Source organism: Streptomyces sp. MA5143a (genome assembly GCF_900290235.1).
Lineage (GTDB): Bacteria > Actinomycetota > Actinomycetes > Streptomycetales > Streptomycetaceae > Streptomyces.
In genome coordinates this window covers 1-57,671 of the sequence record NZ_OLMK01000042.1, presented here as the reverse complement: position 1 = coordinate 57,671, position 57,671 = coordinate 1, and the positions used below count along the sequence as shown (strand labels likewise).

40 protein-coding genes and 1 other RNA gene (1 of these 41 running past the window's edge) are annotated in these 57,671 nt (G+C 71.9%); 25 read left to right on the top strand and 16 right to left on the bottom strand.

The window, feature by feature from the left end:
• Positions 1-547, bottom strand: the 5' portion of a protein-coding gene (locus tag SMA5143A_RS19650; RefSeq protein ID WP_107464208.1) for a LysR family transcriptional regulator. The gene continues 428 nt to the left of window position 1, outside the view; only the first 547 of its 975 coding nucleotides appear in the window; it begins with the start codon at positions 545-547; its stop codon lies beyond the left edge, outside the window.
• An 84-nt stretch (positions 548-631) separates the two neighbouring features.
• Between SMA5143A_RS19650 and SMA5143A_RS19645 the strand changes: the two genes are divergently transcribed.
• The 3 genes from SMA5143A_RS19645 (at position 632) to SMA5143A_RS19635 (ending at position 4,071) form a co-directional block, all read left to right on the top strand.
• Positions 632-2,107: an MFS transporter gene (locus SMA5143A_RS19645; RefSeq protein WP_258193619.1), complete on the top strand. Its 1,476-nt coding sequence runs from the start codon at positions 632-634 to the stop codon at positions 2,105-2,107.
• 261 nt (positions 2,108-2,368) lie between these two features.
• Positions 2,369-3,382, top strand: a complete 1,014-nt coding sequence (locus tag SMA5143A_RS19640; RefSeq protein WP_107464207.1) for a LacI family DNA-binding transcriptional regulator — start codon at positions 2,369-2,371, stop codon at positions 3,380-3,382.
• Between the two features lie 368 nt (positions 3,383-3,750).
• Positions 3,751-4,071 carry a hypothetical protein gene (locus tag SMA5143A_RS19635; protein ID WP_146193916.1) on the top strand — a complete coding sequence of 107 codons (321 nt, stop codon included), beginning with the start codon at positions 3,751-3,753 and terminating at the stop codon, positions 4,069-4,071.
• A gap of 266 nt (positions 4,072-4,337) precedes the next feature.
• Here SMA5143A_RS19635 and ssrA read toward each other — a convergent pair.
• From ssrA to ftsE, 6 genes are all read right to left on the bottom strand, one after another.
• Positions 4,338-4,740, bottom strand: a transfer-messenger RNA (tmRNA) gene (gene ssrA / locus SMA5143A_RS19630).
• Positions 4,741-4,859: 119 nt separating this feature from the next.
• Positions 4,860-5,399, bottom strand: coding sequence for an SsrA-binding protein SmpB (gene smpB / locus SMA5143A_RS19625; RefSeq protein WP_099964860.1), 540 nt, complete (start codon positions 5,397-5,399; stop codon positions 4,860-4,862).
• 58 nt (positions 5,400-5,457) lie between these two features.
• Positions 5,458-6,651 carry a S41 family peptidase gene (locus tag SMA5143A_RS19620; protein WP_107464205.1) on the bottom strand — a complete coding sequence of 398 codons (1,194 nt, stop codon included), beginning with the start codon at positions 6,649-6,651 and terminating at the stop codon, positions 5,458-5,460.
• Positions 6,652-6,767: 116 nt separating this feature from the next.
• Positions 6,768-7,352, bottom strand: a complete 585-nt coding sequence (locus SMA5143A_RS19615) for a hypothetical protein (protein ID WP_107464204.1) — start codon at positions 7,350-7,352, stop codon at positions 6,768-6,770.
• A 147-nt stretch (positions 7,353-7,499) separates the two neighbouring features.
• Positions 7,500-8,411, bottom strand: coding sequence for a permease-like cell division protein FtsX (gene ftsX / locus SMA5143A_RS19610; RefSeq protein ID WP_107464203.1), 912 nt, complete (start codon positions 8,409-8,411; stop codon positions 7,500-7,502).
• Between the two features lie 43 nt (positions 8,412-8,454).
• Positions 8,455-9,144 (bottom strand): cell division ATP-binding protein FtsE, encoded by a 690-nt coding sequence (gene ftsE / locus SMA5143A_RS19605; RefSeq protein WP_009320785.1) that lies wholly within the window; start codon positions 9,142-9,144, stop codon positions 8,455-8,457.
• Between the two features lie 263 nt (positions 9,145-9,407).
• On the opposite strand from ftsE, the gene SMA5143A_RS19600 reads away from it, so the two are divergent.
• Positions 9,408-9,602 carry a hypothetical protein gene (locus SMA5143A_RS19600; RefSeq protein WP_055518486.1) on the top strand — a complete coding sequence of 65 codons (195 nt, stop codon included), beginning with the start codon at positions 9,408-9,410 and terminating at the stop codon, positions 9,600-9,602.
• Positions 9,603-9,731: 129 nt separating this feature from the next.
• Here SMA5143A_RS19600 and SMA5143A_RS19595 read toward each other — a convergent pair whose 3' ends face one another.
• The 4 genes from SMA5143A_RS19595 to SMA5143A_RS19580 all read right to left on the bottom strand — a co-directional run bounded on the left by SMA5143A_RS19595 (position 9,732) and on the right by SMA5143A_RS19580 (position 15,475).
• Positions 9,732-10,589: a hypothetical protein gene (locus tag SMA5143A_RS19595; RefSeq protein ID WP_107464202.1), complete on the bottom strand. Its 858-nt coding sequence runs from the start codon at positions 10,587-10,589 to the stop codon at positions 9,732-9,734.
• Positions 10,590-10,920: 331 nt separating this feature from the next.
• Positions 10,921-12,027: a peptide chain release factor 2 gene (prfB, locus tag SMA5143A_RS19590; RefSeq protein WP_107464201.1), complete on the bottom strand. Its 1,107-nt coding sequence runs from the start codon at positions 12,025-12,027 to the stop codon at positions 10,921-10,923.
• 290 nt (positions 12,028-12,317) lie between these two features.
• Positions 12,318-13,553: a serine/threonine-protein kinase gene (locus SMA5143A_RS19585; protein ID WP_107464200.1), complete on the bottom strand. Its 1,236-nt coding sequence runs from the start codon at positions 13,551-13,553 to the stop codon at positions 12,318-12,320.
• A gap of 167 nt (positions 13,554-13,720) precedes the next feature.
• A complete protein-coding gene (locus tag SMA5143A_RS19580) occupies positions 13,721-15,475 on the bottom strand; it encodes a serine/threonine-protein kinase (RefSeq protein ID WP_107464199.1) in 1,755 nt (584 codons plus the stop codon).
• Positions 15,476-15,948: 473 nt separating this feature from the next.
• Between SMA5143A_RS19580 and SMA5143A_RS19575 the strand changes: the two genes are divergently transcribed.
• The 7 genes from SMA5143A_RS19575 to SMA5143A_RS19545 all read left to right on the top strand — a co-directional run bounded on the left by SMA5143A_RS19575 (position 15,949) and on the right by SMA5143A_RS19545 (position 30,436).
• Positions 15,949-20,025 carry an FHA domain-containing protein gene (locus SMA5143A_RS19575; protein WP_107464198.1) on the top strand — a complete coding sequence of 1,359 codons (4,077 nt, stop codon included), beginning with the start codon at positions 15,949-15,951 and terminating at the stop codon, positions 20,023-20,025.
• A gap of 172 nt (positions 20,026-20,197) precedes the next feature.
• Positions 20,198-21,631, top strand: a complete 1,434-nt coding sequence (locus tag SMA5143A_RS19570; RefSeq protein WP_107464253.1) for an ABC transporter substrate-binding protein — start codon at positions 20,198-20,200, stop codon at positions 21,629-21,631.
• 8 nt (positions 21,632-21,639) lie between these two features.
• The gene (locus tag SMA5143A_RS19565; RefSeq protein WP_258193618.1) at positions 21,640-22,995 is read left to right on the top strand and encodes a carbohydrate ABC transporter permease; all 1,356 of its coding nucleotides are present in this window, start codon (positions 21,640-21,642) and stop codon (positions 22,993-22,995) included.
• On the top strand, positions 22,992-23,915 hold the full coding sequence (locus SMA5143A_RS19560) for a carbohydrate ABC transporter permease (protein ID WP_107464197.1): 924 nt from the start codon (positions 22,992-22,994) through the stop codon (positions 23,913-23,915). Before SMA5143A_RS19565 ends, SMA5143A_RS19560 begins: the two co-directional genes overlap by 4 nt.
• A gap of 219 nt (positions 23,916-24,134) precedes the next feature.
• Positions 24,135-26,399: a bifunctional glycosyltransferase/CDP-glycerol:glycerophosphate glycerophosphotransferase gene (locus SMA5143A_RS19555; RefSeq protein WP_107464196.1), complete on the top strand. Its 2,265-nt coding sequence runs from the start codon at positions 24,135-24,137 to the stop codon at positions 26,397-26,399.
• Positions 26,400-26,574: 175 nt separating this feature from the next.
• Complete coding sequence (locus SMA5143A_RS19550; protein ID WP_107464195.1) at positions 26,575-28,788, top strand: bifunctional glycosyltransferase/CDP-glycerol:glycerophosphate glycerophosphotransferase; 2,214 nt, start codon at positions 26,575-26,577, stop codon at positions 28,786-28,788.
• A 31-nt stretch (positions 28,789-28,819) separates the two neighbouring features.
• Positions 28,820-30,436, top strand: a complete 1,617-nt coding sequence (locus SMA5143A_RS19545) for a hypothetical protein (RefSeq protein ID WP_258193617.1) — start codon at positions 28,820-28,822, stop codon at positions 30,434-30,436.
• A gap of 46 nt (positions 30,437-30,482) precedes the next feature.
• Here the strand turns inward: SMA5143A_RS19545 and SMA5143A_RS19540 are convergent, their stop codons facing one another.
• On the bottom strand, positions 30,483-30,896 hold the full coding sequence (locus SMA5143A_RS19540; RefSeq protein ID WP_055516810.1) for an organic hydroperoxide resistance protein: 414 nt from the start codon (positions 30,894-30,896) through the stop codon (positions 30,483-30,485).
• 129 nt (positions 30,897-31,025) lie between these two features.
• Here SMA5143A_RS19540 and SMA5143A_RS19535 point away from each other — a divergent pair, with 129 nt between their 5' ends.
• The 10 genes from SMA5143A_RS19535 (at position 31,026) to SMA5143A_RS19490 (ending at position 41,772) form a co-directional block, all read left to right on the top strand.
• On the top strand, positions 31,026-31,517 hold the full coding sequence (locus tag SMA5143A_RS19535) for a MarR family winged helix-turn-helix transcriptional regulator (protein WP_107464194.1): 492 nt from the start codon (positions 31,026-31,028) through the stop codon (positions 31,515-31,517).
• A 142-nt stretch (positions 31,518-31,659) separates the two neighbouring features.
• Entirely contained in the window at positions 31,660-32,937 is a 1,278-nt protein-coding gene (locus SMA5143A_RS19530; RefSeq protein WP_107464193.1) for a glycosyltransferase family 87 protein, read from the top strand.
• 42 nt (positions 32,938-32,979) lie between these two features.
• Entirely contained in the window at positions 32,980-34,572 is a 1,593-nt protein-coding gene (locus SMA5143A_RS19525; protein WP_107464192.1) for a glycosyltransferase family 2 protein, read from the top strand.
• Between the two features lie 94 nt (positions 34,573-34,666).
• On the top strand, positions 34,667-35,638 hold the full coding sequence (galE, locus tag SMA5143A_RS19520; RefSeq protein ID WP_107464191.1) for a UDP-glucose 4-epimerase GalE: 972 nt from the start codon (positions 34,667-34,669) through the stop codon (positions 35,636-35,638).
• A gap of 185 nt (positions 35,639-35,823) precedes the next feature.
• Positions 35,824-36,258: a DUF6507 family protein gene (locus SMA5143A_RS19515; RefSeq protein WP_107464190.1), complete on the top strand. Its 435-nt coding sequence runs from the start codon at positions 35,824-35,826 to the stop codon at positions 36,256-36,258.
• A complete protein-coding gene (locus tag SMA5143A_RS19510; RefSeq protein ID WP_107464189.1) occupies positions 36,255-38,819 on the top strand; it encodes a hypothetical protein in 2,565 nt (854 codons plus the stop codon). The genes SMA5143A_RS19515 and SMA5143A_RS19510 overlap by 4 nt, the downstream gene beginning before the upstream one ends.
• The gene (locus tag SMA5143A_RS19505) at positions 38,816-39,832 is read left to right on the top strand and encodes a hypothetical protein (protein ID WP_107464188.1); all 1,017 of its coding nucleotides are present in this window, start codon (positions 38,816-38,818) and stop codon (positions 39,830-39,832) included. The genes SMA5143A_RS19510 and SMA5143A_RS19505 overlap by 4 nt, the downstream gene beginning before the upstream one ends.
• Before the next feature lie 15 nt (positions 39,833-39,847).
• On the top strand, positions 39,848-40,477 hold the full coding sequence (locus SMA5143A_RS19500; protein ID WP_107464250.1) for a hypothetical protein: 630 nt from the start codon (positions 39,848-39,850) through the stop codon (positions 40,475-40,477).
• Between the two features lie 6 nt (positions 40,478-40,483).
• A complete protein-coding gene (locus SMA5143A_RS19495) occupies positions 40,484-41,395 on the top strand; it encodes a pentapeptide repeat-containing protein (protein WP_107464187.1) in 912 nt (303 codons plus the stop codon).
• On the top strand, positions 41,365-41,772 hold the full coding sequence (locus tag SMA5143A_RS19490; protein ID WP_107464186.1) for a cytidine deaminase: 408 nt from the start codon (positions 41,365-41,367) through the stop codon (positions 41,770-41,772). Before SMA5143A_RS19495 ends, SMA5143A_RS19490 begins: the two co-directional genes overlap by 31 nt.
• A 200-nt stretch (positions 41,773-41,972) precedes the next feature.
• Here SMA5143A_RS19490 and SMA5143A_RS19485 read toward each other — a convergent pair whose 3' ends face one another.
• Complete coding sequence (locus SMA5143A_RS19485; protein ID WP_181361933.1) at positions 41,973-42,611, bottom strand: TetR/AcrR family transcriptional regulator; 639 nt, start codon at positions 42,609-42,611, stop codon at positions 41,973-41,975.
• 195 nt (positions 42,612-42,806) lie between these two features.
• On the opposite strand from SMA5143A_RS19485, the gene SMA5143A_RS19480 reads away from it, so the two are divergent.
• A complete protein-coding gene (locus tag SMA5143A_RS19480) occupies positions 42,807-43,757 on the top strand; it encodes an ABC transporter permease (protein WP_107464184.1) in 951 nt (316 codons plus the stop codon).
• Entirely contained in the window at positions 43,750-44,604 is an 855-nt protein-coding gene (locus tag SMA5143A_RS19475; protein WP_375136518.1) for an ABC transporter ATP-binding protein, read from the top strand. The genes SMA5143A_RS19480 and SMA5143A_RS19475 overlap by 8 nt, the downstream gene beginning before the upstream one ends.
• 49 nt (positions 44,605-44,653) lie before the next feature.
• Here the strand turns inward: SMA5143A_RS19475 and SMA5143A_RS19470 are convergent, their stop codons facing one another.
• Together SMA5143A_RS19470 and SMA5143A_RS19465 are read right to left on the bottom strand one after the other, a co-directional pair.
• A complete protein-coding gene (locus SMA5143A_RS19470) occupies positions 44,654-45,760 on the bottom strand; it encodes a glycosyltransferase (protein WP_107464183.1) in 1,107 nt (368 codons plus the stop codon).
• Positions 45,757-48,660 (bottom strand): bifunctional glycosyltransferase/CDP-glycerol:glycerophosphate glycerophosphotransferase, encoded by a 2,904-nt coding sequence (locus SMA5143A_RS19465; RefSeq protein WP_258193616.1) that lies wholly within the window; start codon positions 48,658-48,660, stop codon positions 45,757-45,759. The genes SMA5143A_RS19470 and SMA5143A_RS19465 overlap by 4 nt, the downstream gene beginning before the upstream one ends.
• A gap of 152 nt (positions 48,661-48,812) precedes the next feature.
• Between SMA5143A_RS19465 and SMA5143A_RS19460 the strand changes: the two genes are divergently transcribed.
• Both SMA5143A_RS19460 and SMA5143A_RS19455 read left to right on the top strand, forming a co-directional pair.
• A complete protein-coding gene (locus SMA5143A_RS19460) occupies positions 48,813-49,859 on the top strand; it encodes a serine/threonine-protein kinase (RefSeq protein WP_181361932.1) in 1,047 nt (348 codons plus the stop codon).
• 65 nt (positions 49,860-49,924) lie between these two features.
• Positions 49,925-51,898: a serine/threonine-protein kinase gene (locus SMA5143A_RS19455; protein WP_308812040.1), complete on the top strand. Its 1,974-nt coding sequence runs from the start codon at positions 49,925-49,927 to the stop codon at positions 51,896-51,898.
• Positions 51,899-51,964: 66 nt separating this feature from the next.
• Here SMA5143A_RS19455 and SMA5143A_RS19450 read toward each other — a convergent pair whose 3' ends face one another.
• Positions 51,965-56,941 carry an NAD-glutamate dehydrogenase gene (locus tag SMA5143A_RS19450; protein WP_107464182.1) on the bottom strand — a complete coding sequence of 1,659 codons (4,977 nt, stop codon included), beginning with the start codon at positions 56,939-56,941 and terminating at the stop codon, positions 51,965-51,967.
• Positions 56,942-57,671: the final 730 nt, after the last annotated feature.

The following is a 57,671-nucleotide window of genomic DNA, read 5'->3' as shown; positions in this document are numbered from 1 at the left end:
CGGCCAGGCGGTGGTCCTCGGGCAGGATCACCGCCATCGGCTCGTACCGTACGGGCTGTTGTGCCAGCCGGGCCCGCACCGCCGGGTCCAGCCCCGCGAACCTGCCGAACGACACGTCGAGGCGCCCGGCGAGGATCTCGGCGGCGGCGTACGTGAGCCCGCTCTCGTACCGGGCCAGCAACTCCACGTCGGGCACCAGCTCCCGGGCCCGCCGCAGCACCCGTACGCCGGTGGCGAGCCCCGGCGAGTTCAGGTCCACGAGCAACGGCCGGGCCTGCCGGAACGCCCCCACGAGCGCGTCCTGCGCCTCCAGCACACGCCGTGCGTACGGCACCAGCCGCTCCCCGTCCGGTGTCAGCGCCACCTGCCGGGTCGTCCGCACGAACAACTCCACGCCCAGCTCCCGCTCCAGCCGCCGCACATCCCGGCTGAGCGCCTGCTGGGCGATGTAGAGCCGGGCGGCGGCCCGGGTGAAGTGCAGTTCGTCGACGACGGCGAGAAAGGCACGCAGCAGCCGCGGCGCGACGGCATCGGGAGCGAGGGACATCCGCCGAACTTACAACCAGAGTGCGTGAATCACCATGGAGTAGGTGTTGGACGGTGGATCAAGAACCGGGCGACGGTGGACCCCATGCCGCAACGCCCGACTCCCCTCCTGACCGTCACCGCCGACCAACTGGTGGCAGTGGACTTCGCCCCCCGCCGCCCTCAGGGACCCGAAGCAGCCGACCCCAACGCCGACCGACCTCAGGGGCACCGGGAAGCCGACCCGAACCCCAGCCGACCCAAGGGGCGCGGGGAACGGCGCGACCATCCACAACGCACCCGCACCCGCCGACGCACCCGCACCCCCACCCCCTCAGGCGCCCGCAAACGCACCCGCACCCCTCATCACACCCGCACCCCCTCCTACCGCCACCTCTTCCGCATCTCCGGCACCCGCGCCTTCACCCTCGGCGCCCTCCTCTCCCGCCTCCCCATGGGCATGTTCAGCGTGAGCGCGATCCTGATGATCGCCCCCGCCCGCGACTCCTACGCCCTCGCCGGCGCCGTCGTCGCCACCGGCCTCGCCGCCACCGCTCTGGTCGCCCCCCTCACCGCCCGCCTCGTCGACCGCCACGGCCAGGCGCGCGTCGCCGTCCCGGCCACCGCCCTCGCCCTCCTCGGCGGCCTCTCCCTGATCGCCTGCGTCCACTGGAACGCTCCGGCCTGGGCCCTCTTCGCCTCCTACGCCGCCACCGCCACAGCCCCCAACACCGGCGGCATGGCCCGCGCCCGCTGGGCCCACCTCCTCAAGGACGACCCGGCGGCCCTGCACACCGCGAACTCCTTCGAACAGGCCGCGGACGAACTGTGCTTCATGGTCGGCCCCGTCATCGCCGCGTTCCTGTGCACCTCCCTGTTCCCCGAGGCCGGCACCCTGTTCGGCGGGCTCGTCTGCCTGACCGGCGTCCTGGTCTTCGCCGCCCAGCGCGCCACCGAGCCGCCGCCGAGCGGCCGTACGGTGGCGAGGTCCCCCGTCCGGGCCCCCGGCGTCCCCTCCCTGCTCGCCGTCTTCCTCGCCATGGGCGCCGTCTTCGGCTCCCTGGAGGTCGTCACGGTCGCCCACGCCGACGCGCGCGGCGACGCCTCCGCGGCGGGCCTGATCCTCGGCCTCCAGGCGGCCGGTTCCTGCGCCGCGGGCCTGGCGTTCGGCGCGATACGGGTGACCCGTTCCGCCGACCGCCGCTTCCCGCTCTGCCTGGCCGCCATGGCGGCGCTGATGACCCTGCCGTGGCTCACCGCCTCGTCCACCGGCTCGCTGCTCCCCCTCGCCCCGGCCCTCCTGGTGGCGGGCATGGCCACCGCGCCCACCATGGTCACGGCGATGTCCCTGATCCAGGAGCGCACCCCCGAGGGCCAGTTGAACGAGGGCATGACCCTCGCGGTGACCGGACTCCTCGGCGGCATCGCGGGCGGTTCCGCGCTCGGCGGCTGGATGGTGGACCACGGTCCGGGCCCGGCCACCACCGGCTTCGCCGTTCCGGCGGCCGCCGCCACGCTGGCCCTGGCGCTGTCCCTGACCGTGTCGAAACGGCGTCCGGCCGTTTTCCGCCCACCCCATTGACGTGTCCACGCCCCACCTTTACCTTCGCCCGTCGAAACGCTTCGACGTCACTGGTCGAAACGCATCGAAACGATGTGACCGCGCAGCGCACTGAGAACCATCCGACTCCCCCGGAGGCCCCTGGATGTTGACGGCACGGCCCGCGCTGTTCAAACGGTGGATCGCCTTCGGTCTGCCGTCCTCCCACAGCCGGCTGCACGGTTCGTCGTCGTACCGCCTGACGATGGACCTGGGGCCGGGCCCGGAAGGCGGGGGATCGCGGTGACGGTGAAGATCACGGATGTGGCCCGGCACGCGGGGGTCTCCCCCAGCACCGTGTCGTACGCGCTGAGCGGGAAGCGCCCGATCTCCGCGGAGACGAGGGCGCGGGTGGAGGCGTCCGTCCGCGAGCTGGGCTACCGCCCGCACGCGGGTGCGCGTGCCCTGGCCCGCAGCAAGTCGAACGTGCTGGCGATGGTGGTGCCGTTGCGGGCCGGGATCCATGTGCCGGTGGTGATGGGCTTCGCGGTGTCGGTGGTGACGTCGGCCCGCGCGCACGACCACGATGTGCTCCTGGTGACCCAGGAGGAGGGCGAGGAGGGGCTGCGCCGGGTCGCGGACACGGCCCTCGTCGACGCGCTGATCGTGATGGACGTCCAACTCCACGACCCCCGGCTGCCGTTGCTCCGCACCCTGGACCGCCCTTCCGTGCTGGTCGGCTTCCCCGCCTCGGCGGACGGGCTGACCTGCGTCGATCTGGACTTCCGGGCGGCGGGCGAGTTGTGCGTGGACCATCTGGCCGGCCTGGGCCACCGGGTCGTGGGCCTGATCGGCTCGCCGCCCGAGGTGTATGTCCGCCGGACGTCGTTCGCGCAGCGGGTCCTCCAGGGCTTCACCGCCGCCGCCACCCGCCACGGCATGACGTCCACGGTCCACCCCTGCGAGGCCACGCCCGCGGCGGCCCGCGAGGTCGCCGAGCGGCTGCTGCGCGAACACCCCGCCCTCACGGGCGTGGTGGTCCACAACGAGGCCGTCCTGGACCCCCTGCTGGACGCCTTCGAGCACCTCGGGCTCCGGGTCCCGGCCGACCTCTCGATCACGGCCCTGTGCCCCGAGGACCTGGCCACGTCCCTGCGTGTCCCCCTCACGTCGGTCGCCATCCCGTCGACCGAACTGGGCGAACAGGCCGTCGCCCTGCTGATGAAGAAGCTCGACGGCGCCCCCGTCCCCGAGGCCACCCTCCTCCCCGCCCGCCTGACCGCACGGGCGAGCACGGCCCGCCGACCGACGGGCTGAGGTCCGAGGGGAGGGCCGGGATCCGCAGGCGGCCAGGGCCGGGTCGTACGACAGCGGGCGACGTCGGCTTCGAGGACGGGTGGGTCGGGCAGGCGTCGCAACCGCTCCAGCGGATTGTGCAGTTCATCGCGGCGGGCCGGATCGCCGCGGCTTCGAGTTACCGGGCTCCTGGCAGCTACCCGGACCGGACTCCCACCGCCAGGCACGATGAGCCTGCGCCTCGAGATCAGCTCCATCACGAAGACCTTCGAGCCCGCTGGGCGCGTGAAAGCCCGAGGTTAGGCTCGGTCACACGGGACTTGCTCCCGTTGCCGTTGCCCCACGACCCCTGGTCGACGTGTCCTGACCCACCACCCGAGAGGCAAGTGATGTCGAGCCGCACGTCCCCGATAGCCCTGCCCGCCGAACAACTGACCACCATGCCCGTCGACACGCTTGCCCGACTGCTGCTGCGTGACATGGCTGCCTCCGAGCCTCTGTATCTGACCCTTTGGGTGAAGAAGATACGGAGACCGCACCGCAGGGACCGGGCCGTGATGGGCGCCGTCAGCGAGGCCGTCGCATGGCTGCGCCACCACATGTACCTCGTCGAGGATCTGGGCGCCGACGCCGAAGGCGATTGGGTGATGATCAGCCGGAGAGGCAGACAGTGGCTCCGGGAACCGGTGTCCGATCGAACGGGTTCATGACCGCCGCCTTCGACCGGCCGCCGCCCGGCCGAAGGAAAGGCCGAGTCCACCTGCGGTCCGCGCTGCGCGACGACCGCATCGTGCTGACGCTGGGCCTGACTGTGGCGCGGTGACCCTTGTACCGAGGCCCGGCGCCCGAGGCTGAAGGCCTGGAAGCCAGGGGGCCCGAAGCCGGGAGCGCCCGTGGTGGGCCGCGGAGACCGACGCAGCGGGGCCCGGTGGTCTGGTCGACCACCGGGCCCCGCTGTTCATGCGGCACATGGGAATTGTGGAGATGGCGGGAATCGAACCCGCGTCCAACGGTGCGGAACCAGGGCTTCTCCGTGTGCAGTTCGCTATGAGTTTCTCAGCCCCGGCGATCACGCGAACAAGTCGCCGACGGGCTCAGTCACTGTTTGATTTCCCTCTTCACCCCGTGACCGGGATCAAGGTTTAGTCCCCTAGCTGATGCCAGGATCCGGGTCGGGAACAGCCCCGGGCTGACACTCCCTTTAAATGAGAGGCTCGGTCTCGCTACCTGAGATCAGGCGGCGAGAGCGAAGCGCTGCTCGGGAGAATCGCTCTTAACAGTGGCGATTATTTTTTTCGGCCTGTGGTTTACGAGATCATGGCCGCTTCCTCGACACGCTTCCCCTGCCTCGACATCCGCTGTCGAAACCGATCATCCCCATGTTGTGTTTTCAACCCCTCCGAGGAGGGCGCTCGCACCCGCTGTGAGGTGCGGATGCCATCGTACGTGACCAACGCGAGCGCATGCCACCGTATTCCCGGCCACGCGCGTCCCCCGGTTACGCGCGCTGCTTGCGCTTCGCCGCGGCGATGGCGCGGTCCGACTCCCGCCGGTCCTGCTTCTCCCGCAGGGTCTGCCGCTTGTCGTACTCCTTCTTGCCTCGGGCGAGCGCGATCTCCGCCTTGGCGCGGCCGTCCTTGAAGTACAGGGCGAGCGGCACGATCGTGTGACCCGTCTCCTGCGCCTTGGACTCCAGCTTGTCGATCTCCTCGCGGTGCAGCAGCAGCTTCCGCTTGCGGCGCGCGGAGTGGTTGGTCCAGCTGCCCTGGTGGTACTCGGGGATGTGCGCGTTGTGCAGCCACGCCTCTCCCCGGTCGATCTGGACGAAGCCGTCGGTCAGCGAGGTCCGGCCCTCACGCAGCGACTTGACCTCCGTGCCGGTCAGGACGAGCCCGGCCTCGTAGGTGTCGATGATCGCGTAGTCGTGGCGGGCCTTCTTGTTCTGGGCGACGATCTTGCGCTTGCCGCCCTTCTCGCCGTCCCTCGCCTTGGCGGCCGCCCCGCCCTGCTTGGGCTGCGACTCCTTGGGTACGTACATTCCCTTGCTCATAGTGCCGTCCATTTTCGCACTACGGAGGGGTGCCGGGGAAAGCCGATTACTCGTACTCGCCGAGCCCGCTCAGCACCGTCTCGGCCCGCTGGAGGGCGTCGTCGTCGGCGTCCAGGTCGGGGGTGATGCCACGGCCGTCGACGCCGCGGCCGGAGGGGGTGCGGTAGTGGCCGACGGTCAGCTCGGCGACGGACCCGTCGGGGAGGCGGCTCGGCATCTGCACGGAGCCCTTGCCGAAGGTGCGGGAGCCCACGACCACCGCGCGGCCCCGGTCCTGGAGCGCTCCGGTGAGCAGTTCGGCCGCGCTCATCGTGCCGCCGTCGACGAGCGCTACCAGCGGTCTGGTGCTGTCGCCGCCGGCGTCCGCGTGCAGGGCGCGCTGTTCGCCGTTGACGTCGTAGGTGGCGACGAGGCCGCCGTCGAGGAAGGCGGAGGAGGCGGTGACGGCCTCGGCGACCAGGCCACCGGAGTTGCCGCGGAGGTCGAGCACGAACCCGGTCGCGTCCGCGGCCTGCTCGACGGCCGCGCGCACCATGTCCCCCGAGCCCTTGGTGAACGCGTCGACCTTGATCACGGTGATCCTGTCGGCGAGGCTGCTGACGGTGACGTCCTCGGTGGACAGTCGGGCCCTGCGCAGGGTCTCCTGCCAGGTCCGGGTGCCGCGTTGCAGGCCCAGCGACACCTTCGTACCGGCGGCGGCGTCCTCGGCGGTGTCCTCCTCCCCGTCGATCGCGTCGCCGCGCAGTAAGGAGACGACGTCCGTGACGGGGCGGCCGTCGACCTTCTCGCCGTCGACGCTGACGAGCCGGTCCCCGGCGCGGATCCCGGCGCCGGCGGCGGGCGAGCCGCCCTGGACGCGGGTGATCTCGACCCGGCCGTCGCGCTCCAGCCGCGCCCACAGCCCGACACCGGTGTACTCACCGTCGAGGGCCTCCTGGAACTCCTCGTACTCGCCCTCGGAGTAGACCGCGCCCCAGCGGTCGCCGCTGCGGCTGACGGCCCGCTCGGCGGCCTCCACGGGCGAGGTGCCCTCGGCCATGGCCTCGGCGGCGGCCTCGGCGACGTCCCGCTGCCGGGCGGACGGGGCGGAGCGGGGTGCGTCGGTGGCGTCGTCCCCGCGGTACGGGTCGCCGAAGGAGCCGGTCGCGGCGCCGGTGGCGAGCACGCTCGCGAAGACCAATGTCAGGGCCGCCCCGCGGCGGATGCGGCGGGGCTGGGAGAACAGGTCGCGGCCTGACATGTCGGCGAGTCTAGGACAACGGAGGGGGCCGTAGCGGTCCTTGCCGGTACGGCCCCGTTGGCGTGCGTCACACCATCAGATATGCCGTGACGTGCGGCACACTTCTGCCCGCTCGGTCACACCAGGTTGTACTCGGCGGCCTTGGCCAGGTTCACCGCGTACGCGCCCCACATGCCCCTGGCGAAGAGCCGGTTGGACTTGTCGGTGATGGGGTGCCTCTGCCAGACGGCCTTCGGTCCGTGGGCCGACACGTCGAGGACGAGGTAGCCGTTCCTCTTCACCAGCTTGAAGGTGATGATCTTGCCTGCCCCCTCCAGGTGCCCGGGGAGGGACTTGAGGGTGAAGTAGGTCGTGCCGACGGCGGTGACGCGCACCGGGTTGCAGTCCTTGACCATCTTCAGACAGATCTTCTGATTCTTCTTGACCGTCTTCGGCATTCCCTTGATCGGGAACACACCGTTCATGATCTTGTTCATCTTCTTGAACGACACCTCGGCGGGCGTCGTCTTGCGGATGACCCGGTACGTGTAGTGGTACTTGTACTCGCCGCCCTTCGCGGCGACGGCCGGAGCCGCTTGCGCCGTCGGCGCCGCCGGAGCCGCAGAGGCGGGCACGGCGGGCAGCAGCAGGGCCGTCCCGATGGCGGCCGCCACCGCCGTACCGGCCATCCGCTTGCCTGCGCCCCCGTTGAGTGCGTGCATGATCGCTGGTTCCCCTCGTTCACTGTCATTGCTTCCGGGAACCGGAGGTCCACCGGAAGCGCGATCGGTCGGAACGAGCTTAACGATCAAGATTCGCGCAGGTAATGGCCATTGTGTTCCCAGATCGTCATGATCGTGCAACGAGCGTCAGACCCGGAGGTACTTCCGCAACGCAACGAACGCGGCCATGGCGGGCATGAGCAGTCCGATCGCCAGGACCAGCGGCAGCTTGGTCAGCACGACGTCCCAGCCGATGAAGTTGACCAGCGGGATCTTCTCCGCGAGCCACTGGTCGACCAGGAAGTACTTGCCGCCGACGATCAGTGTCCCGGCGAAGCCGGCGCCGATCAGGCCCGCGATCGCGGCCTCCATGATGAACGGCGCCTGGATGTAGAAGCCGGACGCGCCCACGAGCCGCATGATGCCGATCTCCCGCCGACGGCTGAACGCGGAGACACGCACCGTGTTGACGATCAGCAACAGCGCCACGACCAGCATCAGACCCATCACACCGAGCGCCGCGACATTCATGCCGCCGAGCAGGTTGAACAGGTTCTCCAGGACGTCCCGCTGGTCCTCGACCGACTGGACACCGGCCCGCCCGGAGAACGCGGTGTCGATCACCTTGTACTTCTCCGGGTCCTTCAGCTTGATCCGGTACGACTCCTGCATCTGGTCCGGGGTGAGCGACGCGGCCAGCGGGGAGTCCTTGAACTGCTCCTTGTAGTGCTTGTAGGCCTGGTCCGACGACTCGTAGTAGACCTGCTCGACGATGTCGAGCTTGCCCAGGTCGCTCTTGATCTGCTGCTTCTGCTCCGAGGTGACGGCACCCTTGGAGCAGTTGGCGTCCGCCTCCGCGTCCGCCTTGTTGCACAGGAAGATCGACACCTGGACCTTGTCGTACCAGTAGCCCTTCATCGAGCTGACCTGGTCCCGCATCAGCAGGGAGCCGCCGAACAGGGCGAGGGAGAGGGCCACCGAGATGACGACCGCGAAAGTCATCGTGAGATTGCGGCGGAGACCCACACCGATCTCCGACAGGACGAACTGCGCGCGCATGGCGTCTGGTCAAGCCTTTCCGTGGACGGTCGTCGAGCAGTGGTCAGTGCTGGTAGCCGTAGACGCCGCGCGCCTGGTCGCGGACGAGACGGCCCTTCTCCAGCTCGATGACGCGCTTGCGCATCTGGTCCACGATGTTCTGGTCGTGGGTGGCCATGACCACGGTGGTACCCGTCCGGTTGATCCGGTCGAGGAGCTTCATGATGCCGACGGAGGTCTGCGGGTCGAGGTTGCCCGTGGGCTCGTCGGCGATCAGCAGCTTGGGCCGGTTCACGAAGGCCCGCGCGATGGCGACGCGCTGCTGCTCACCACCGGACAGCTCACCCGGCATCCGCTCCTCCTTGCCGCCGAGGCCGACCAGCTCCAGCACCTGCGGGACGGACTTGCGGATCTCGCCGCGCGACTTCCCGATGACCTCCTGCGCGAAGGCGACGTTCTCGCCGACCGTCTTGTTCGGCAGCAGCCGGAAGTCCTGGAACACCGTCCCCAGCTGGCGGCGCATCTGCGGCACCTTCCAGTTGGACAGGCGCGCGAGATCCTTGCCCAGCACATGCACCTGACCCTGGCTGCACCGCTCCTCGCGGAGGATCAGCCGCAGGAAGGTGGACTTTCCGGAGCCGGAGGACCCCACGAGGAACACGAACTCGCCCTTCTCGACCTCCAGGGACACATCCCTGAGGGCGGGGCGGGTCTGCTTCGGGTAGACCTTGGACACGTTGTCGAATCGGATCACGGATGCACCACAGGCCGTCGGGGAATGGATGGTCGAGACTGTACCGCTACCCGTCCTCACGAGGGGCGCGGGGAACTGCGCGAGTGACCTCGGCGATCCCGGCGCCGTGCGACGTACGGCACCCGCCCCTTTTCCGGGCGCCCGCGCACGCACCGGAGGAACCTGGCACAGTGGAGGAGGAGGGGACCGGCGAATCAGCGGAACGCATCCGTTCCGCGAAGCGTTGAGGTGTGTGTGAGGCCATTGCAAGGAGGGCGAGGCGCATGACGTACGACCGGTTGGTGTGCGCGAACTGTGCGTCGCCTGTCGCCGAGGGCCGCTGCCATGTGTGCCGCGCCAGCCGCGAGCGACTCCAGCAGGAGAATCCGTTCGCGGGCCTGAGCCCGATGACCCTGATCGCCCTCCTGGCGATCCTGATAACGGCTCTGGCGCTGCTCGCGCACCAGACGACGGCATAGGGCGACGACAGCGGACACATGAGTGACCGGCGGGGGCGCCTCCGCCGACGTGATCGGACACGACGAAGGCCCGGGGCTTGCCGCCCCGGGCCTTCGAACGTGTGGGATGCCGTGCGTGACCGCGAGGGATCAGGCGGCGGCGCCGCGACCGTCCATCAGGCGGGGCAGCAGCCGGAAGCCGATACCGCCGACGATCATCGTGGCGGCCCCGACCAGCAGGAACGTGGTCTCGGCGGCACCCGTCTCGGCGAGCTCACCGCTCCCGGAGCCCTGAGCCTCGGTCTCCGAACCGGTGTCGGTCAGCTGCGAGGAGCCCTCTTCCTGGACGACCTCGTCGTTGCCGCCGTCGGGCTCGGTACCGCCGGAGGTGGCGTCACCGCCGCCGGTGGTGGAGGAACCGCCACCCGAGGTGGAGTCACCACCGGTGGAGCCGTTGCCGCCGGTGGAGCTGTTGCCACCCGAGTTGCCGTTGCCGCCGGTGGAGCCGTTGCCGCCCGAGTTGCCGTTGCCGCCCGAGTTGCCGTTGCCGCCTGAGTTGCCGTTCGAACCGCCGTTGCCGTTCGAACCGCCGTCGGTCGTGGTGCCACCGTCCGTGGTGGTCCCACCGTCGGTGGTGGTGCCACCGTCGGTCGTGGTCCCGCCGTCGGTGGTCGTGCCACCGTCGGTGGTGGTGCCACCGTCGGTCGTGGTGCCACCGTCGGTGGTCGTGCCACCGTCCGTGGTGGTCCCGCCGTCCGTGGTCGTGCCACCGTCGGTCGTCGTACCACCGGTGGTGCCCTGCGTGGCACCGATGGACGTGCCGTCCGTGTCACCCTCGGTGTCGACCGAGACACCGACATCGGCGGAGACGCCGTTGCCGGTGTTGACGCCGATACCGACGCCGAGGTCGAGCGCGGAAGCGGCACCCGCGGCGGTCAGCGACGCGCCGGCGGCGATCACGGCACCCGCGGCTATTCGCGCCACGCGGATCCGCGTCTTCTTCGTCATATGGCTGCTACCCCCAGTAGCTCATCAGTAAATGGAGCAGCGCCCGGGGCCGCGATCAGCGGGGGCAGTCGGTAGCTTGCGATCCCCCCGGTTCACATGCGTCCCAGTAATGCGCATGCCACGCGCCAGCCTTCCCAGTTTTCGAAGCAACGTCAAGGTCGTTGCGTACGCGATGTCCTGTTGATCGGGTTTGACCGCGGCAACGTCGTGTGAGTGTGACGTAAAACCCAGACATCCCCCTACAGACAAGGCAACTGCCATCGCGTGGATGGCAGTTGCCTTATCGACAAAGCGCTGAGATTGTCCGGGAGTTGGGGCGCGAGCGCGCCCCTTACTTCTCCTGCTGCTTGCGCCAGCGAATTCCGGCCTCGAGGAAGCCGTCGATCTCGCCGTTGAACACGGCCTCGGGGTTGCCGACTTCGAAGTTGTTCCGCAGGTCCTTGACCATCTGGTACGGGTGCAGGACGTACGAACGCATCTGGTTGCCCCAGGAGTTGCCGCCGTCGCCCTTGAGGGCGTCCATCTTGGCCTGCTCCTCCTGACGGCGGCGCTCCAGCAGCTTGGCCTGAAGGACGTTCATCGCGGTCGCCTTGTTCTGGATCTGCGACCGCTCGTTCTGGCAGGAGACGACGATGCCGGTGGGGATGTGGGTGAGGCGCACCGCCGAGTCGGTGGTGTTCACACCCTGGCCGCCGGGGCCGGACGACCGGTACACGTCCACGCGCAGTTCGGACTCGTCGATCTCGATGTGGTCGGTCTGCTCGACCACGGGCAGGATCTCGACGCCCGCGAAGGAGGTCTGGCGGCGGCCCTGGTTGTCGAAGGGCGAGATGCGCACGAGGCGGTGCGTGCCCTGCTCGACGGAGAGGGTGCCGTAGGCGTAGGGGACCTGCACGGCGAAGGTGGTCGACTTGATGCCGGCCTCTTCGGCGTACGACGTCTCGTAGACCTCCGTCTTGTAGCCGTGCTGCTCGGCCCAGCGCAGATACATCCGCTGGAGCTTCTCCGCGAAGTCGGCGGCGTCGACGCCACCGGCCTCGGCGCGGATGTTGACGAGCGCCTCACGGGAGTCGTACTCGCCGGAGAGGAGCGTGCGGACCTCCATCTCGTCGAGGGCCTTCTTCACGGAGGCGAGCTCCGCCTCGGCCTCGGCGCGGGTGTCCGGGTCGTCCTCCTCCTCGGCCATCTCGAAGAGGACACCGAGGTCGTCGATACGACCTCGGAGCGTGTCCGCCTTCCTGACCTCGGCCTGGAGGTGGCTCAGTTTGCTGGTGATCTTCTGCGCCTCGTCCGGGTTGTCCCACAGGGACGGCGCGGCCGCCTGCTCCTCGAGCACGGCGATCTCTGCCCTCAGCTTGTCGAGGTCCAAAACGGCCTCGATCGACTCCATGGTCGACGAGAGGGACTTCAGCTCTTCGGATACATCGACGACTGCCACGCCCCCAGCGTAACGGCTACGGCAACGTATCCCTCCCGGGTGCCGACAGCGCCTCACGGCTCGGGGGTGCGGATGATTCTGGCGGGTGCGGGCGGGTGGGGGCTTGTCGCGCAGTTCCCCGCGCCCCTGAAAAGCGACCGGGGCTGCGCCCCGTGCTTTTCAACGGCGCCCTCCCGCTGAAGGCCGGGCCGCAGGCCCGAGCCTTCAGGGGCGCGGGGAACTGCGCGAGAAACCACACACCGCCCGCACCCGCCAACGACTCGCGCACCCCCGAGCTACCAGGCGCCCGGTCAAGGAGAACCCGGCGCTGAGTTCTTCGTGTCGGACGGTGCCCCGCCCTCCTCGTCCCCGGAGGTGACCGCCCACGTCCCCACTCCCACCACGGCGATCAGCGCGACCGCCGCCACGCCGAGCGTGATCCGGCGGCGACGGGCGGTCGCCCGGTTCCGCGCGGACCCGGGCCGGGGCGCCCCCGCCGCCCGGGGCACCCGCGCGGTGCCCCGCGCACCCCCGGCCAGCTCGTCGGGCGCCGGCACCCGCATCGACGTGTGCGTGTCCCGGTTGGAGTCCGGCTTGGCGCCCGGCACCAGCGGCACGGCACCCCGCCGCACCCGCTCCCGCGGGGCGGCCGCCTGCGTCGGCGCCTCCTCGTACGCGTCCTGTGTCTCCGTGCCCGGCTCGTCGACGTCCAGCGGAGGCATCCCGGCCAGCAGCGGCAGCTGCTCCCGCAGCCGCGCCGCCAGCTCCGACGCCCGCAGCCGTGAGGCCGGCGCCTTGGCCAGGCACTGCACGAGCAGCTGCCACAGCTCCTCGGGGATGCCGGGCAGAGGGACGACGGTCTCGGTCACATGGCGGCGCAGCACCGCGCCCGGGTGGCCCCCGCCGAACGGGGTGAAGCCCGCCAGCAGCTCGTACAGGACCGTCGCGAGGGCGTAGATGTCCACGGCCGCCCTGGGCGGCAGGCCCTCGACGATCTCGGGCGCGAGATAGTCCGGCGTTCCGATGATCTTCGTGGCGCGGGTGCGCCGCGGCGAGTCGATCAGCTTCGCGACGCCGAAGTCGGTCAGCAGGGCCGGGTGGGAGCCGCCGGGGCCGAGCGGGCCCTGCATGTCCAGCAGCACGTTCTCCGGCTTGACGTCGCGGTGCACGATGCCGGCCGCGTGGGCCGCCGCGAGGCCGTCGGCGACGTCGGCCACGATGGCGACGGCCGCCTCGGGGGCCATGCGGCGCTCCCGGTCCAGCCGGGTGCGCAGATCGGTGCCCCGGACGAGGTCCATGACGAGGGCGAGGTCGTTGCCGTCGACGACGAGGTCGCGCACGGACACCACGTTCGGGTGGTCGAGACCCAGCAGCGCCGTGCGCTCCTGGACGAAGCGGCTGACGAGCTCCTGGTCGGACGAGAGGTCCTCGCGCAGCAGCTTGATGGCGACGGGGCCCTCCGGGCCCTCACCCAGCCACACCGTGCCGGCGCTGCCCCGCCCCAGAATCTGGTTCGCGGTGTACCGGCTTCCGATCTTCCGTCCCAAGACTGCTCCTACAGGCCGCGTGTTGGCGACAAAGCTACGCGCCCCAGGAGCCAACCTTCACCGCCGAGGCGGAAATCACCCCTCAGATGTCGACAAATCCCCAACCCCGGCACCGTGCGGGCCAGTCGTCGCCGCCGCGGTCGTCGCGGTCGTCGCCTTCACGGTCGTCACTGGCCGGAACCGGAGCCTCCGGAACCGGAACCGGAGTCGCCCAGCTCGCCGATCCACTTGGTCGCCGTGTCGAACCAGTCCTTGAGCTGCTCCCAGTAGCCCTTGCCGGTGCCGATCCACCCCTGGAGCGGGGTGAACTCCCAGATCAGCCAGCCGCCGACGACCAGCAGGACGATCATGAAGAGACAGCCCTTGAGGCAGCCGAGCCCCGGGATCCTCATGGGGTTGGCGCTGCGCTGACGCGGCTCGCGCGGCGGCCTCGGCTCCCGCTGCGGGCGCGGCGCGGGCTGCTGCGGCTGCGGGGCGGGCGCGTACCGCTGCGGCTGCTGGTGCTGCGGGGCGGGGGCGTACGGCTGGTGCTGCTGCTGCGGCTGGCCGTAGCCGGGGGCGGGCTGCTGGGGGCGGCGCTGCTGGCGCTGCTGCCCGCGCGGCGGCTGCTGCGGCTGCGGCTGCGGGGGCTGCTGCGGCCGCTGGGCCTGCCGCTGGGGGCGGCGGCGCAGTGGGTCCTCGCCGGGGTCGAGGTACTGGATCTGGGTCTGTTCGTTGCGGTCGCGGGCCGCGCGGAGCTGGTTCTGCCAGGGGTGCGGCTCCTCCGGTCGCGGCCCGGCCGGGTCGTGCGGCGGCACGGGCGGCATGACGGAGGTCGGGTCGGCGCCGCCGGTGTGCGGGAGGACGGCGGTGGGGTCGGCCGCGCCCGCGGGCTGGTTGCCCGGGCCCGAGGTGTGCGGGAGCACGCTGGTCGCCGCGTTCGGGTCGTACGAGCCTGCGCCGTGCGGCAGCACCTGGGTCGCGTCGGACGAGCCGAACGGCTCCGGGGCGCCGCCCGGTACCGGCGCGGGGGCCGGGTCGGGGACGAGGAGGTGGCCGACGCCGTCGGCGGCGGCGATCTGGAGGGAGTTGGCGTGCACCCCGACGCCCTCGGCGACGACGCGCAGCGCGCGGGCGAGGTTGACGGCGCTGGGCCGTTCGTCGGGGTTCTTGCGCAGACAGCGCTCGATGACCGTCCACAGCGGGTCGGGGACGGTGGAGGGGCGGCGCGGCTCGGCGCTGAGGTGCTGGTGCAGCACTTCGAGGGCGCTCTGGCCGGCGAACGGCGGGCGCCCGGTGACCAGTTCGTACAGCAGGATGCCGGCGCCGTAGATGTCGACGGCGGAGGTCTGCGGGCGGCCCTCGGCGGACTCGGGGGCGACGTACGCGGGCGTGCCCACGAACTCGCTGGTCCGGGTCAGGCCCGGGGAGTCGGCGAGGCGGGCGATGCCGAAGTCGGTCAGCATCGGGTGCATCTGGCCCGCGTCCTGCTGGAGCAGCACGTTGGCGGGCTTGAGGTCGCGGTGGACGACGCCGTCGGTGTGGCTGGCGGCGAGCGCGTCGGCGATCTGCGCGGTGAGCAGCGCGGCGGCGACGGGTGTGAACGGGCCGTTCTCGCGCAGATAGCGGTGCAGGTCCGGGCCGTCGATCAGGTCCATGACGAGGGCCAGGAGATCACCCTCGACGACCAGGTCGCGCACCCGGACGATGTTCGGGTGGGTGAGCCTGAGGAGTACGGAGCGCTCCCGCAGGAACCGCATCACGATGTCCGGGTCGCCGGCGAGCTCCTCCTTGAGGACCTTGATCGCCACGGTCTCCCCGGGGTGGCCCGGCACGGCTGCCTCGGCACCCGCCGTCTCCCGCTGGCGGGCGCGCCAGACGGTGCCTGTGGCGCCGCGTCCCAGCGGCTCCTCCAGGAGGTACTTGCTCCCTACCGGCCGCACGTCATGCGCTCCCTGCTGCTTGCTTGCCCGACCCTGTCCCGCGGGTTTCCGACCCACTGTAATGCGGCCATCCCCGGGACCAGGGGTCCTGTCGTCCCGCGCCTGCTGTGGCTTGCACTGGCTTGCTGTGTGTTCCCTGTCGTCCCGCGTACGCGGATACGTACGGGTTCCCCCGTACGTTCGATGGAAAGACGCTCTTCCCCAGGCGCTCGGTTGCCCAAATCGGGCACGGGACAGACGTGACCGATCTCAAGTGATCAATTGGCGGGCACTGGTCAGGCACTTTTGGGGGCAGAGCCGACCAATCAAGATCACTTGGCGCCGGGCGGCGGGCGTGTTGTCTGCGGCAGGTGCGAGGATGCCTCCAGTACTGGCCGACGTGCCCGTGAGCGGTGGGGGAAGTCTGCGGTGGGGACCGCGCAGTCTCGTCCTCGTCGTCGCGGGTGCCCGCGCGGAAGGGATCGCAGACGGCGATGCAGATCCGGCTGACCGTCGTAGACCCGCTGGGACCGACCTCGGAGCCGCGAGGACGCGCCACGGCCTGCGACGTGCTGGTCACGGCGCCCGCGGGGACGGCCCTGGCCGCCGTGGCGTCGGGCCTCGCCTCCGCGGTCGGGGACGGCGGCGCCGCGCAGCCGGAGCGCGGCCGGGAGGCGGGCGGCCAGGTCGTGCTGTACGCGGGCGCCGAGCGCCTCGACGTCCAGCGCTGCACCCTCGGCGAGCCGCCCCTGATCGACGGTGCCGTGCTCTCCCTCGGCGCCCCCTCCGAGCCGGGCCCGGAGGTCGACGAGGCCGCCGCCCAGCTGCATGTCGTGGCCGGGCCGGACGCCGGCGGTGTCCATCTGCTGCACGGCGGCAAGATCCACATCGGCCGCTCCGCCGACGCGGACGTCCCCCTGGACGACCCCGACGTCTCCCGCCTGCACTGCGCGGTCACCCTCTCCTCCGACGGCCGCGTCACCGTCGTCGACCTCGGCTCCACCAACGGCACCACGCTCGACGGCGAGCACGTCGGCGACCGCCCGGTCCGCCTCGCGCCGGGCGCGCTGCTGCGGATCGGCGAGTCGGCCCTCCGCCTGGCCTCCTCCTCCGGTACCCGCGGCGTCGCGACCACACCCGACGGCGAGGGCCACGTCCGGGTGACCGTGGCGGCCGAGGGCGGCACGAGCCCCGGCGGCGCTTGCGGGGGTGACGGCACCGCGGAGCCGGCACGGGCCGCCGGGCAGGGGCGTACGGAGCGGACGACGGAGCAGAGGCTGGTACCCGGGCAGGGCGGGGCACCGGGGATCGAGCGGGCGGCGGGAGCGGCGGGGATCGCGGGCGGGTCCGGGTCCGGCGGCCGAGGCGCGGGGCAGGAGGGCACGGGCGGAGGCTTCGACGGCGCCCACGGCTCCCACGGCCTTGAGGCTTCCCGGGGTGCCGGCGGCCCCGGGGGTTCGCGCGCGTCGCACCGGCCCGGCGGTCACGAGGGGCCGGGCGGCGGGGGCGGCGCCGTCGACCTGCCGGGTCAGCGGGGATACGGCGAACCCGACGACCTCCACGGCTCCGGAGCGCCCGGCGGAGCCGGTGCTTGCGGCGGAGCCGGCGCACCCGGTGTGTCCGGCGCGTCCGGTGACCTCGGTGAGGGTGCCGACGCCCTCGGGCCCGGCGGTTCCGGCACCCGCAAGGGCACGCCCCTGCGGGGCACCGAGGTGCCGCGCGGGGTGCGCAAGCGGGGTGGGTTCGGTGCCTGGGCGCGTCGGCTGACCGGGGGACGCGGACAGACGGGGGCGGAGCACGACCCGTACGAGTACGACACGGAGTACGACGAGGACGAGCGCGGCGCCCTGACGTCGCTGCTTCCCGCCGGGGGCGCGCGGCTGCCGGAGACCTGGCCGGACCCCGCCGCGCTGCTGCTGACCGCGCTGGGCCCGGGGCCCCGGCTGTGGGAGCGGGGGCCGGGCCACCCGGAGGCGCTGTCGGTGCGACTGGGCACGGCCGACCGGGCCACGCCGGACGGCTCGGGGCTGCTTCCGGCGGTGCCCGTGACCACCGGGCTGCGTGAAGTGGGCGCGCTGGGGCTGGCCGGTCCGCGCCCGCGTCTGATGGGCCTGGCCCGCGCCGTCGTGGCCCAGCTCGCCGCGCTGCACTCCCCCGACACCCTCGAACTGACCCTGATCAGCGCCGACCGCTCCCGCTCCGCGGAGGAGCGCACCGCCGACTGGTCCTGGCTCGGCTGGCTCCCCCATCTGCGCCCCGCCCACGGCCAGGACTGCCGTCTTCTCCTCGCCTACGACCGCGAACAGGCCACCGCCCGGCTGGACGAGTTGCTGCGCCGCCTGGAGGACCACGTGGCGGACACGGCGGGCAAGCCGGGCAGCGCGGATCCCGCGGGCCCCGGAGCCGACGGCGTGCCCGGCGGACGCCCCGCCCGGCGGCCCTCCTGGGCCAAGGACGACCGGGCGGCCGGCGGCTTCCCGGGTCCGTACACGGTGGTGGTCGTCGACGGGGACCCCGGTGGTGCCGATGTGCGGGAGGCCGTGGCGCGGCTGGCGCAGGACGGGCCGGCCGCCGGGATCCATGTGGTGTGCCTCGCCGAGGCGGAGGCCGCGTCGCCCGCCTCGCCGGTGACGGAGACGTACGGGGCGGCCTGCGCGATCTCGCCCGCGTTCCGCGCGTGCGGGGCCGTCGCCCTGCTGAGCGGTGACGTCGCCACAGCGCTGCGACTGCTGCGGGTCGCGCCGGCGCAGACCGCCGCGAGCGCCGCCCCCGTCGGCGGCGTCACGACTCAGGCGTCGGCGCCTGTGCGGGGCGGATCCGTGCGGGGCGGCGCCGAGCGCCTCGACCAGGTGGAGCACACGCGCGGGAGCGCGGGGCAGCCCGGCTCCGAGGCCGTGCCGAGCCGTTCGCGTGACGACCGCCCCGGTGCTCCGGGCCAGGCCGGCCCTGCGGCCCGCCCCGAGCACTCCGGCCGTACCGGCGGGGCGGAGTCCGGGTCCACGGGCCGTACGCATCCGCACATGGACCTCACCGGGGCCGTGGGGACCGTGGGAGCCGCTGGGTCCGTCGCGGACGAGCGCGCGCGACCCGGCGGCCACACCGACCTGCCCTCATCCGACCCGAACCCGCCGGGACTGCTCAACCACGGCACGGTGGCCACGCTGGACGCGGTGTCCGCGGCGTGGGCGGAGCGGTTCGCGCGGGCGCTGGCGCCCCTGCGCACGGACGGTTCGGCCGGGGACCGGCAGACGCGCGTGTCGGCGCCGCTGCCGCAGTCGGCGCGGCTGCTGGACGAGTTGGGGCTGGCGCGGGCCACCCCCGCGTCGCTGATGGCCCGTTGGGCGGACGCCGCCGACGACACGACCGCGCTCGGCGGCCGGGCCTGGGCCGTGCTCGGCGCGGGCCCGCGCGGGCCGGTGTCCGTGGACCTCGCGGCCGAGGGCCCGCATCTGCTGATCGAGGGGCCCGTGGGCAGCGGGCGTACCGAGTTGCTGCGGTCCGTCGCCGCGTCCCTCGCCGCCGCCGAGCGGCCCGACCGGCTGGGCATCGCCCTGGTGGACGGGCGGGACGGGGGCGGCGGCGCCGCGCCCGGCGGGGCGGCCGGGCGCGGCGGGGAGGGGCTGGGCGTCTGTACGGACCTACCGCACGTGGGCACGCATCTCATGGCCAACGACCCCGTCCGGATGCGGGAGTTCGCGCAGTCGCTGAGCGCCGAGCTGAAACGGCGGTCGGAGCTGCTGGGCGGCCTCGGCTTCGCGGAGTGGCACACCCGGCGTGAGGTGTCGGGCCGGATGGTCCCCCAGCGTTCGGCGAGGTCGGTCTCCCGGTCCGCGCCGGGCACGCCGGGTCCCCCGGCGGCGGCCGGGACGACGGGCGGCGGCCCGGCCGGTGGCGGCGGCCCGGCCGGTGGCGGTGGCGGTGGCCTCGCCGATCGGGTGTCGGCCGCCGGGGGTGCCGCGGATCTCGACTCGTCGTCCAGTTCCACGCTGCGGCTGCGGCCGGGGGCGGCGGGGCGCAGGGCCGCCGAGCAGGACGGGCAGCCCGGCGGGAGGGGCACCGAGCTGCCGCGGCTCGTCGTGATCGTCGACGACCTCGACGCGCTGCTGTCGCCGCCGCTGGGTTCGACGGGCCGGCCGGCCGCCGGGTCGGTCGTACGGGCGTTGGAGGCCGTGGCCCGGGAGGGCGAGCGGCTCGGTGTGCATCTGGTGGCCGCCGGCGCGGAGGGCCGGGTCGGCGAGAGCGAGCTGGGGCGGGCGGCCGGGGGCCGGATCGTCCTCAGCGCGCCGCTGCCGGGGCCGGACGAACCGTCGCCCGGCCGGGGCGAGTTGGTCACCCAGGGGCGTACGACCCCCACCCCCTTCCAGTCGGGCCGGGTGACGGGGCGCATCCCCCGCACGGCGACCCTGCGGCCCACCGTCGTCCCCGTCGACTGGGCCCGCATGGGCGACCCGCCGACCCGCCGCCCCGTCCGCGAGCTGGGCAACGGCCCCACGGACCTGGCCCTCCTCGCCAGCGCCCTGGACCGCGCGGCGAAAGAAGTCTCGGCGACGGAGGTTCCGTCCCTGCTGTAGTCCCGGGGCGCCTGCCCCCTCGACCCTATCCATGGTCACGACGCGGTCACGATCAGGGAGTTGAGGGGGCAGGCGCTCTTGCCGCCCCCTGGCGCGCGGCGTAGACCAGAGCGCACGGGACAGCGCTTCTACGTTCGACGACGCACGGAGAACGGGGTCAGTGATGCGCAGCATGCTTCGTACACGCAACGCGAGGACCGGGCACGATGCCTTAGCCGCACCCTGGTCCAGGTCCGGTTCCAGGTCCGGTTCCAGGTCCACGACCAGAGCTCTCGCCGCCCTCGCCGCGGGCCTCCTCGCCGTCTCCCTCTCCGCCTGTGGCGGGGACGACGGCGGTGACGACGGCGACAAGGGACCCGGCGACGGCGGCGGCAAGCCGACCGTCCAGCTCCCCAAGCTCGACGGCCAGAAGCTGGAGGTCGCGGCCGTCTTCACCGGACCGGAGCTGGACAACTTCCAGAAGGTGCTGGACGAGTTCGAGAAACGCACCGGTGCCACGGTGAGCTTCGTACCGACCGGCAACAACACCTCCACGTTCCTCGGTACGAAGATCGAGGGCGGCAAGCCACCGGACGTGGCGTTCCTGCCCCAGGTCGGCGTACTCCACCAGTTCGCCGAGAAGGGCTGGATCAAACCGCTCGGCGGCGAGGCCCTGGCCCAGCTCGACAAGAATTTCTCGGACGGTTGGAAGGACCTGGGCGCGTACGAGGGCAAGCAGTACGGCGTGTACGCGAAGGCCGCCAACAAGTCCCTCGTCTGGTACAACAGCGCGGCCTTCGAGGCGGCCGGCGTCACCGAGGAGCCCAAGACCTGGGACGAGTTCCTCCAGACGGCGCAGACGCTGTCCGACGCCGGCTCCCCGGCCGTCTCCATCGGCGGCGCCGACGGCTGGACGCTCACCGACTGGTTCGAGAACGTCTATCTCTCCCAGGCCGGCCCCGAGAAGTACGACCAACTGGCCAAGCACGAGATCAAGTGGACGGACCCCTCCGTCAAGGAGGCCCTCACCACCCTCGCCGAACTGTGGGGCAAGGACGAGCTGATCGCGGGCGGGGCGTCCGGCGCCCTCCAGACGGAGTACCCGAAGTCGATCACGCGGACGTTCAGCGGTGACACCCCGGCCGGCATGGTCTTCGAGGGCGACTTCGTGGCCGTCACCATCAACGGCGACACCGACGCGAAGATCGGCTCGGACGCCAAGGTCTTCCCGTTCCCCGCGGTCGGCGACGCCTCCCCGGTGGTCACCGGCGGCGACGCGGCGGTGGCGCTGAAGGACGGCAAGGGCGCGCAGGCGCTGCTCACCTTCCTCGCCTCGACCGACGCGGCGGAGATCTGGGCGGCACAGGGCGGCTTCCTCTCCCCCAACAAGGAGATGGACCAGGGCAGTTACAAGGACGACGTCACCCGGGAGATCGCCAAGGCGCTGCTCGCCGCGGGCGACGACTTCCGCTTCGACATGTCCGACCAGGCGCCCGCGGCGTTCGGCGGCACCCAGGGCGTCGGCGAGTGGAAGGACCTCCAGGACTTCCTGAAGAACCCCGACGACGTGGCCGGCGCCCAGAAGAAGCTGGAGACGGACGCGGCCAAGGCCTACGGGAACGGCTGACGCCCGTCATGTCGTCCGCCGTGGCGAAGACGGCGGGGGGTGCCGGCGCGCTGCCGACTCCCCCCGCCGCACCGCGCAAGAGCGTGACGGGCACCCGGCTGTGGGTGGCGGTGCTGTTCCTGCTGCCCGCGCTGGTGCTGCTCGGCGCGCTCGTGGTCTACCCGATCGGGTACTCGGTCTGGCGGAGCCTGTTCGACGCGAGCGGCTCGGGCTTCGTCGGCCTCGACAACTACGCGGAGATCTTCACCGACGACGCCACCCTCGTCGCCGTCCGCAACACCGCGATCTGGGTGGCGGTGGCCCCGGCCCTGGTCACCGCGCTCGGTCTGATCTTCGCGGTGCTGACGGAACGGGTGCGCTGGGGAACGGCGTTCAAGCTGATCGTCTTCATGCCGATGGCGATCTCGATGCTGGCCGCGGGCATCATCTTCCGGCTGGTCTACGAGCAGGACCCGGACCAGGGGGTCGCGAACGCGGTCGTGACGTCCGTGCACGACGTGTTCGCCGACGAGTCCGTGTATCCGAAGGCCCGCCCCAACGCCCAGGTCAGCGATCTGCGGCCGTCCGGCGGCGGATCGTTCACCACGGAGGGCGCCGTCCGCGCGGGCACCCCGGCACTGCTGCCGCTCGTCGGTATCGCGCCGAACCGGCTGCCGGGCGACCCCGAGGACGCGAAGGCACCCACCGGGAACGGTGTCACCGGGACCGTCTGGCTGGACTTCCGGCTCGGCGGCGGCGGTGAGAAGGGCGCCGTCGACCGGGGCGAGAAGGCGCTGGAGGGCGTCAAGGTGGAGGCGGTGAAGGACGGGAAGGTCGTCGCCACCGCCACCAGCGGCGCCGACGGCACGTTCCGCCTTCCGGAGTCGGCCGACGGGGCGCGGCTTCGGCTGCCCGGCTCGAACTTCGCGGCGCCGTACAACGGCATCGACTGGCTCGGCCCGACCCTGGTGACACCGGCCGTCATCGGCTCGTACGTCTGGATGTGGGCCGGGTTCGCGATGGTGCTGATCGCGGCCGGGCTGGCCGGTGTCGACCGGAACCTGCTGGAGGCGGCGCGGGTGGACGGGGCGAACGAGTGGCAGGTGTTCCGCCGGATCACGGTGCCCCTGCTCGCGCCGGTCCTGGTCGTCGTCCTCGTCACGCTGATGATCAACGTGATGAAGATCTTCGACCTCGTCTACATCATCGCGCCGCAGCCGACCCAGGACGAGGCCAACGTCCTCGCCCTTCAGCTCTACTTGGCGTCGTACGGCGGCGGGGGCGACTTCGGTCTGGGCAGCGCGATCGGTGTGGTGCTGCTGCTGCTCGTGCTGCCGGTGATGTGGGTCAACATCCGGCGACTGCGGAAGGAGCGCCAGCGGTGACCGCCCTCGAAACCCCGGCCCCCGCGCCGGGTCCGAAGAACCCCGCGGGAGCGGCGCCCCCACGAGCCAGGCGCTCGCTCGCCGCCCGGGTGGCGAGCGGCGCGGCGGGAGGCGCGCTGCGCGTCTTCCTGCTGCTGGTGGCGCTGTTCTGGCTGGTGCCGACGTTCGGTCTGCTGGTGTCGTCGTTCCGCGACCCGACCGACATCGCCGAGTCGGGCTGGTGGAAGGTGTTCTCGGCGCCCGCCCAACTCACCACGAGGAGCTACGAGTCGCTCCTGGAGAACGACGGGATCACCGACGCGCTGTTCAACACGGTCTGGATCACGGTCCCGGCCACCCTGCTCGTCGTCCTGATCGGCGCGATGGCCGGATACGCCTTCGCGTGGATGGACTTCAAGGGCCGGGACTGGTGGTTCATGGTCGTGGTCGGGCTGCTCGTGGTGCCGGTGCAGGTGGCGCTGATCCCGCTGTCCGGTCTCTTCCGGGACCTCGGGATCTTCGGCGACATCATCGGTGTCGTCCTGTTCCACGTGGGCTTCGGACTGCCGTTCGCGATCTTCCTGCTGCGGAACTTCTTCGCGGAGATCCCCCGCGAACTGCTGGAGGCGGCACGGCTGGACGGGGCGGGCGAGGTGCGGCTGTTCGCGACGGTGGTCCTGCCGCTCGCGGCACCGGCGCTCGCGTCCCTCGGGATCTTCCAGTTCCTCTGGGTCTGGAACGACATGCTGGTCGCGCTGGTCTTCTCCAGCTCCGGCTCCCAGCCGCTGACGGTGGCGCTCCAGCAGCAGGTACGGCAGTTCGGCAGCAACATCGAGGTGCTCGCGCCGGGCGCGTTCATCTCGATGGTGATCCCGCTGGCCGTGTTCTTCGCGTTCCAGAAGCAGTTCGTGTCGGGGGTGATGGCGGGGGCGGTGAAGTAGAGGGCCGGACGCGTCAGGAGTGGGGGGCCAGGGGGTTCGTCGGCGGCTACGGGTGGGTGGGGGCGAACAACCCCCACTCAGCCGCAGCCGAAAGACGACGCACAACCCGTTCGCACCGACGCGCCCCCCACCCCCGCGGATTCCCCCGTATGGAACACGGACCGTAACCAAATCATCCCATCGGCCGTTTCCGGGCAGTATGACCGCGCCGACCCATGGATGTCCCCCTTGCCCAGGTTCAGTGTCATCGTCCCCGCGTACAAGGTTCAGGCGTACTTGCACGAATGCCTGGATTCCGTGCTGTCCCAGTCCTTCACCGACCTCGAACTGATCGTCGTCGACGACGCCTCCCCCGACGGCTGCGGGGCGATCGCCGACGAGTTCGCGGCCCGTGACCCCCGCGTCCGACGCCCCGTACGGCTGCGGGAGAACGCCGGTCCGGGTGCCGCCCGCAACCAGGGGATGGAGCTCGCCAGGGGCGACTACCTCCTCTTCCTCGACGGCGACGACACCCTCGCACCGGACGCGCTCCAGTCGATCGCCGACCGCGTCAAGGAGACCGGCGAACCGGACGTCCTCGTCCATGACTTCGCCGGTACGACCTGGGCGGGGCTGCCCGTCCGCGCCGCCCACGACCAGCGGCTCACCGAGGCGGGCTCCGCCCCGTTCCGCCTCGACGACCGCCCGGGTCTGCTGAACGTCCGCCCGGCCGCGTGGAACAAGGCGTACCGGCGGGAGTTCGTGGAGGACCACGGCTTCCGTTTCCCACCCGGGATCCACGAGGACACGGTGTGGACGTACCAGGTGCTGATGGCCGCCCGGTCCGTCGCCACGCTCGACCGGGTCTGCGTCCATGTCCGCAGGCGCCGCCACGGTGGTCTCCTCGACCGGACCACCCGCGCGCACTTCGACGTGTTCGAGCAGTTCGACCGGCTGTTCGCGTACGTCGCCGAGCGGCCGGAACTGGCCGTGTGGCGTCCGCTGCTGTTCCGCCGCATGGTCGACCACCTCACCGCGGTGTTCTCCCGGCGCGACCGGCTCCCGCGCGCCGCGCGCGCCGAGTTCCTGCGCACCGTCCGCGCGTACTGCGCCCGCTACCGCGCCCCGGGCGCCCCACTGCGCGCCCGCGCGCGGCTCCGGCATCTGCTGCTGCGGCTGGGCAGCCCCCGTCTGTACGGGGCGCTGTGGGCGACGGCCCGCGCGGGCCGGGGCGCGGCCGGGCTGGCGCGGGGCCTGGGCCGGCTGGTCCGGGGCGGTGGGCTCCGCCTGCACTACCGCGTCCAGCGGCTGCTGCCGCTGCGGGCCGACCGGGCGGTGTTCGCCGCGTACGACGGCCGTGGCTACGAGTGCGACCCGGCGGCACTGGAGAACGCGTTCCGCACGTTCGTGCCGGGCATGCGCACCTCGTGGGTGGCCCGGCCGGAGCACCACCACACCCTGCCGGTGGCCACCCGGCGGGTGCGGCCCGGCTCGATGGCGTACTGGACGGCGCTGGCCCGCTCCAGGTACCTCGTCAGCAACGTCGACTTCGACCGGCGGCTGGTCAAGCGGGACGGGCAGGTGCTGGTGCAGACCCGGCACGGCACCCCGCTCAAGCACATGGGGCTCGACCTCCAAGACCGTCCGGCGGCCGCGCGCGACACGGACTTCGAGGCGGCGCTGCGGGGCAGCGACCAGTGGGACTACGTCCTGTCCGGCAACCGCCACTCCACGCTGGTCTGGGAGCGGGTCCACCCCTCCCCGTACACGACTCTCGAGTACGGCGCGCCGCGCAACGACGTGCTGCTGCGGGCCACCTCCGCGGATGTGGCGCGGATCCGCGAGCACCTCGGGATCCCGGAGGGCGCGGTCGCCCTGCTGTACGCCCCCACGCACCGCGACTACCGCCACTCGCAGCGCGCCCACCTGGACCTGGAGCGGGTGCTGCGCAAGCTCGGGCCGCGCTTCGTGGTCCTCGCCCGCGCGCACCACGCGTACGACGCGCCGCTGACGGACCTCGCGCACGGGCGGCTGCTGGACGTCACCGGGTATCCGAGCGTCGAGGGTCTGTGTCTGGCGTCCGACGCGCTCGTCACGGACTACTCGTCCCTGATGTTCGACTACGCCGCCCTCGACCGGCCGATCGTGATCCACGCGGAGGACTGGGAGGCGTACGAGGCGGCGCGGGGGACCTACTTCGACCTGCGGTCGTTCCCGCCGGGCGCGGTGGCGCGCAGTGAGGACGAGCTGATCGACATCTTCGCGACGGGCCACTGGCGGGGGTCGCGGTCGGCGCAGCTGCGGGCGGCGTTCCGTCAGCGGTTCTGCCAGTTCGACGACGGGAGGGCGGCGGAGCGGGTGGTACGGCGGGTCGTGCTCGGGGAGGCGGAGGTCCCGCCGATCGTGCCGCTCGACGACCGCCGGCCCGCGCCGTCGGCGACGGCCGGCCGCGACACCTCGCCCCTGGCGTCCGTACCGGGGATGGACGACCCCTCGCGCCCGTAAGGGCCACGTCCGGTGCGTCGGCGAGTGCGGGTGGGTGGGGGCTGGTCGCGCACGGGGCGCAGCCCCGGTCGCTTTTCAGGGGCGCGGGGAACTGCGCGAACAACCCCCACCCACCCGCGGCCGCCCACGCACCCCCGGCCCCCACCCACCAGGCGCCCCGACCCGAAAGGACAGAATGCCCCGCTTCAGTGTCATCGTCCCCGTGTTCAAGGTCCGGGGCTTCCTGCGCGAGTGCCTCGACTCGGTGCTGGAGCAGTCGTACCGGGACCTGGAGGTCATCGCCGTCGACGACTGCTCGCCGGACGGCAGCGGCGACATCCTCGACGCGTACGCCGCCCGCGACCCGCGCGTGCGGGTGCTGCACCTGCCTGCGAACGTGGGCCTCGGACGCGCCCGCAACGCGGGGCTGCCGTACGCCACCGGGGACTTCGTCCTGTTCCTCGACAGCGACGACACCTTCACCCCGGGTGCCCTGCGCGCGCTGGCGGACCGGCTCGACGAGGCCGGCGACCCCGATGTGCTGGTCTTCGACTACGCCCGCACGTACGGGTGGGGCGGCACGCGCCGCAACTCCCTCGCGCATGTGCTGAAGGACGTCGGGGCCGGCACGTTCACGGTCGCCGAGCACCCGGAGATCCTCGAACTGCTGATGGTGGTGTGGAACAAGGCGTACCGGCGGGAGTTCGTGGAGGCGCACGGCTTCCGGTTCCCGCCGGGCTACTACGAGGACACGCCGTGGACGTTCCCGGTGCTGCTGAGCGCTCGGCGGATCGCGGCCCTGGACCGGATCTGCGTGGCGTACCGGCAGCGGCGGCAGGGCAACATCCTGTCCACCACGAGCCGCCGGCACTTCGATGTGCACGACCAGTACGAGCGGGTCTTCACGTTCCTGGACGCGCGGCCGGAGCTGGCGCGCTGGCGGCCGTTCCTGCGGCACAAGATGGCGGAGCACTGCCTGGACATCCTCGCCAAGCCGGACCGGGTGCCGGCGCGGGACAAGGGCGAGTTCTTCCGGCGGACGGCGGGGCTGTACCAGAAGTACCGCACGCCGGACGAGGTGCCGGTGGCTCCCGAGTTCCGGGTCCTGGAGGGCAGTTGGGCGGCCTGCCGGGTCCGGCGGCAGGCGGCCCGGCTCCGTACGGCACTGACCGCGCGCGGGGAGCGGGTACGGGCGGCGGGTGCCGAGCGGATCCGGCGGGGCCGGTCGCTGGTGCACGAGCGGCTGCCGCTGGACCCGCGGCTCGCGCTGTACTCGGCGTTCTCGCACCGGGGCCTGCTCGGTGACCCGGCGGCGGTCTACCGGGCCGCGCGTGAGCTGGCCCCGCACGTCCGGGGCGTGTGGGTGGTGCGGCCCGAGCTCGTGGGGACGCTGCCCGTGGACGTCGAGTACGTGACGCCGGGCTCGCCCGAGTTCCTGCGGCTGGCCTCGCGGGCCACGTACTTCGTCAACAACGTGAACTGGCCGTCCACCCCGCGCAGACGGCCGGGCAGCGTGTACATCCACACCCATCAGGGCACGCCCCTGAAGTTCATGGCCGCCGGTCTGCCGCACAAGCCGGGGGCACGGCTCGGGGTGGACGTGCCGCGGATGCTGCGCCGGGCCGACCGCTGGGACTACAGCCTGGTCGCCAACCGGCACTCGGAGCTGGTGTGGAGCAGGGCGTACCCGTGCGGTTTCGTGTCGCTGCGCACCGGCAGCCCGCGCAACGACGTACTGGTGAACGCCGGGCCGGACAGCGGCGCGGCGGTCCGGGAGCGCCTCGGCGTCCCGGCGGACCACACGGTCGTGCTGTACGCGCCCTCGCCGCGCGACTACCGGCGGGGCGGGCACGTCGAGCGGTTCGACCTGGCCCGGTTCGCGGAGGACCTGCGCCGGAGCCTGGGCGAGCGTCACACCCTCGTCGTACGGCTGCATCCGTCGCTCGCGGACGGGCCGGCGCGCGGGTTCGGGCTCGCGGAGCTGCACCGGCGGGGCGTGCTGGTGGACGCGACGGACGAGCCGCACGTCGAGGAGGTGATGCTCGCCTCCGACGCCCTGGTCACGGACTACTCGGCCCTGATGTTCGACTACGCCAACCTGGACCGGCCGATCGTGATCCACGCGGACGACTGGGGGGCGTTCACGGCGAGCCGGGGCGCGTACCTCGACATGACGGCCGAGGGCCCCGGCCATGTGTCCCGTTCGTACCGTGAGCTTGCCCGGTTGTTCGACTCGGGGCAGTGGCGGGACGCGGAGTCGGCGCGGCTGCGGGCGGCGTTCCGGGAGCGGTACTGCGAGTTCGACGACGGGAAGGCCGCCGAGCGGGTGGTGCGGACACTGATGCTGGGTGAGGCGGTGGCGACGGTGCCCACTCCGCGCGCTTCACTCGATGTGGTGACGGCCAGCTAAGCGGATGACCTGATCCGGGAAGGGACGGCAAATGCCCTACACCGGATCTGGTTCCGTCTCCCTGGACGGCGGCGCCCGCCCCCGGCGCCGCCGGCTCCGTGGCGCACTCGGTGCCACCGCGCTGCGCGGCGGCCGCACCCGTCTGACCCGACGGCCGAGCCCGTACGTCGTGCTGGGCGGGCTGTTCTGGCTGGTGATGACCCTGGCGTACTGGCGGGTGCCGCTGTGCTGCGACACCGGCCAGCACGCGGCGGTGATCGAGCGCCTCCGCTGGGATCTGTGGCACCCGGCCCATCCGACGGCGGACCTGCCGGGCGCGGGCAGCCCGTACTACTCCCCCTACGCGGTCGTCCAGGGTGCCCTCGCCCGGCTGACCGGCCTGAGCGGCTGGGCGCTGGTGAGGATGGCCGGGCCGCTGAACCTGCTGGTGCTGCTCACCGGGGTCGGCCGGTTCGTGCGGGTGCTGACGCCCCGGCCGTGGGCGCCGGTCCTCGCGCTGCTGTTCATGACGGTGCTGTGGGGCACCGAGCGGATCGTGTGGAGCGGCTACCTCGGGCTGATGTCGATGACGACGAACCTCGGCCATCCGTCGACGTTCGCGATCGGTCTGACGTTCTGGGCGTGGGCGTGGACGGGTGCACGCGCGCGGGGCGGCGGTCTGCCGCGCGGGGTGCGGTACGTCGGCCCGAGCGGCCTGGGGAGCGCCTGGGCGTACGCGGGACTGGGCGCGCTGTACGGGCTGATCGTGCTGTCGCACCCGATCACGGCCGTGGCAGCGCCGGCCGGGGCCGTCGCCGTGGTGGCGGCGTGGCAGCACGGCTGGTGGGGGCCGGTGGTGGGGCGTTGGGCGCTGACGGGCGCGGTCGCCCTGGCGGTCGTGGGGGTGTGGCCGTACCACAGCGTCCTGTCGTCGGCCGGGAACACCGGCGTGGACGGCACGCACCGGCTGCTGTACACGGACATGGGCGGGCATCTGTGGCTGGCGCTGCTGGGGCTGCCGGCGCTGTGGGCGCGGGCGCGCCGATCGCCGCGGGATCCGCTGGTGCTGATGTTCGGGGCGCAGTGCCTGGTGGTGGCGTACGGCTGGTTCAGCGGCCACTACACGTGCGGCCGGATCCTGGGGCTCGCCGCGGTGCCCGCGCAGTTCGCCCTGGCGGTGGAGCTGGCGGCGCCCCGGCCGTGGGGGTGGGGGCGGCGGGTGCTGGGCGCGGTGGCCGCGGCGGGGGTCTGCGTGGGGTTCCTGACCGTGCAGGCGGGGGCGGTGGTCCCCCGGTCGCTGGACCCGGTCGGTTTCGAGCAGCCGCCGCGCTGGCCGGAGTACGCGTGGGCGGCGCGGCATGTGGGCGCGGGCGAGGTGCTGATCACCGACGGGTACTACGCGGGGCACACGATGGCCGGGTACGGGGTGAACCTGGCGGCGCCCACCTGGCCCGATCCGGCGCTGGACGAGGCGGAGCGCGGGCGGCGGCACGCGGACGTCCGGGCGTATCTCGACCCGGCGGCCACGCGCGCGGAGCGCGGGGAGATCGCCCGGCGGTACGGGGTGCGGTGGCTGCTGCTCACCCGGTGGCGCAGGGCTCCGGAGGAGGCGGTGGTCGTCGACTTCAGTCCGCGGACCGGGGAGGTGCTGGCGCGGATCGCTCCGTAGGGGGGGTGCGGGGCGATCCGCGCGCGACGGCCCGCGCGGCGACGGGTTACTCGATGACGAGCTCGACCGGGATGTTGTTGCGCGTGGCGTTGGAGTAGGGGCAGACCTGGTGGGCCTGCTCGACGAGCTTGCGGCCGGTGGCCTCGTCGACGCTGTCGGGGAGCTCGACGCGGAGGGTGGCCTTGAGGGCGAAGCCCTCGCCCTGCTTGCCTATGCCGACCTCGGCGGTCACGGCGGCCTCGCTGACGTCGACCTTGGCGGCGCGGCCGACCAGGCCGAGGGCGCTGGCGAAGCAGGCGGCGTAGCCCGCGGCGAACAGCTGCTCCGGGTTGGTGCCCTGGCCGTTGCCGCCCAGCTCCACCGGGAGGGCCAGGTCGAGGTCGAGCTTGCCGTCGTTGGTGACGGCGCGGCCCTCGCGGCCGTGGGTGGCGGTGGCGACAGCGGTGTAGAGCGCGTCCATGGGAAACCCATCCCTTTCACAGTTCACGTCACGTCCGGCGATCCGTCCGACCGCCGTGCACGGCCTCAAGTAGAGCACACAATTCAATTGGGTACAACTAAATGGTGGGCGGCGCGGTACTCTGGGGGTATGACCAGCGCCATCCCATTGCCCGAGGGGGTCTCCGAGGAGGAGTTCCTCCGCCTGGACCGGCAGATCTGCTTCTCCCTGCACGCCGCCTCGCGCGCCTTCAACGGCGTCTACCGGGTGGTCCTCAAGGAGCTGGGGATCACCTATCCGCAGTACCTGGTGATGCTGGTGCTGTGGGAGCAGGGCGAGCTGCCCGTCAAGAAGCTCGGCGAGTATCTGCGGCTCGACTCCGGGACCCTGTCCCCGCTGCTGAAGCGCCTGGAGGCCGCCGGTCTCGTCCGGCGGGAGCGCAGCGCGCGCGACGAGCGGTCCGTCGAGGTACGGCTGACCGACGAGGGCACGGCCCTGCGGGAGCGCGCCCTGGCCGTGCCGCGCCGGATCGTCTCCGCGACGACGTTCGACGTCGACGAGATCCGCGACCTGCGCGACCGCCTGGACCGCCTCACGGCCGCCCTGGACGAGGCGGCGCTCCGGGACCCCTCGACGCGCTGACGGGTGGAGGGACCACCGGCGGGCGAGAAGCGCCGCTCCCGGGTGCCGGCATACTGCCCATCGGTCGGTCTTGACCTTTCTTGGCACCCTTCGACGGCGTATCGCCGCTTTCCCGGCTTTCGCGCGCCTTACGATCCGGCCGATGAGACCTCTCACCGTCGGCTGGCTCGCCACCCGCGCCCTGATGCTGTGGCTGCTCGCGCACGACCACCTCGGCCCGCTCGGCGAGGGCGGGGTCGCGCGCGAGGTCCACCAGTTGTACGCCCGCTGGTACGGCGTCCTCACGACCGGCACGTACCCGTCGGGGGACCGCCTGTGGCAGTACCCACCGGGCGCGGGCCCGGTGCTCCTCTCCCCCGGGCTGCTGCCGGGGCTGACGTACTTCCAGGCGTTCGTGGCCCTCACCCTCGCGGCGGACCTGGTCGTCACGGTCGCCCTCCTGCGCGCGGGACGGCGCCCCGGACGCAGTCTGCGCGGCGCGGCCCTGTGGACCGCGGCCCTGCCGCTGCTGATGTTCCTGCCGCTGGTGCGCTACGACGTACAGGCCACCGCCTTCGCCGTCGTCGCCCTGCTCGCCCTGTCGCGCTCCACGCGCGCGTCCGGGGCGCTCGCGGCGGCCGGCGCGCTGGTGAAGGTGTGGCCGGCGCTGACGCTGATCGGCACGCCGAGGGGGCGTACGACGCGGGAGGCGTGGACGGCGGCGGTGGTCACGGCGGGTGTGCTGGTGGGGGTACTGGCCGCACTGTTCAGGGATCCGTTCGACTTTCTGCGACAGCAGGGCGGGCGGGGCGTGCAGATCGAGTCGCTGGGCGGCACCGCCCTGGGGCTCGCGCGCCGGGCGGGCTGGCCGGGGACCGTGCGCCACCGCTACGGCTCGCTGGAGTTCGTCGGGCCGTATGTGTCGTCGGTGGCGGCGGCCCTGCTGGGGCTCACCGTGCTGGCGTTCGGCGCGCTGCTGCTGTGGCGGACGCGGGCCCGCCGCTGGTCGCCGGCGACGCCGTACGACGCCGCCCTGGCCGCCGTGCTGCTGTTCACGGTGACCAGCCGGGTCATCAGCCCCCAGTACCTGGTGTGGCTGCTCGGCCTGGCCGCCGTGTGCCTGACCTCGCGGCACACCACCCAGCGGCCGGTGGCCGTCCTGCTCGTGGCGGCGGCCGCCCTCACCACCGTGGTCTATCCGGTGCTCTACGACGACGTGGTCGCCTCCACCTGGCGGGGCTGTCTGCTGATGGTGGCGCGCAACGGGCTGCTGGCGATCGCGGCGGGCCTGTCGTTCGCCCGGCTTTGGCGGGGTACCACCGAGAATCCCCACCCGGTCGGCACGAACGGCACCGACGATCCGACGGAATCCCACACGTCCGAACGGAACCCCGACTCCACGCGAGCCATCTTCCCCACGGGGCCACGAAGTCCCGCTTAAGGGAAGATTGCACACAAAACCTCTCATAGGTCCGGGGCAACCATGCTTCTTCAGCAGGCGCAGGTCACCGTCGTCGTCATCGGGTACGACGACGCCGCTCATGTGGCGGACGCGGTGCGCTCGGCGCTCGCCCAGGGGCCGGTCGTCCAGGAGGTGATCGCGGTCGACGACTGCTCGACGGACGGCAGCGGCGACCTGCTGGAGGAACTGGCCGCCGCCGAACCCCGGCTGAGGGTCGTCCGGCGCGGCACCAACAGCGGCGGCTGCGGCACCCCGCGCAACGACGGCCTCGACGCCGCGACCGCCCCGTACGTGATGTTCCTGGACAGCGACGACGTCCTGCCGCCCGGTGCGGTGACCGCGCTGCTGGACGCGGCCGTGGAGGACGACGCGCCGGTGGCGGCCGGACTGTGCGTCCGCAGGGAACTGCCCTCGGGACGCGAGACCCCCTGGCAGCCCGAGGTGTACGCCCGGCGCGCGCTGGTCACCCATCCGGCCCGGCGCGAGCGCCTCGTCCACGACACGCTCTGCGTCAACAAGCTGTACCGGACCACCTTCCTGCGTGACCACGGCATCCGCTTCCCCGAGGGGCGCTTCCGGTACGAGGACTTCGTGTTCGTCGCGCGCGTGCTGGCCGCCGGGCCGCGCGTCGCGCTCGTCCCCGACCCCGTGTACGTGTGGCAGGTCCGCCGTTCGGCGGCCCGGCTCTCGCTCTCCCTCGACCGCTCCGACATCGCCAACTGGCAGGCCCGCATCCAGGCCGACCGGCTGTCGTACGACATCCTCCTCGGCGCCGGCGAGAAGCGACTCGCGCGGGCCACCCGGACACGCTTCCTCGACCACTCGCTGCGCATGTACGCGCGCGAGCTGGACCTGCGCGGCGCGCACTACCGGCGCGAATGGTGGGGCCTCACCCGCGCGTACCTGAGCTGCTTCGACGAGGGCGACTTCACTCCGGCGCCCGCGCCCGGCCGGGTCGTCGCCCGGGTGATCCTCGCCGCCGAGGAACCGCGCGACCTGGGCCGCCTCAAGGAGATGGCGGCCCGACCGGCGCGGCTCAACCCGCCGTACGCCCGCGCGGGCGACGGCACGCCCGTCTGGTCGGCGGACCTGCCCCAGGTGGAGCTGGACCACCTCCTCGTCCGCCCCGTGCACCTGCTGCCGGCCGCCGTCGACGCGGTACTGCGGCCCCGCGCGCGGGGCACCGTCCTCCGGCTGCGCCTGCACGAGCTGTACGGGCGGATGGCGGAGGCGGGCCCCGAGTCGGTGGAGGTGGAGTTCGTCGAGCGGGACGCAGGCCGCGTGGGCCTCGCGCGCACGGTGCCCCTCACGGCCCGCCCCGGGGCCGGGCACTGGGCGGCGGAGGTCCCGCTGGACCTGGCGTCGCTGGGCAGCGGCACCTGGGACCTGCGGCTGAGGCTGCTGTTCCAGGACGGCAGCCGGCGCGAGACCACCGCCCACGCGGTCGCGGGCGCCGGACTGCTGCGCCGTCGCGCGCTCCCGAGCACCCGGCACGGAGTACTCCTGGTGCAGCCGTACGCGACCCACGCGGGGGCGCTCGCGCTGCGGCTCGCGCCCGGTTGGCGCGGATTCACCGAGGTGGTGCGCCGCCGCCTCAGGCGCCTGCTTCACTGATGACCGACCTGGTCGCAGCCACGCCGTCACCCGACGCGCGCGGCCTCCCCCCTGGCAGGACCCCGCGGGTCCATCGACGAGAGGACAGTCGTCCATGACCTGGCTGATCACCGGTGGCGCCGGATACATCGGAGCCCATGTGGTGCGCGCGATGCTCGACGCGGGCGAGAAGGCCGTCGTCTACGACGACCTGTCCACCGGGATCGCCGAACGGGTGCCGGACGGTGTGCCGTTGGAGGTCGGCTCGACCCTCGACGGGGAGCGTCTGGCGCGGGTGATCCGCGGCCACGGCGTCACCGGCGTGGTGCACCTCGCCGCGAAGAAGCAGGTCGGCGAGTCCGTCGAACGGCCCCTGCACTACTACCGGGAGAACGTCGAGGGCCTGCGCACCCTGCTCGGCGCGGTCACGGACGCCGGTGTCCCGTCGTTCGTGTTCTCGTCCTCGGCGGCCGTGTACGGCATGCCCGACGTGGACCTGGTCACGGAGGACACGCCCTGCGCGCCGATGAGCCCGTACGGCGAGACGAAGCTGGTCGGGGAGTGGCTGGTGCGGGCCACGGGCCGGGCGACGGGCCTGTCGACGGCGTCGCTGCGCTACTTCAACGTCGCGGGGGCGGCGGCGCCCGCCCTGGCCGACACCGGCGTGTTCAACCTCGTCCCCATGGTGTTCGAGAAGCTCACCGAGGCGGCCGCGCCGCGGATCTTCGGCGCCGACTACCCCACCCCCGACGGCACCTGTGTCCGCGACTACATCCACGTCGTCGACCTGGCCGAGGCCCATGTGGCCACCGCGCGGCGGCTGCGGGAGGCGCCCGGCACCGACCTCACCCTCAACATCGGCCGCGGCGAGGGCGTCTCGGTACGGGAGATGATCGACCGGATCACCGCCCACACCGGCCACACCCTGTCCCCGGTCGTCGTGGAGCGGCGTCCGGGCGACCCCGCCCGCGTCGTCGCCTCGGCGGACCGCGTCGCCACCGAACTGGGCTGGAAGGCCCGCCACGGAGTCGACGAGATGATCGCCTCCGCGTGGGAGGGCTGGGGGCACCACCACCCTGCCCGGTGAGGGTGGTTTCCGAGGCCGTGAGGCAGCTCACCGCATTGACGTTGCGCCCGTAACCGCCCCTTTGGTACCAACGATCGACGTGCGCGCCCGTGCGACGGCCGTGAAGTCCCGCTCCGTGGTGGGAACCGAACGGTACCGGTTGCGCGTGTGTACTGAGGGAAGCGAACGTTACGGGGGTAACGACGATGCCGGCTTGGGACATCGATCCGGTCCACGTCCAGAGCACACTGAACTCGACCGGTGAAGCGGCGGGCGGTCTGGAGAAGGCCGCCAACTCACTGGTGACGAACATGGCGAGCGCGGCCGAGTCGGCCGGAACGGCCGTGCCAGGAGGGCAGTTCAGCGGCCCCATGATCGGACCGGTCGCCGCCGGCACCCCACGCGTGCCGGTCGGCCCGGTGGCGGCGGCGCTGAGCAAGTACCTGGAGGAACGGCAGAAGAAGCTGGCGTTCATGGCGCAGCGGACCATCGACTCCGTGCAGGGCGCCGCCAAGGCCACCAACGCGTACGTCACCGGTGACCTGGACATGGCCGCCCAGCACCAGGCCAACGCGCTCAAGGCGACGGTGGTGCCCCCGCCGCCCGGCGTCGGCGGCGACGGCGGGCAGGGGCCGAAGTGAGCGACGACATCCCCGTCATCCCGGAGGAAGTCCCCGAGTTCACCGGCAATCTGGAGCTGCTGGACCAGCACATCAGCGGCATCCGGTCGGCCGGGACCTCGCTGAAGGACTCGGGCTCGGCGATCGACACCCGCTTCGGCGGCCTGTCGGCGTACTACAAGGCGCCGGAGGCGGACCAGCTGTTCGCGACGACGGCGCCGGTCGCGGCGAAGGGCGAGGAGTTCTCCACCGAGCTGGGGACCGTGGCCTCCGCCCTCGACGACTACGCGGCGGCGGTCGGCCCGCTCAAGCAGAAGTTCGAGCAGCTCCGCCGCGACGCCATCGCCTTCCGCGCGAAGATCGCGGACGATGACGAGTGGCGTGCCGACGGTGATCTCGTCGAGGAGAACAACAACCGCCGTTCCGACATCAACGCCGCTTACGCCGCGTTCCAGGCGGCCGAGCGTGACTGCTACAACAAGATCGTCGCGTTGGTGGGCGGGGAGCCGCTGGTCGTCAACGACGGCTCGAACAAAGAGAACATGTACGGCTACCGGGGCGAGGACCTGAACAACGCCGGCGGGCTGCCCTGGGGCGACCCGGTGGAGGAGTCCAACCCCTGGTACTACATCCACGAACACGTCTGGGACTTCGCCGTCGGCTTCGTCGTGGACGGCGTCTGGGGCACCATCAAGGGCCTGGGCACCCTCGTCGGCTTCAACGGCTGGGACGCGGCGGGGCAGGCGTGGACGGGCCTGGGCAAGCTCCTGACCGGTATCGCGATCACCGCGACCCCGCTGGGCGCCGCGTACTGGCTCACCCCGGCGGACAAGCTGCCCTCCTGGCTGCGTGACTCCCGCACCGCCGTCGTCGAGACGGGCAAGGCGCTGATCGCCTACGACGAGTGGGGCAAGAACCCCTCCCGCGCGGCCGGGGCGGTCACCTTCAACGTCGTCACCACCATCTTCACCGGCGGAACCGGCGGCGCGGTCTCCGGCGCCGGCAAGGCGGGCGCCATCGCCAAGGCGATCTCCTTCGCCGGCAAGGCCGGCCGGATCGTCGACCCGATGACCTACATCACCAAGGGCGTCGGCGCGACCGCGGTGAAGATCAGCGACGTCATGGCGAGCCTGCGCGGCATCACCGACGGCACCCACATCCGCCTCGGCGAGGGCACCTACCGCATCGCCGACACCCCGAACCTCGCGGACGACCTCCCGGCGGGCCTGACCCCCGAGAACAGCGTCCGCATGGAGACCCCCAAGGGCGAGGTCGTCTACCTCGACACCAAAACCCTGATCATGCACAACGCCGACGGCACCGTCCGGGAGTCCCTGGACGGCATCAGGCACGAGGGGACGGTGGCGGAGCGGGGCGCCGAAGTACGGACTCCCGAGCAGGAGTTGGTGGGGGCCGGGGCAAGGGTGGACGACGGTGCCGCGGCTGTGGGCCGCGTGGGCGACGAACTGGGCGGGACCGGGCGGGTCGGGGACGACCTGGGCGGCACGGGACGGGTCGGAGACAACGGCCTGCCGGGTGGACGTGCCGACAATCTTCCCGGCGGCCGTGCGGACAGCCTGCCGGGCGGGCGCGCCGACGACCTGGGCCGCGGGCCGTCCGGGAGCCACGAGACGCCGACCGGCGGTGGGAGCTCACGCGGCGACGGCCCGACCGGCGGTGGGCGCGGCGAGTCACCTTCGGCCGGGCACGGTGAGACGCCGGGCGGCGGCCATGCGGAAACCCCGCCGGGTGGTCACGGAGACGGCCCGGCCGGTGGTGGTCACGGAGACGGATCCGGCAGTGACGGGCCCGGCGGCGGAGACGGGCCCGGCGGCAGTGACGGGCCCGGCGGCAGTGACGGGCCCGGCGGCGGTCGCGATGAGGGCTCCGAAGGCGGGACACCGGGCGGCGACGGCCAGCCGATGGTGCGCGGCGGCGAGACCGAGCAGCAGATCCGCGACGCGGTCAAGGGGATCCCCGGCAAGCAGCGTCCGAAGCCGGATGTGCTCGAGCGGGCCCTCGCCCGGCTGGCCGACGAGCCGAACGGCCAGCAGGTGGCCGAGATCATCGCCTCCGGACGCTTCAACCAGAGCGACGAGTTCGGCCAGGTCGTCTCGTCGCTGGGTGCGCGGAAGGAACAGATGTTCCAGCCCGGCGCCGACCAGATCGTCTTCGCCAACGCCCTGGTCGACAGCGGCGTCCCGGCGCACGCCATCGACTTCGAGGTAAAGGTGCCCGTCGGCTCCGACCTGGACATTCGTATCAAGGACGCGTCCGGCGAGGTATACGGCTACCAGATGAAGCACCTCAACGACCCGGAGGATCCCATCAAGGAGATCACCCGCGGAAAGTATTTGCTTCAGCTGGCGAAGTCCGAGGCCGACCACCGCATTCTGCTCGTCGACGGCGGCAGGGGAACCGTCGCGGGCTGGAAGGCGGACGGATCCTACGATGCCCTCATGGACATCCACCGCGGCGGAGGCGGCCCCAAGGGTGAGGGCATCACCTTCGTCATACGCCTGGAGGACGGCACCCTCACCATCCCGCCGGGAAGCAAGACCGACCCCAAGGACGCGCTGTGATCACCACGGAACCCATCGGCGACTGGACATGGGAAGTCACGCCGGCCACCGCTGACGCCAGGCCCTCGCAGGCGGCGGAGATCGCCGTGGCGGTCTGGAACGTGCTGGCCCGGCAGGAACTCGCGGTGCCCGTGGGCAAGGTGGGGCTTTCGGTTCGTGCCATGCACGACGCACGGGACGTCCGGCTCGACGTGCGGGGTCTCGCTCTGGAGGCGGACCCCCTCGCGCCCGGGACGGCTCTTGCGGATGCCCTGGCGCGGGCGGAGGCCTTCGAAGGGGACTTCCTCACGGGACTTCGCATCCAGTGCCCCGGTATCTGGCTTGAGTCCGGGGTCAAGCACCGCGCGGAGCAGTTGTTCACCATCCAGGTCGACATCTGGAAGGCCGGCCTCATCGTCGTGACGCTGGAAACCTACTCCGACGCGTGGTTGACGATGGACACCCGCGAGCGGGAACAGCCGACGATCCACGCCGAGAACGCGCCCCGGCTGACAGCCGCTCTGCAAGCCGTTTCGGACCTGCTCGGCGACGCCCCCGAACCGGGCGATCCCAATCGCCACGCAACCCCCACGACGACGGGTTTCGAGGACCTGACGGTCGAAGGTCCCGCCTACACCGACTCATGGGGCACCTTCGAGGTGCCGACGCGGTCCCGTCGGCTCCTGTCCGTCCTCCCCAGGACGGAGAACGAGTACGAGGACATCACGGACCACCCCGTGCGCTACTTCACCGTCCAGCGGGACGGCCGGACGCTGGGCTACGTATGGGCCTCCACCGGCGACAACGCCGCAGGCTACGAACCGAGAACGGCGGCTGGTGACGACGCGTTCGAGGCCGGAGCGGGGTGGGTGCTGCGACTCCGCGAGGCACACGGACGAGGGCTCGGCAGCCTCGAAGCGCTGGACTGGCTGCGTCAGTCACCGCCAAGCCCGGACCTCGGTCACTTCTCCGAAGAGCTTCCCCGGCAAGCCCCTTCCCTCGACGCGCTGGAGGAACTGTCGGGACGGTACTGAGTGATGTCCACGCTCCTGCGCTCTCCGAGAGAGTGCGCGTCATGGACGTGGGATCTCGAAGAGTTCGTGCCCCGTGGCCTGGAATCCGCGCTGACCGTCGCGGCCCGGATGTCCGCCGTTCTGCGTGAACACGAACTCCTTGTGCCCGAAAGCCTCGAATGGGACTGGTTCGTGCACGGCAGCGGCGGCACGGGGCTCAGCACTCGTATGTCACTCCCGGGGCCGATCGACGACGAGGAAGTACCCCTGCGTGTCGCACGGAGCCGCCCCGTGGGCTTCCCCGACGCTCAGGTCGGGAGCATCCTCGTCGTGGGGTCCGGGACCTGGACCGACTCGAGGGGGCAGAAGCACGGGGAACACCGGCTGGTCGAGTTGACGGTGGCGCCCGATGCGCCCGGGGTCTGGGCGGAACTGGCCGTCTTCCACGACATCTGGGGACCCTTCGACTTCCGGGGCCTGCGGCATCCGGAGGTCGAGGAGCGGAACGCCCCGCGCCTCGCAGTGGCCCTGCAGTCGCTCGAGGCCCTGCTGGGGGTCTCCGCCGAGCCCGGCGATCCGACGTACTTCGGCAGCGCCGAGGGCCACGGTGTCAAGGCCCCGGACGTGATCGGCGGCCGGGGCCCGGACCTGACCGACCTACTCTGAGCCGCAGTGCCCGAGGAGTCACGGAGGGAACCGGTCGGGGAGGCCAGGAGATGGCATCCCAACGGCACCCTCGCGTCCCTGCGGATCACGACCGGGGACCACCTCCCTCTCGCGACATTCGAGTGGCACGAGTCCGGTGCACGGATCCGTGGGCACGATGCCGTCGGCCTCGACCTGAGCGGCCTCGACCTGAGCGGCGTCGACCTCTCCGGCGTCAACCTCTCGGAAAGCTGGTTCACCGATGCGAAGCTCGCGGGCGGCAAGCTCGTCGGGTCGGACCTCTACCGCTCCGACGCTCAGGGCGCCGACTTCTCCGGGGCCGATCTGTCCTGCGCCTCGCTCGTGCGCGCGAATCTCGACGACGCCGTCCTGCGTGGTGCGGTGCTCGACGGCACGGCCCTCGTCAAGGCGTCACTCTGCGAGGTCGACGCCTCGGGCGCGTCCCTGCGCGGGGCCCGCCTGATGGGCGCGTCACTCCTGGACGTCGATCTTCGTGGGGCGGATCTTTCGTACGCCGTTCTGCGGGAGAACTCCTTCAAGGTGACGCTGGATCGAGCGACGCGAGTGGAGGGGCTTTCGGGGACGGTGTTCGGCCCGGTTCGCGTAGTCGGTCCGGAGGGGGTCCGCGAGGTCGGCGGTGCGGAGTTGGAGGAGTGGGTGGAGATGCGCGGCGGCGACATTCGGGTCCGAAGGGGCCGGTGGGATGCGGGCAGGGGTGACACGGTGACGGCTCGAATCGGTGCTGCGTGCGGCGGAGCTGGGGGAACTCGCCCGGCGGTCGGCCGCGTAGAGCCGTTCGGTGCGCCGGGTCCGGCGATATGCACTTGCGTCGGGCCGGTCGTCCGAGGCAACGTCTGCGGCCGGCCCAGAAGAACAGGAAGAGGACCATGCGGAGCGATGACGTCGATCACGAGCTGATCCGGGCTGCGGCGCACGTCGCCCGCACCCGTTGCCAGGGCGACAACCACACCATGGCCGCGGCGGCCCGCGCCCGGGACGGGCGGATCGTCACCGCGGTCAACGCCTACCACTTCACCGGCGGCCCCTGCGCCGAACTGGTCCTCATCGGCGCGGCGGCCGCCCAGGGCGCCTACGAGCTGGACACGATCGTCGCCGTCGGGGACCGGGACCGCGGGGTCGTGCCCCCGTGCGGCCGGTGCCGCCAGGTCCTGCTCGACTACTTCCCCACCCTCAAGGTCATCGTCGGCCAGGCCGACCGCCTCCGCGCCGTCCCCATCACCGCCCTGCTCCCGGAGAGCTACATCTGGGCCGCCCACCAGCTCGACACCGACTAGCCCCGGCTTCCCCCGACCCTCAGGGCCGGACCGCCGGGCCACCGCCCGAGGAACGGCCACCAGGGCCAGGCCCCAAGGGGCGCGGGGAACTGCGCGATCAACCCCCACGCGGCCGCGGAGCCCCACGCACCTGAGCCGCCCCCACCTCGGGCCGGCCCACCGGCCGGCCATCACCCGCCAACCGCCGACCGCCCTGCCCCCTACAACGCCCGCAACGCCGCCGCGGTGGCCCGCGTCAGCCCCTCCAGATACCCCTTCGGCAGCTTCGGCGTGCGGACCACCACCGACCGCCAGTACAGCGGACCGGAGATCAGATCCAGCGCGAGGTTCTCGTCCACGCCCGCGCGCACCTCGCCCCGCGCGACCGCCGCCGCGACGATGCCCACGGCGACGCTCTGCTGTCCCTCGCTCAGCGCCTTCTGCATGGCCTCGGCGATGTCGGGGTTACGGGCGGCCTCCGCCTGGAGGTCGGGGATGATCTGCCCGGCCACAGGGTGCCGCAGGGCGCGCGACGTGACCTCGTAGAGCAGCCGGAGGTCGCCCTCCAGGGACCCCGTGTCCGGTGTCGGCAGCCCCTGCACCGCCACGGCCGACACCAGGTCGAGCACCAGGTGCAGCTTGGAGCGCCAGCGGCGGTACACCGCCGTCTTGCCGACGCCCGCACGCCGCGCGATCCCCTCGATGGACATCCGGGCGTAGCCGACGGCCGCGAGCTCCTCGAACACCGCCGCCCTGATCGCCTCGGTCACGTCCTCGCGGAGCACGGCCGCCCCGGCGGGTGCCCGGCGGCGCGGCCGGGGCGGAGGCTGAGCCGCGGAGGGGTCGGCGTTGGTCGTCATGCCGACCAGCATAGGGGCGTCACGACGAAACGGTTGCGTTCCGACGTCCGATCGGCTTACGCTCACGTAACGACGATACGGTCCCGTCCCGACGTAAGGGCAGGGCAAGAGAAGTACCGAGAAACGCCGAGAAAAGTAAGAGAGCGGCACCCGCCCCGTCCCGTCGCCCGCCCCCACCTAGCGAAAGCAGCGGATGTGAGCCAGGTCCTCGACACACCGCCCCCGACCGATACCGGCACCCCGACCACCGGCGTCGCGGCCTCCGCCGAGACCCCCGCCGAGACCCCCGCGCAGCTCGCCGCGCGCCACGGCCTCACCGTCAGCGGGGCCCGCCCCTCCCTGGGCGCCTACGTACGGCAGCTGTGGGCGCGGCGGCACTTCATCACGGCCTTCGCCACGGCGAAGCTCACCGCGCAGTACAGCCAGGCGAAGCTCGGCCAGATCTGGCAGATCGCCAACCCGCTGCTCAACGCGGCCGTGTACTACTTCATCTTCGGCGTCCTGATGGGCACGAAGCACGGCGTCCCGGACTATGTGCCGTTCCTCGTGACCGGCGTGTTCGTGTGGACGTTCACCCAGAGCTCGATCATGGCCGGCACCCGGGCGATATCCGGCAGCCTCGGCCTGGTCCGCGCCCTGCACTTCCCCCGGGCCTCGCTCCCCGTGTCGTACTGCCTCCAGCAGCTCCAGCAGCTGCTGTTCTCGATGGCCGCGCTGGCCGTGATCCTGCTGGCGTTCGGTGTGCCGGTCACCCTGTCCTGGCTGCTGATCGTGCCCGCCCTGGCCCTGCAGTTCGTGTTCAACGCCGGTGTCGCGATGGTCATGGCCCGCATCGGTGCCAAGACCCCCGACATCTCCCAGCTGATGCCGTTCGTGCTGCGTACGTGGATGTACGCGTCGGGCGTGATGTTCAGCATCGACCGGATCCTGGCCAACCGCGATCTGCCGTACGCCGTGCATCTGTTCCTGGAGTACAACCCGGCGGCGCTCTACATCGACCTCATGCGGTTCGCGCTCATCGACAGCTTCGGGGGCGGCCAACTCCCCCACCACGTCTGGGCGGTCGCCGCGGGCTGGGCGCTCGTCGCGGGCGTCGGCGGATTCATCTACTTCTGGAAGGCTGAGGAGACGTACGGCCGTGGCTGACACCAACACCCTCCCGGGCACGCGGCGGGACACGCGGGGCGCCATCGACGCACGGGCCCGCACCGTCGTGGACGAGCCCGTCCCCACCGTCGTCGTCGACGGCGTCGACATCGTCTACCGGGTCAACGGCACGGGAGCCGGGCGCGGCACCGCCACCGCCGCGCTGAACCGCATGCTCCGGCGGCGGAAGAGCGAGAAGGCGGCCGGTGTGCGCAAGGTGCACGCCGTGCGCGACGTGTCCTTCACCGCGTACCGGGGCGAGGCCATCGGGCTCATCGGCACCAACGGGTCGGGGAAGTCGACGCTGCTCAAGGCCGTGGCGGGGCTGCTGCCGGTGGAGAACGGCCGGATCTACACCGACGGCCAGCCCTCCCTGCTCGGGGTGAACGCCGCGCTGATGAACGACCTCACCGGCGAGCGCAACGTGTACCTCGGCGGGCTCGCGATGGGGATGTCCCGTGAGCAGGTCCGTGAGCGGTACCAGGAGATCGTCGACTTCTCCGGCATCAACGAGAGGGACGACTTCATCACGATGCCGATGCGGACGTATTCCTCCGGAATGGCGGCGCGGCTCCGGTTCTCCATCGCCGCGTCCAAGGACCACGACGTGCTGCTGATCGACGAGGCGCTGGCGACGGGCGACCGTACCTTCCAGAAGAGGTCCGAGGCGCGCATCCGTGAGCTGCGCAAGCACGCCGGGACCGTGTTCCTCGTCAGCCACAACAACAAGTCGATCCGCGACACCTGCGACCGGGTGCTGTGGCTGGAGCGCGGCGAGCTGCGGATGGACGGGCCGACGGACGAGGTGCTGAAGGAGTACGAGAAGTTCACCGGCGGCAAGAAGTAACCGCCTGACCGCCCCCGCCCCGCCGGCTCCCCGTGAACCGCCGGGGCCGTCACCTCTCCAGGAACGCGAAGAGGTTCTCCCACCTGTCCACGATCTCGGCCGTCCCGTACCGCCGCACGTTCTCCCTCGCCCTGTCGCCCATGCGGTCCCGCAGTGCCTTGTCCGACATCAGCAGGTCCAGCTTGCGGGCCAGTTCCGCGGTGTTGCCGGGCGGGGCCAGCAGGCCGTCCTCGCCGTCGGTGACGATCTCGTGGACGCCGGGCGCGCAGTCGAACGCCGCGCACGGGACGGCCATCGCCATCGCTTCCATGAGGGCGAGCGGGAAGCCCTCGCCCCGCGAGGAGAGCGCGAAGACGGAAGCCTCCCGGAGGGCGGCCGGGACGTCGGCGGTACGGCCCATCCAGGCCACCGCGTCGTCGAGGCCGAGTGCCGTGCACTGCTTGCGCAGCAGCTCCTCGTCCTCGCCGGACCCGTAGATCCGCAGGGTCCAGTCGGGGTGGGCGGGGGCGACCTCCGCCCAGGTGTCGAGGAGCATGTCGACGCCCTTCTCGTCGCTCAGCCGGCCGATGCTGACGACGGCCTTCCCGGTGCGCGGCGAGGGCACGTCGGGCAGCCAGGGCACGGCGTTCGGCATGAACGAGGCGTTGTTGAGGCCCTCGCCGATCCACAGGTCGGCGTCCTCACGGGTGAGGACGAGCATGCGGTCGACGTCCGCGTAGTACTTCAGGACGCGGCGGAAGCGGGAGCTGGCCTTCGCCGTCTCGTACGACTCGTGGCTCATGCCGATGACGGTCAGTCCACGGGTGTCGGCGCGCCGCACCCACTCCATCGCCCACACCTGGGTGACGACGACGACCGCGCCCGGGCGGGCCGCGCCGAAGATCCGGGTCAGCCGGGCGGCCCGGTCCCGCATGCTCGCGTCCCGTGCCCGGCCGGGGGCGGGCGGCTGGCCGTCGTACAGCCTGGTCGTGGGGTAGGGGAGGTCGCCGAGGTCGTGCGGGTCCTCCGGTGTGGCGATGCCGATGACATGGACGCGGTGGCCCCGCTCGGTGAACAGCCGGGCCATCTGGTGGGTCCAGCTGGTCACCCCGCCCAGTTCGTCGACGCTGTTGGCGACGAGGAAGATGTCCCGCCGCCCGTCCCGCTGCCCGGTCACTTGCGCCTCCAGTCGGAGAAGAACTCGTCGACGATCCGCCGCGCGGCCGTGCCCTTGTCGTACTCGCCGAAGGCGGCCGTGAACCGCTCCCGCGCGGCCGCGTACTTCACCGACTGCTCCTCCAGCGAGGAGCCCGCGAGGACGGCGTGCAGCTCGTCCTCCGTGCGGACCACCGGCCCCGGTGCCCGTTCCATCAGGTCGAAGTAGGTGCCCCGGCCCTCGTGCACGTACGCGTCGTAGTCGTACGTGAAGAACAGCATCGGGCGGTCCAGGAGCGCGTAGTCGAACATCACCGACGAGTAGTCCGTGATCAGCGCGTCGGCCAGGGCGAGGAGGGGCGTCACGTCGTGGTGGCCGGACACGTCGACGACGCGGCCCCGCACGGACGGTGGGAGCACGACGTGGTTGAGGTAGTGGGCGCGGACGAGGAGGACGTACTCGTCACCGAAGGTCTCCGCGAAGCGCTCCACGTCGAACGGCAGCGCGAACCGCTTCTGCCCCGACTGACGAAACGTCGGCGCGTACAGCAGCACCTTCTTGTCGGCGGGGATGCCCAACTCAGCTGCCAGGGGCGGGCGTTCGGTGGCACCTCGGGCCTGGACGAGGACGTCGTTGCGGGGGTAGCCCACCCGCAGCAGTGCCTTCTCGCGGAGGCGGAACGCCTTGGCGAGGGTGCGCACGTCGTGCTCGGAGCGGATGAGGAAGCGGTCGAAGCGGTCCAGGGTGCGCTGCTGCTCCGCTTGCGCGGCCCGGGACTTGAGCTTCCAGCTCGGCTCGTCGAAGCCCATGCGCTTGAGGGCGGAGCCGTGCCAGGTCTGGAGGTAGGTCGTGCCGGGCCGCTTGGTCAGCTTCAGGGGGTAGCTCTGGTTGTCGATCCAGAACTCGGCGCGGGCCAGCGCCCTGAGGTAGGGCAGGGACCAGCGGCGTACGAGGGTGGCGTCGGAGGGGAAGCCGTCCGGGCGTCCCGCGTACGACCACACCGCCTCGAAGTCGAGGCCCTGGCGTCGCATCTCCTCGTAGATCGCCCGGGGACTGTCGCTGTACTGCCGGCCGAGGTGGCTCTCGAAGACCACCAGGCGCCGGCGCGGGGGCAGCCGCAGGAACGCCTCGTGATAGAGGCGGATCTTCGTGTCCCCTGAAGTGGCCTTCTTGCGCAGTGCCTTGGCCTTGCGGTAGCCGGTCTTGGCCAGTCGCCCGGGGGTGCCGCGCAGGCCGCGGACGACGAGATCGTTGGCCTTTTTGTCCGGGACCAGCCGGAAGGCGAGGTGGCCGCGGGCGGAGATGTGCGGCTCGACCCGGTCGGCGACCAGCCGGGTGAGTCGGGGGCGGACCGGCAGCCGCCCGGTCGCGAGGCCCGGTTCGGCGGCGGTGAGCCGCGTCGAGGTCCGCTCGCCGTCGACACCGAGATGGAGGCGGACGTCCCACACCGCGTCCACGATGCCGAGCGGCCGCAGGACCTTCTCGATGTCGGCGGTGGCCTCCCACGACACGTACGGGCCCTCGTGCCGTACGGCGGCCACCGGCACCCGGAAGGTCCGGAAGCGGACGCCGGGGCGGCGGGCGTAGAACTCCAGCTCGGCGGTGAGCCGGGCGCCGGGCGGGATGACCCCGAGGGGGTTGGTGACACGGCCGGCGAGCCGGACGACTCCGCTGCGCCCCGGCCGCGTGTACTCGGTCAGCTCGTTGCGCAGGAACATCTTCCCGACCGGCCGTGCGTGGTAGCCGAGTTCGGTGACGTCCAGGATCCGCCGTGCGAAGGGGTCCTCCTCGATGTGCTCGGCACACCAGTAGATCCGCCCGTCGCGCTCGGCCATCGGGGCGGACACCTTGTCGCGGTTGGTGAGGGTGTCCACGGCGGGCAGCAGGTTGTCCCAGTCACGTTCGCGCAGCAGATAGGCGCAGATCGCGTGGATGGGCTCGACCTCGTCGTACGCGGCCGGGTCGATCGACGCCAGATAGGCGTTGGCCAGCGCGGCGAACTCCTGGCGGTAGGCGGCGTCCCGGAACGGCAGATCGCGCAGGTGCAGCACCAGGTCGTGCTTGAGGAACTTGACGTCCTTGGCGAACTTCAGCTCCGGCAGACCCCGGTCGGCGAGGAGCCGGTCGACCCTGCGGTGGATCTCCATACGGTGCGCGAAGTTGGCGATCTCGGCCCGCCGGTTGCTGATCGACTCGGCGCCGGGCCGCTCGACGACGTTCCAGTCGTAGACCCGGTTGGGGATGAGCGTGATCCGGCGGGCGGCCGCGTACACCTGGGCGGAGAAGAACAGGTCCTCGTAGTGGATGCCGACGGGGAACTCCAGGCCGCCCTCGACCAGGAAGTCACGCCGGTAGCACTTGTTGGTCGACAGGGTGTCGTACACCAGCAGGTCCGGCAGCTCGGAGACGGAGTCGAGCGTCCGTGTCCGGGAGTACAGCCACGGATACCACTTGACCTCCTTCTTCGTACGGGTGTCCACGTGCACGCGGACGCACAGCCCGGAGACGAGGTCGGCGCCGGTCGTCTCGGCCGCCTCCAGCATGTTCCGGCAGGCGTTGCGCTCCAGGACGTCGTCGCTGTCGAGGAACAGGACGTACGCGCCGCGGGCCCGCCGGATGCCCTCGTTGCGCGGCGCGCCGCAGCCGCCGCTGTTCTCGGGGAGCCGGTACGCCCGTACGCGGTCGGGGTGGAGGGCGGCGAGCCGGGCGGCCACCTCGTACGAGCCGTCCGAGCTGTGGTCGTCGACGATCACGACCTCGACGCCGCGCAGCGTCTGCTCCAGGACCGACCGGACGGCCGTGGGCAGCCTGGCCTCGTCGTTGTAGACGATGACGACGACGGACACGGCCGGCCCGGCGGGTACGGCAGGCCCGGCTGTCGCTGAGTGCGGCTGCTGCTCCACGTTCACCCCAAACATCATGCTTTGTTCCCTCTATAAGGCATCGCGCCGTTGAGGGCCACTCAGGTAGAGGCCGTGGGAGGTACCCGGGTTGCGTCCGGGACGGGGTGGGGCCGCGTCCCCCGCGATACCCTCCGGGGGGACGTGGGAGCGGGAGCAGAGGGGGCCGGTCGATGCGCGGGGTGGTGCCTGGGCCGCTGCGGGCGGACGATCCGCGGGAGATCTCCGGGTATCCGCTGTACGCCAGGATCGGCGAGGGCGGCATGGGCACCGTGTACCTCTCCCGCAGCCGGGGCGGCCAGCCGGTCGCCCTGAAGTTGGTCCGTCCGGAGTACGCCGACAGCCCGGCCTTCCGGGAACGCTTCGCCCGCGAGGTGGCCACCGGCCGCCGGGTCTCCGGCTACCACCTGGTGCCGATCGTCGACCACGACGCGGCGGCGCGGCGCCCCTGGCTGGCCACGCGCTACGTACCGGGCGTCCCGCTCGGCGAGGCCCTGGACACCCACGGCCCGCTGCCGATGCCGACGGTCCTGCAACTGCTGGCCTGCGCCGCCCACGCGCTGGACGCCGTGCACACCGCCGGGGTCATCCACCGCGACCTCAAGCCCGCCAACCTGCTGCTCGCCACCGACGGGCCCTGGCTGCTCGACTTCGGCATCGCACGGGCCGCGGGCGCCGCCACCCTCACCACCGCCGGCCGCCTCATCGGCACCCCGCGCTACATGTCCCCCGAGCACGCGCTGGGCCGCCGGGTCACCTCCGCGTCGGACGTGTTCGCCCTCGGTCTGGTCGCCGCGGTCGCCGCCACCGGACGCCACCCGTACGGCCGGGGCAACCCGCTCGCCATCGCGACGCGCATCGCCGCGACCGACGTCGACCCGCCCGCCCTCGACGGCATCGACCGGCCCCTGCTCGACGTGATCCGCCGCTGCCTCACCGCCGACCCCGTCGCCCGCCCCTCGGCCGCCGACGTCGCCGAGCACTGCGCGGGAGCGGCCCGCAGGGACGTCCGTGACTTCACCGGCTGGCTCCCGGCGCCCTTCGCGACGTCCGTGGCCATCATCGAGACGGCCTTCCACACCCTGTCGCTCACCGAGGCCCCGACGGCTGCGGTCCCCCCGAGCCTGGCGCAGGCGCCGACGGTGCGCGGGGTCCCGGCGACGGCGCCGATCACCGTGCGGGACGAGGAATGGCAGCGCCGGGTACGGCGCGAACCGTAGCCCCTTTTACGGCACCACGTACCGGTACCCACACGGAACCGTAACGCCTGCTCCAGGTGTCGTAAGTGCCGTATAAGCTTCGGAACCGCTTCAAGTGCCCGCTCACGGCACAGGAGTTCGGCACCGTACCGGGGGAGGCTCCCATTACCACCAGCACTGGCGACATCCTGAGCCCTCTGGGACCGCAGGACCCACGAGAGACCGCCGGCTACCACCTGCAGGCCCGCATCGGCGAGGGCGGCATGGGCACGGTCTATCTGTCGCACACCCGCGGCGGCCAGCCGGTCGCCCTGAAGGTCATCCGCCGGGAGTACGGCCAGGACGCGGACTTCCGCCGCCGCTTCGAGCAGGAGGTCCAGGCCGCCCGTCGTGTCCAGGGCTACCACATCGTCCCGGTCGTCGACCACGACACCACCGGCGAACTGCCCTGGCTGGCCTCCGCGTTCATCGCCGGCATCCCCCTGCACGACGCCCTCGTCGCGTTCGGGCCGCTGCCGCTGCCCGCCGTCTTCCAACTGGTCGGCTGCGCGGCCCGCGCCCTGACGTCCATCCACGCGGCCGGCGTCATCCACCGCGACCTCAAGCCCAGCAACATCCTGCTGGGCACCCAGGGCCCGTACGTCATCGACTTCGGTATCGCCCGCGCCGCCGACGCCACCCAACTGACGCAGTCCGGCGGCCTGATCGGCACCCCGCAGTACATGTCCCCGGAGCACGCGCTCGGCGAGCGGGTCACCCCGGCGACCGATGTGTTCTCCCTCGGTCTGATCGCGGCGGTCGCCGCCACCGGGCGCCACCCGTACGGCGACGGCGGCGCCATCACGATCGCCGCGCAGATCGCCAACACCGCCCAGCGCCCGCCGCAACTCGGCGGTTTCGACGAGCGGTTGCGGCCCCTGCTGGAGCGCTGCCTGACCGCCGATCCGGCCGAGCGCATCGGCACGGAGGAACTGGCGGCGCTCTGCCAGGAGTTGGCGGGCCGCGGCCTCAGCGACTTCAACGGCTGGCTGCCGGAGCCGCTCACCGCCGAGATCGCCCGGCGCGAGCAGTCCGCGCAGACCCCGCCGCAGCCGACGGCACCTCAGATGCCGCCGGCGCCCCCGGCCACGGCTCCTCCGACGGCGCCCCCGACCACGGCTCCGGCGGCCGCTCCCACGCCCCCGCCGCACGACCCGGCGGCGGGCACCACCCAGGGCGTACCGCAGGCGACCCCGATGGCGGGCTTCGGCCCCGCCGCCCAGGGCCCCGCCCCGGGCTACGGCTACCCGCAGCCCGCCGCCCACACGTACAACCTCACCCCGCAGGCCCCCGCCCCCGCCCCGACGCCGCCCAAGAAGAGCCGCCGCGGTCTGAAGGCCGGCCTCATCGCCCTCGTCCTCGTCCTGGCGGTCGGCTCGGGCGCGACGGCCGCGGTGTACCTGATGGGCAAGAAGGACGACGACAAGGGTTCCAGCAGTACGGCGAGCGGCGACAAGGCCAAGAACGAGGAGAAGGACAAGCCGAGCCCGACACCGACCGAGTCGGAGACGGGAACGGACGACGGTCAGGGCTCCGGAGACACCACCGGGGGCACCGGCACAACTCCCACGGGCTCCGCGCCGCCCGCCGAGGGCGCCAAGTACACCAAGATCGTCGACAGTGTGCCGATCACGGTCCGGGGCCCCGACTCCGGCCTCGACAGCACGTACGTGGACCTCGACCAGCCGCTGGTGGACCCCACCAGCTCCCAGATGGACTACGAGGACGCGGAACTGCGCATCGACGGCTCGGCGGTGTCGTTCGGCACCTCCATGGGCGAGGCGAGCGGCTCCACGGACAAGGAGTGCCGCGCGGGCGCGGACCAGAACCCCTACACGGACAGCCTGTCCGCCGAGTCCATCAACCGGGACGAGCAGATCGCCAAGGGCGACTACCTCTGCACGATCACGAGTGACGGCAACCTCGCCCTGTGGGAGGTCACCGAGGTGAAGTCGCCCCAGGACCAGGACTACATGCCCGACATCCGCGGCACCGTCACGGTCTGGAAGATCACGACCTGACGCACCACGTACAGGGGGGCGCCCCCGGGTTCCGAGGAACCCGGGGGCGCCCCCCTCGCCGTACTCCTACGAGTGCGTGCGCAGCAGGGTGCGCATCGTGCGCATGGCCACCGACAGGTTGGCCAGGTCGAACGCGTCGGAGCCCTGGATCTCCTCCAGCGTCGTCCGGGCGCGGCCCAGGATCGGCGCGTTCTTCTGCTCCCACACCTTGAACCGCTGCTCCGGCGTCGACGTGCCGTTGCCGGCGGACAGCACGTCGGCGGTGAGGGAGGCGTGCGCCGCGTACAGGTCCTCGCGGATCGCCGCGCGGGCCATGGACTGCCAGCGGTCGGCGCGCGGCAGCTCGATGATGCGGTCCATGAGCTGGGTGATGCTCAGCCGGTCGGCGAGGTCGTAGTACACCTCGGCGACCTCCATCGGCGTCCGGCCGACCCGGTCGGCGACGGCGACGATGTCGAGCGTCGGGAACGCCGAGGAGAAGCCCGCCACCCGGGTGGCCAGTTCCTCGGGGACGCCGACGCCGGCCAGCTCGTCGTAGATCTGCTGGTACCACTCCAGGTCCGCGCCGCGCAGCAGCTTGGGCAGCTCGCCCCAGACGAGGTCCACGCCGTCCTTGAAGAAGGCGATGGTCTCGCTCAGTTGCAGCGGCTGCGGCCGGTTGTTGAGCAGCCAGCGCGTGCCGCGCTCGACGAGGCGCCGGGAGTGCAGCCGGATCCGGGTCTGGACGGCGGCGTCGACCTTGTTGTCCAGGCCCTCGACGGCGTCCCACACCGCGCCCGACCCGAAGATCGCGCGGGACGCGGTCTGCGCCCGGACGATCTCCTCCAGCGAGGCCCCGGTCTCCTCCCGCAGCCGGTGCAGGAAGCTCGTACCGCCCGTGTTGACGGTGTCGTTGACGAGCAGGGTGGTGACGATCTCCCTGCTCAGCGGGTGGCTGTCGATGTGCTCGGAGAACTGCTGGCGCAGCGCGGTCGGGAAGTACGTGTGCAGCAGGGTGTGCAGGTACGGGTCGTCCGGCAGCGAGGTGTGCAGCAGCTCCTCGGCGACGGTGATCTTCGTGTACGCGAGGAGGACGGCCGTCTCCGGGCCGGTGAGGCCGTGCCCGGTGTTCAGCCGCTCACGGATCTGCCGGTCGGTGGGCAGGAACTCCAGCGCCCGGTCGAGGTGGCCCTCCCTGACCAGGTGGCGCATGAAGCGCTGCTGGGCGTGGAGCATGTCCTTGGACTGGGCGAGGGCGTTGGCGATGGCCGTGTTCTGCGCGTAGTTGTTGCGCAGGACCAGTTGGCCGACCTCGTCGGTCATCTCCGCGAGCAGCTTGTTGCGCTGCTTGACGGTCATGTCGCCCTCGGTGACCAGACCGTTGAGCAGGATCTTGATGTTCACCTCGTGGTCGGAGGTGTCCACGCCCGCGCTGTTGTCGATGGCGTCGGTGTTGACCCGTCCGCCGTTCTGCGCGAACTCGATCCGGCCGAGCTGGGTCAGGCCGAGGTTGCCGCCCTCGCCGACGACCTGGACCCGCAGGTCCCCTCCGTCGACGCGGATGGCGTCGTTGGCCTTGTCGCCGACGTCGGCGTGGGACTCGGCGCCCGACTTGACGTACGTCCCGATGCCTCCGTTCCACAGCAGGTCGACCGGCGCCTTGAGGATCGCCCTCATCAGGTCGGCCGGGGTCATCTTGGAGATCTTCTCCTCGATGCCCAGGGCGTCCCGGATGTGGCCGTTGATCGGGATGGCCTTGGCGGTGCGGGGGAAGACGCCGCCGCCGGTGGAGATCAGCTCGGCGTCGTAGTCCTCCCAGCTGGAGCGCGGGAGTTCGAAGATCCGGCGCCGCTCGGCGTACGAGGTGGCCGCGTCGGGGTTGGGGTCGATGAAGATGTGCCGGTGGTCGAAGGCGGCGACCAGTCGGATGTGCTCGCTGAGCAGCATGCCGTTGCCGAACACGTCACCGGACATGTCGCCGATGCCGACGACGGTGAAGTCCTCGCTCTGGGTGTCGACGCCCAGCTCCCGGAAGTGCCGCTTGACGGACTCCCAGGCACCGCGGGCGGTGATGCCCATGCCCTTGTGGTCGTAGCCGGCGCTGCCGCCGGAGGCGAAGGCGTCCCCGAGCCAGAAGTTGTACGACTCGGCGACCTCGTTGGCGATGTCGGAGAAGGTCGCGGTGCCCTTGTCGGCGGCGACGACGAGATAGGTGTCGTCCTCGTCGTGCCGGACGACGTCGGCGGGCGGGACGACCTCTCCGGCGACCATGTTGTCGGTGATGTCGAGCAGCGCGGAGATGAAGGTCCGGTAGCTGCGGATGCCCTCGGCGAGCCAGGCGTCGCGGTCCACCGACGGGTCGGGCAGCTGCTTGGCGACGAAGCCGCCCTTGGCGCCGACCGGCACGATCACGGTGTTCTTGACCATCTGCGCCTTGACCAGGCCCAGGATCTCCGTGCGGAAGTCCTCACGCCGGTCGGACCAGCGCAGTCCACCGCGGGCGACCTTCCCGAACCGCAGGTGCACGCCCTCGACACGCGGCGAGTACACCCAGATCTCGAACGCCGGGCGCGGCGCCGGCAGGTCGGGCATGGCCTGCGGGTCGAACTTCATGGAGACGTAGTCGTGCGGCTTGCCGCCGGCCGCCTCCTGGAAGAAGTTGGTGCGCAGCGTCGCCTTGATGACGGTGAGGAAGGACCGCAGGATGCGGTCCTCGTCGAGGGAGGCCACCTGGTCGAGCGCGGCGTCGACCTCTTCGAGGAGCGCGTCGACGATCTCGCGTCCGGCCCGCTGCCGGTCGGGCGACATCCGCGCCTCGAACAGCGACACGAGCAACCGGGTGGTGTGGACGTTGTTGCGGAGGGTGTCCTCCATGTAGTCCTGGCTGAAGGTGGACCCGGCCTGCCGCAGGTACTTGGCGTACGCGCGCAGCACCATGGCCTGCCGCCAGGTGAGCCCGGCGCTCAGCACCAGGGCGTTGAACCCGTCGTTCTCGGCCTGCCCGGTCCAGGTGGCGGCGAACGCCTCCTGCACCCGCTCCCGGGCGTCGCCGCCGAGGAAGTCGCCGGCCGCCGACCGGGGCATGCGCAGCCCGAAGTCGTAGATCCAGGCGGTCGTACGGTCCTCGCGGCGCAGCTCGTAGGGCCGCTCGTCGATGACCTCGACGCCGAGCCGGTTGAGGACGGGCAGCACCGCGGAGAGCGAGACGGAGCCGCCCTTGCGGTAGATCTTGAACCGCCGTTCGTCGGGCGCGGCGCCCACGGGCTCGTAGAGGCTGAGCGCGAAGTCCTCCTCCTCGCCGAGCTGTTCGATGTTGACGAGGTCGGCGACGGCGGAGCGGGGGCTGTGGTCGGCCTTGTAGCCCTCGGGGAAGGCGTTGTGGTAGCGGCGCAGCAGTTCGGCGGCGCGCTCCTCGCCCAGTTCGGCGTTGAGGGCCTCGCCGAAGCCGTCGGCCCAGGAGCGGGCGGCCTCCACCAGGCGGGCCTCGACGCGCTCCTTGTCGGCGTCGGTCAGCTGGGGCAGCTCGGTGCCCTGCGGGACGCGGACCACGAAGTGCAGCCGGGAGAGGATCGACTCGGTGTTCCAGGCGGTGAAGTCGACGCTGGTGCCGCCGAGTTCCTCCTTGAGGATGTCGATGATCCGCAGCCGTACGCCGGTGGTGTACCGGTCACGCGGCAGGTAGACGAGGGCGGAGTAGTAGCGCCCGTACTCGTCCTGCCGCAGGTAGAGCCGCAGGCGCCGGCGTTCCTGGAGGTAGAGCACGGAGGTGACGATGGACCGCAGCTCGTCGGCGGGCGTCTGGAACAGCTCGTCGCGCGGGTAGGTCTCCAGGATCTGGAGCAGGTCGCGTCCGTCGTGGCTGTTGGGCGAGAACCCGGCGCCCCTGAGGACCTCGTCGACCTTGCGCCGGATGACGGGGACGCGGCGGACGGACTCGGTGTAGGCGGCCGAGGAGAACAGTCCGAGGAACCGTCGCTCACCGACGACGTTCCCCTCGCTGTCGAACTTCTTCACGCCCACGTAGTCGAGGTAGGACGGCCGGTGGACGGTGGCGCGGCTGTTGGCCTTGGTGAGGATGAGGAGGTTGTGCTCGCGGGCCTTGGCGCGGGCGTCGGCGGGCAGCCGCTCGAAGGAGGAGCTGACGGGGTGGTCGTCGGGCCCGGCGTGGTGCGGGTCGGCCCGCAGGATGCCGAGCCCGGTCCCGGCCACGGCGGCGAGGGTGTCGTCGGGGCGCAGTTCGTACTCGCGGAAGCCGAGGAAGGTGAAGTGGTCGTCGGCGAGCCAGCGCAGCAGCTCGCGGGCCTCCTCCACATCCTGGTCGCGCAGGTCTCCGGCGGTGGGTTCGGTGGGCAGTCCTTCGGCGATGCGCAGCGCCGCGTCCCGCATCTTCTCCCAGTCCTCGACGGCCTCCCGCACGTCGGACAGCACCCGCAGCAGGTCGTTGGTGATCTGCTTCAGGTCGCCCCGGTCCGTCTCGCGGTCGATCTCGACGTGGATCCAGGACTCGATGTGCGCGTCGTGCGGAAGCGTCTCGCCGGCGGCCACGGCCGCCGCGGCGGCGGCGACGGCGGACGGCTCGCTGACCAGTTCGACGAGCTTGCCGGTCACATCGCGGCGGACGACGACCTGCGGGTGGATGACGACGTGGATGCCCCGTCCCTGCCGTGACAGCTCATTGGTCACGGAGTCGACGAGGAAGGGCATGTCGTCGGTGACGACCTCGACGACGGAGTGGCTGCAGGTCCAGCCGTTCTCCTCCACGGTCGGGGTGTGCACCCTCACGTTGGCCGTGCCCTGAGGGCGGTTCTCGGCCAGTCGGTAGTGGGAGTAGGCGGCTCCGAAGACGTCGACCGGGTCACGGCCGCTCAGGTCCTCCGGGGCGGTGTGCAGGTAGTAGCGCTGGAGGAACGCGAGCACGGTGTCATGGTCCGGGGTGTCCGGTGCACCCGCGGCACTCCCGCTCGTCGTCCCAGTCGGTAGGTGCCCCCCGACCGGGCTGTTCTCAGCTACCCGGGCGGCCCTCTCGAGCAACTCGGCCTTGGCTTCGTCCAGCTTGGTCTGCATTGTCCTCTGGCTCCTGTCGCGCGCCGTTGCGTGACGTAGAAGGAAGTACGGCTTCGGCCCCTCCGACGCGACGGCACAACACGGGGTGTCCGGTCTGCTTCGACGCTATGCCGCGGGGCGAGATGAGCGGGAGGTAATCGGCCATTCTGGCCACCGAACAGGGGTGTGACGCTGCTCTCGGCGTCGGCCTGGTGAATTCGTTCGGCGCTCCGGGGGCCCTCAGGACCCCCACCCGCCCGCGAGGACCAGCGACCGCCGCCCGGTCACGGATGTCGTCCGTGCTCACCGGGCGCGGGGCAGGGACGACGACGTCCCCGCGAACTATCGCGCTGATCACGCCACCTAGGCTATCGCTCCTTACAGGCCCCCCGTCATGAGCCGTATGTGTACAAAACCGGGGCCAGAACTTTGACATTCCACACAGAGACAACCACCCGACCTCCACACTCACCCCGCCCACCCGAGCATACTCCCGCTCAACTGTGCCTCCTGGACAGGGCGCGGCCAGGGTTTTTCCCGGGGGAGGTGCCCGACCCGGGGGCGTGGCCGGACGCCGGGTGACCGGAATGCGCCGGGTGAGGGGTCGAGGCGACAATCGGAGGGTGAGGCTGCCGCCAAGCTGGTGGCGAAAGGCCCGCGTCGGCACGACGCGACGCACACCCCCTTGGCAAACCGTTCCTAAACACTGAGCGGGAGTGGGTCCTGTTGCCAGAACTCATGCTCAGCCGGG

Excerpts from the sequence above, each read along its gene's own strand:
- SMA5143A_RS19645 (WP_258193619.1), top strand. The coding sequence starts at position 632 with ATGCCGCAACGCCCGACTCCCCTCCTGACCGTCACCGCCGACCAACTG.
- SMA5143A_RS19635 (WP_146193916.1), top strand. The coding sequence starts at position 3,751 with ATGTCGAGCCGCACGTCCCCGATAGCCCTGCCCGCCGAACAACTGACC.
- smpB (WP_099964860.1), bottom strand. The coding sequence starts at position 5,399 with ATGTACGTACCCAAGGAGTCGCAGCCCAAGCAGGGCGGGGCGGCCGCC.
- SMA5143A_RS19620 (WP_107464205.1), bottom strand. The coding sequence starts at position 6,651 with ATGTCAGGCCGCGACCTGTTCTCCCAGCCCCGCCGCATCCGCCGCGGG.
- SMA5143A_RS19615 (WP_107464204.1), bottom strand. The coding sequence starts at position 7,352 with ATGCACGCACTCAACGGGGGCGCAGGCAAGCGGATGGCCGGTACGGCG.
- ftsX (WP_107464203.1), bottom strand. The coding sequence starts at position 8,411 with ATGCGCGCGCAGTTCGTCCTGTCGGAGATCGGTGTGGGTCTCCGCCGC.
- SMA5143A_RS19600 (WP_055518486.1), top strand. The coding sequence starts at position 9,408 with ATGACGTACGACCGGTTGGTGTGCGCGAACTGTGCGTCGCCTGTCGCC.
- SMA5143A_RS19595 (WP_107464202.1), bottom strand. The coding sequence starts at position 10,589 with ATGACGAAGAAGACGCGGATCCGCGTGGCGCGAATAGCCGCGGGTGCC.
- SMA5143A_RS19575 (WP_107464198.1), top strand. The coding sequence starts at position 15,949 with ATGCAGATCCGGCTGACCGTCGTAGACCCGCTGGGACCGACCTCGGAG.
- SMA5143A_RS19570 (WP_107464253.1), top strand. The coding sequence starts at position 20,198 with ATGCTTCGTACACGCAACGCGAGGACCGGGCACGATGCCTTAGCCGCA.
- SMA5143A_RS19565 (WP_258193618.1), top strand. The coding sequence starts at position 21,640 with ATGTCGTCCGCCGTGGCGAAGACGGCGGGGGGTGCCGGCGCGCTGCCG.
- SMA5143A_RS19555 (WP_107464196.1), top strand. The coding sequence starts at position 24,135 with ATGTCCCCCTTGCCCAGGTTCAGTGTCATCGTCCCCGCGTACAAGGTT.
- SMA5143A_RS19550 (WP_107464195.1), top strand. The coding sequence starts at position 26,575 with ATGCCCCGCTTCAGTGTCATCGTCCCCGTGTTCAAGGTCCGGGGCTTC.
- SMA5143A_RS19545 (WP_258193617.1), top strand. The coding sequence starts at position 28,820 with ATGCCCTACACCGGATCTGGTTCCGTCTCCCTGGACGGCGGCGCCCGC.
- SMA5143A_RS19540 (WP_055516810.1), bottom strand. The coding sequence starts at position 30,896 with ATGGACGCGCTCTACACCGCTGTCGCCACCGCCACCCACGGCCGCGAG.
- SMA5143A_RS19535 (WP_107464194.1), top strand. The coding sequence starts at position 31,026 with ATGACCAGCGCCATCCCATTGCCCGAGGGGGTCTCCGAGGAGGAGTTC.
- SMA5143A_RS19530 (WP_107464193.1), top strand. The coding sequence starts at position 31,660 with ATGAGACCTCTCACCGTCGGCTGGCTCGCCACCCGCGCCCTGATGCTG.
- SMA5143A_RS19525 (WP_107464192.1), top strand. The coding sequence starts at position 32,980 with ATGCTTCTTCAGCAGGCGCAGGTCACCGTCGTCGTCATCGGGTACGAC.
- galE (WP_107464191.1), top strand. The coding sequence starts at position 34,667 with ATGACCTGGCTGATCACCGGTGGCGCCGGATACATCGGAGCCCATGTG.
- SMA5143A_RS19515 (WP_107464190.1), top strand. The coding sequence starts at position 35,824 with ATGCCGGCTTGGGACATCGATCCGGTCCACGTCCAGAGCACACTGAAC.
- SMA5143A_RS19490 (WP_107464186.1), top strand. The coding sequence starts at position 41,365 with ATGCGGAGCGATGACGTCGATCACGAGCTGATCCGGGCTGCGGCGCAC.
- SMA5143A_RS19485 (WP_181361933.1), bottom strand. The coding sequence starts at position 42,611 with ATGACGACCAACGCCGACCCCTCCGCGGCTCAGCCTCCGCCCCGGCCG.
- SMA5143A_RS19465 (WP_258193616.1), bottom strand. The coding sequence starts at position 48,660 with ATGATGTTTGGGGTGAACGTGGAGCAGCAGCCGCACTCAGCGACAGCC.
- SMA5143A_RS19460 (WP_181361932.1), top strand. The coding sequence starts at position 48,813 with ATGCGCGGGGTGGTGCCTGGGCCGCTGCGGGCGGACGATCCGCGGGAG.
- SMA5143A_RS19450 (WP_107464182.1), bottom strand. The coding sequence starts at position 56,941 with ATGCAGACCAAGCTGGACGAAGCCAAGGCCGAGTTGCTCGAGAGGGCC.